This window comes from Streptomyces fildesensis, from assembly GCF_016107395.1.
Lineage (GTDB): Bacteria > Actinomycetota > Actinomycetes > Streptomycetales > Streptomycetaceae > Actinacidiphila > Actinacidiphila fildesensis.
Genome location: NZ_JAAIKO010000015.1, coordinates 56,339 through 114,009 on the forward strand (window position 1 = coordinate 56,339; position 57,671 = coordinate 114,009).

The 57,671-nt window shown below is 70.0% G+C and carries 45 protein-coding genes, 1 other RNA gene and 1 pseudogene (2 of these 47 running past the window's edge); 19 read left to right on the forward strand and 28 right to left on the reverse strand.

The window, feature by feature from the left end:
* Positions 1-564, forward strand: the 3' end of a protein-coding gene (locus C6N31_RS21095) for a bifunctional RNase H/acid phosphatase (RefSeq protein ID WP_138357845.1). 672 nt of this gene lie to the left of the window's left edge; 564 of the gene's 1,236 nt are visible here — the last part of the coding sequence; its start codon lies off the left edge, out of view; its stop codon occupies positions 562-564.
* Between the two features lie 94 nt (positions 565-658).
* Here C6N31_RS21095 and eda read toward each other — a convergent pair whose 3' ends face one another.
* Both eda and yaaA read right to left on the reverse strand, forming a co-directional pair.
* Positions 659-1,276, reverse strand: coding sequence for a bifunctional 4-hydroxy-2-oxoglutarate aldolase/2-dehydro-3-deoxy-phosphogluconate aldolase (eda, locus tag C6N31_RS21100; protein WP_138357844.1), 618 nt, complete (start codon positions 1,274-1,276; stop codon positions 659-661).
* Positions 1,277-1,368: 92 nt separating this feature from the next.
* Complete coding sequence (gene yaaA, locus C6N31_RS21105) at positions 1,369-2,157, reverse strand: peroxide stress protein YaaA (RefSeq protein WP_138357843.1); 789 nt, start codon at positions 2,155-2,157, stop codon at positions 1,369-1,371.
* Between the two features lie 67 nt (positions 2,158-2,224).
* Here yaaA and C6N31_RS21110 point away from each other — a divergent pair, with 67 nt between their 5' ends.
* Positions 2,225-3,718: an RNB domain-containing ribonuclease gene (locus C6N31_RS21110; RefSeq protein ID WP_198357965.1), complete on the forward strand. Its 1,494-nt coding sequence runs from the start codon at positions 2,225-2,227 to the stop codon at positions 3,716-3,718.
* A gap of 18 nt (positions 3,719-3,736) precedes the next feature.
* An RNA gene (gene rnpB, locus C6N31_RS21115) (RNase P RNA component class A) lies at positions 3,737-4,142 on the forward strand.
* A 516-nt stretch (positions 4,143-4,658) separates the two neighbouring features.
* Here rnpB and C6N31_RS21120 read toward each other — a convergent pair.
* Positions 4,659-8,576, reverse strand: a complete 3,918-nt coding sequence (locus C6N31_RS21120) for a LamG domain-containing protein (RefSeq protein WP_198357966.1) — start codon at positions 8,574-8,576, stop codon at positions 4,659-4,661.
* 254 nt (positions 8,577-8,830) lie between these two features.
* Here C6N31_RS21120 and C6N31_RS45935 point away from each other — a divergent pair, with 254 nt between their 5' ends.
* Positions 8,831-15,469, forward strand: a complete 6,639-nt coding sequence (locus C6N31_RS45935) for an RHS repeat domain-containing protein (RefSeq protein WP_198357967.1) — start codon at positions 8,831-8,833, stop codon at positions 15,467-15,469.
* Between the two features lie 430 nt (positions 15,470-15,899).
* On the opposite strand, the gene C6N31_RS45620 is transcribed toward C6N31_RS45935, so the two are convergent.
* Together C6N31_RS45620 and C6N31_RS21135 are read right to left on the reverse strand one after the other, a co-directional pair.
* On the reverse strand, positions 15,900-16,676 hold the full coding sequence (locus C6N31_RS45620) for a PIN domain-containing protein (protein ID WP_198357968.1): 777 nt from the start codon (positions 16,674-16,676) through the stop codon (positions 15,900-15,902).
* Positions 16,677-17,129: 453 nt separating this feature from the next.
* Positions 17,130-18,350 carry a tyrosine-type recombinase/integrase gene (locus C6N31_RS21135; RefSeq protein ID WP_198357969.1) on the reverse strand — a complete coding sequence of 407 codons (1,221 nt, stop codon included), beginning with the start codon at positions 18,348-18,350 and terminating at the stop codon, positions 17,130-17,132.
* 252 nt (positions 18,351-18,602) lie between these two features.
* On the opposite strand from C6N31_RS21135, the gene C6N31_RS21140 reads away from it, so the two are divergent.
* The 4 genes from C6N31_RS21140 (at position 18,603) to C6N31_RS21155 (ending at position 23,554) form a co-directional block, all read left to right on the forward strand.
* Entirely contained in the window at positions 18,603-18,875 is a 273-nt protein-coding gene (locus C6N31_RS21140; RefSeq protein WP_307811512.1) for a helix-turn-helix domain-containing protein, read from the forward strand.
* Positions 18,876-18,990: 115 nt separating this feature from the next.
* Positions 18,991-19,284 carry a hypothetical protein gene (locus tag C6N31_RS21145; RefSeq protein ID WP_138357617.1) on the forward strand — a complete coding sequence of 98 codons (294 nt, stop codon included), beginning with the start codon at positions 18,991-18,993 and terminating at the stop codon, positions 19,282-19,284.
* A complete protein-coding gene (locus C6N31_RS21150; RefSeq protein ID WP_198357970.1) occupies positions 19,281-21,545 on the forward strand; it encodes a hypothetical protein in 2,265 nt (754 codons plus the stop codon). The genes C6N31_RS21145 and C6N31_RS21150 overlap by 4 nt, the downstream gene beginning before the upstream one ends.
* Positions 21,546-21,916: 371 nt before the next feature.
* Positions 21,917-23,554, forward strand: coding sequence for a TROVE domain-containing protein (locus C6N31_RS21155; protein WP_198357971.1), 1,638 nt, complete (start codon positions 21,917-21,919; stop codon positions 23,552-23,554).
* 7 nt (positions 23,555-23,561) lie between these two features.
* On the opposite strand, the gene C6N31_RS21160 is transcribed toward C6N31_RS21155, so the two are convergent.
* The 3 genes from C6N31_RS21160 to C6N31_RS21170 form a co-directional block, all read right to left on the reverse strand.
* The gene (locus C6N31_RS21160; RefSeq protein WP_138357614.1) at positions 23,562-24,419 is read right to left on the reverse strand and encodes a PhzF family phenazine biosynthesis protein; all 858 of its coding nucleotides are present in this window, start codon (positions 24,417-24,419) and stop codon (positions 23,562-23,564) included.
* An 84-nt stretch (positions 24,420-24,503) separates the two neighbouring features.
* Entirely contained in the window at positions 24,504-25,430 is a 927-nt protein-coding gene (locus tag C6N31_RS21165; protein WP_138357613.1) for a tyrosine-protein phosphatase, read from the reverse strand.
* A gap of 110 nt (positions 25,431-25,540) precedes the next feature.
* Positions 25,541-26,344, reverse strand: coding sequence for an SDR family oxidoreductase (locus tag C6N31_RS21170; protein WP_138357612.1), 804 nt, complete (start codon positions 26,342-26,344; stop codon positions 25,541-25,543).
* Positions 26,345-26,438: 94 nt separating this feature from the next.
* Here C6N31_RS21170 and C6N31_RS21175 point away from each other — a divergent pair, with 94 nt between their 5' ends.
* The gene (locus C6N31_RS21175; RefSeq protein ID WP_198357972.1) at positions 26,439-26,750 is read left to right on the forward strand and encodes a 4a-hydroxytetrahydrobiopterin dehydratase; all 312 of its coding nucleotides are present in this window, start codon (positions 26,439-26,441) and stop codon (positions 26,748-26,750) included.
* Between the two features lie 28 nt (positions 26,751-26,778).
* On the opposite strand, the gene C6N31_RS21180 is transcribed toward C6N31_RS21175, so the two are convergent.
* Both C6N31_RS21180 and C6N31_RS21185 read right to left on the reverse strand, forming a co-directional pair.
* Positions 26,779-26,946, reverse strand: coding sequence for a hypothetical protein (locus C6N31_RS21180; RefSeq protein WP_381586773.1), 168 nt, complete (start codon positions 26,944-26,946; stop codon positions 26,779-26,781).
* Positions 26,947-27,110: 164 nt separating this feature from the next.
* Entirely contained in the window at positions 27,111-28,136 is a 1,026-nt protein-coding gene (locus C6N31_RS21185; RefSeq protein WP_244809149.1) for a Gfo/Idh/MocA family protein, read from the reverse strand.
* Between the two features lie 170 nt (positions 28,137-28,306).
* Between C6N31_RS21185 and C6N31_RS21190 the strand changes: the two genes are divergently transcribed.
* Genes C6N31_RS21190 through C6N31_RS21200 form a run of 3 tightly spaced genes read left to right on the forward strand, consistent with a single transcriptional unit; the run spans position 28,307 to position 30,855 of the window.
* Entirely contained in the window at positions 28,307-29,575 is a 1,269-nt protein-coding gene (locus C6N31_RS21190; protein WP_138357609.1) for a multidrug effflux MFS transporter, read from the forward strand.
* A gap of 16 nt (positions 29,576-29,591) precedes the next feature.
* Positions 29,592-29,789 carry a hypothetical protein gene (locus tag C6N31_RS21195; protein WP_138357608.1) on the forward strand — a complete coding sequence of 66 codons (198 nt, stop codon included), beginning with the start codon at positions 29,592-29,594 and terminating at the stop codon, positions 29,787-29,789.
* Positions 29,755-30,855: a serine hydrolase domain-containing protein gene (locus C6N31_RS21200; RefSeq protein WP_198357973.1), complete on the forward strand. Its 1,101-nt coding sequence runs from the start codon at positions 29,755-29,757 to the stop codon at positions 30,853-30,855. Before C6N31_RS21195 ends, C6N31_RS21200 begins: the two co-directional genes overlap by 35 nt.
* Here C6N31_RS21200 and C6N31_RS21205 read toward each other — a convergent pair.
* Both C6N31_RS21205 and C6N31_RS21210 read right to left on the reverse strand, forming a co-directional pair.
* Positions 30,852-32,045, reverse strand: a complete 1,194-nt coding sequence (locus tag C6N31_RS21205; RefSeq protein ID WP_138357606.1) for a YncE family protein — start codon at positions 32,043-32,045, stop codon at positions 30,852-30,854. The two genes, C6N31_RS21200 and C6N31_RS21205, sit on opposite strands and share 4 nt — an antisense overlap.
* Positions 32,045-32,830 (reverse strand): polysaccharide deacetylase family protein, encoded by a 786-nt coding sequence (locus C6N31_RS21210; RefSeq protein WP_164294705.1) that lies wholly within the window; start codon positions 32,828-32,830, stop codon positions 32,045-32,047. Before C6N31_RS21210 ends, C6N31_RS21205 begins: the two co-directional genes overlap by 1 nt.
* 209 nt (positions 32,831-33,039) lie before the next feature.
* Between C6N31_RS21210 and C6N31_RS21215 the strand changes: the two genes are divergently transcribed.
* Positions 33,040-33,732 carry a CDP-alcohol phosphatidyltransferase family protein gene (locus C6N31_RS21215; RefSeq protein WP_232485478.1) on the forward strand — a complete coding sequence of 231 codons (693 nt, stop codon included), beginning with the start codon at positions 33,040-33,042 and terminating at the stop codon, positions 33,730-33,732.
* Positions 33,733-33,773: 41 nt separating this feature from the next.
* Here the strand turns inward: C6N31_RS21215 and C6N31_RS21220 are convergent, their stop codons facing one another.
* On the reverse strand, positions 33,774-34,229 hold the full coding sequence (locus C6N31_RS21220) for an FAD synthase family protein (RefSeq protein WP_138353807.1): 456 nt from the start codon (positions 34,227-34,229) through the stop codon (positions 33,774-33,776).
* A 229-nt stretch (positions 34,230-34,458) separates the two neighbouring features.
* Here C6N31_RS21220 and C6N31_RS21225 point away from each other — a divergent pair, with 229 nt between their 5' ends.
* From C6N31_RS21225 to C6N31_RS21235, 3 genes are all read left to right on the forward strand, one after another.
* A complete protein-coding gene (locus tag C6N31_RS21225; RefSeq protein ID WP_138353806.1) occupies positions 34,459-35,730 on the forward strand; it encodes a glycosyltransferase family 4 protein in 1,272 nt (423 codons plus the stop codon).
* 66 nt (positions 35,731-35,796) lie between these two features.
* Positions 35,797-37,470, forward strand: a complete 1,674-nt coding sequence (locus C6N31_RS45215; protein WP_187144846.1) for a tyrosine-protein kinase domain-containing protein — start codon at positions 35,797-35,799, stop codon at positions 37,468-37,470.
* Complete coding sequence (locus C6N31_RS21235) at positions 37,467-38,768, forward strand: MATE family efflux transporter (RefSeq protein ID WP_138353805.1); 1,302 nt, start codon at positions 37,467-37,469, stop codon at positions 38,766-38,768. Before C6N31_RS45215 ends, C6N31_RS21235 begins: the two co-directional genes overlap by 4 nt.
* Here the strand turns inward: C6N31_RS21235 and C6N31_RS21240 are convergent.
* From C6N31_RS21240 to gmd, 5 genes are all read right to left on the reverse strand, one after another.
* Positions 38,673-40,160 (reverse strand): O-antigen polymerase, encoded by a 1,488-nt coding sequence (locus tag C6N31_RS21240; protein WP_232485466.1) that lies wholly within the window; start codon positions 40,158-40,160, stop codon positions 38,673-38,675. The genes C6N31_RS21235 and C6N31_RS21240 overlap by 96 nt on opposite strands.
* Before the next feature lie 29 nt (positions 40,161-40,189).
* Positions 40,190-41,362: a glycosyltransferase gene (locus C6N31_RS21245; protein WP_138353804.1), complete on the reverse strand. Its 1,173-nt coding sequence runs from the start codon at positions 41,360-41,362 to the stop codon at positions 40,190-40,192.
* Positions 41,363-41,369: 7 nt separating this feature from the next.
* Positions 41,370-42,047: an Rv1352/Rv1906c domain-containing protein gene (locus tag C6N31_RS21250; protein WP_198357974.1), complete on the reverse strand. Its 678-nt coding sequence runs from the start codon at positions 42,045-42,047 to the stop codon at positions 41,370-41,372.
* The gene (locus C6N31_RS21255; protein WP_138353802.1) at positions 42,044-44,254 is read right to left on the reverse strand and encodes a LamG-like jellyroll fold domain-containing protein; all 2,211 of its coding nucleotides are present in this window, start codon (positions 44,252-44,254) and stop codon (positions 42,044-42,046) included. The genes C6N31_RS21250 and C6N31_RS21255 overlap by 4 nt, the downstream gene beginning before the upstream one ends.
* A gap of 104 nt (positions 44,255-44,358) precedes the next feature.
* Positions 44,359-45,372, reverse strand: a complete 1,014-nt coding sequence (gene gmd, locus C6N31_RS21260; protein WP_138353801.1) for a GDP-mannose 4,6-dehydratase — start codon at positions 45,370-45,372, stop codon at positions 44,359-44,361.
* A gap of 96 nt (positions 45,373-45,468) precedes the next feature.
* Between gmd and C6N31_RS21265 the strand changes: the two genes are divergently transcribed.
* Complete coding sequence (locus tag C6N31_RS21265; protein WP_138353800.1) at positions 45,469-46,413, forward strand: GDP-L-fucose synthase family protein; 945 nt, start codon at positions 45,469-45,471, stop codon at positions 46,411-46,413.
* A 34-nt stretch (positions 46,414-46,447) separates the two neighbouring features.
* On the opposite strand, the gene C6N31_RS21270 is transcribed toward C6N31_RS21265, so the two are convergent.
* The gene (locus C6N31_RS21270) at positions 46,448-47,926 is read right to left on the reverse strand and encodes a sugar transferase (RefSeq protein ID WP_198357975.1); all 1,479 of its coding nucleotides are present in this window, start codon (positions 47,924-47,926) and stop codon (positions 46,448-46,450) included.
* Positions 47,927-48,180: 254 nt separating this feature from the next.
* Here C6N31_RS21270 and C6N31_RS21275 point away from each other — a divergent pair, with 254 nt between their 5' ends.
* Positions 48,181-49,245 carry a small ribosomal subunit Rsm22 family protein gene (locus C6N31_RS21275; RefSeq protein WP_138353798.1) on the forward strand — a complete coding sequence of 355 codons (1,065 nt, stop codon included), beginning with the start codon at positions 48,181-48,183 and terminating at the stop codon, positions 49,243-49,245.
* Between the two features lie 10 nt (positions 49,246-49,255).
* On the opposite strand, the gene corA is transcribed toward C6N31_RS21275, so the two are convergent.
* The 6 genes and pseudogenes from corA to C6N31_RS21305 all read right to left on the reverse strand — a co-directional run bounded on the left by corA (position 49,256) and on the right by C6N31_RS21305 (position 54,183).
* Positions 49,256-50,347: a magnesium/cobalt transporter CorA gene (gene corA, locus C6N31_RS21280; protein WP_198357976.1), complete on the reverse strand. Its 1,092-nt coding sequence runs from the start codon at positions 50,345-50,347 to the stop codon at positions 49,256-49,258.
* 82 nt (positions 50,348-50,429) lie between these two features.
* Positions 50,430-52,022, reverse strand: a complete 1,593-nt coding sequence (locus tag C6N31_RS21285) for a phytoene desaturase family protein (protein ID WP_198357977.1) — start codon at positions 52,020-52,022, stop codon at positions 50,430-50,432.
* A 13-nt stretch (positions 52,023-52,035) separates the two neighbouring features.
* Positions 52,036-52,854 (reverse strand): dimethylargininase, encoded by an 819-nt coding sequence (ddaH, locus tag C6N31_RS21290; protein WP_343241175.1) that lies wholly within the window; start codon positions 52,852-52,854, stop codon positions 52,036-52,038.
* Positions 52,855-53,041: 187 nt separating this feature from the next.
* Positions 53,042-53,305 carry an ATP-binding cassette domain-containing protein gene (locus tag C6N31_RS21295; RefSeq protein WP_198357978.1) on the reverse strand — a complete coding sequence of 88 codons (264 nt, stop codon included), beginning with the start codon at positions 53,303-53,305 and terminating at the stop codon, positions 53,042-53,044.
* Positions 53,302-53,496, reverse strand: a pseudogene (locus tag C6N31_RS21300) (iron chelate uptake ABC transporter family permease subunit); the annotation flags it as partial. The gene C6N31_RS21295 and the pseudogene C6N31_RS21300, both read right to left, overlap by 4 nt.
* Before the next feature lie 33 nt (positions 53,497-53,529).
* Positions 53,530-54,183: a biliverdin-producing heme oxygenase gene (locus C6N31_RS21305; protein WP_138353795.1), complete on the reverse strand. Its 654-nt coding sequence runs from the start codon at positions 54,181-54,183 to the stop codon at positions 53,530-53,532.
* Positions 54,184-54,382: 199 nt separating this feature from the next.
* Here C6N31_RS21305 and C6N31_RS21310 point away from each other — a divergent pair, with 199 nt between their 5' ends.
* Entirely contained in the window at positions 54,383-55,093 is a 711-nt protein-coding gene (locus C6N31_RS21310) for a bifunctional DNA primase/polymerase (protein ID WP_138353794.1), read from the forward strand.
* A gap of 39 nt (positions 55,094-55,132) precedes the next feature.
* Here the strand turns inward: C6N31_RS21310 and C6N31_RS21315 are convergent, their stop codons facing one another.
* The 3 genes in view from C6N31_RS21315 to efeB are tightly spaced (at most 6 nt apart) and all read right to left on the reverse strand, a layout consistent with a single transcriptional unit that may run on beyond the window.
* Positions 55,133-56,110 carry an SCO2278 family lipoprotein gene (locus C6N31_RS21315; protein ID WP_138353793.1) on the reverse strand — a complete coding sequence of 326 codons (978 nt, stop codon included), beginning with the start codon at positions 56,108-56,110 and terminating at the stop codon, positions 55,133-55,135.
* Entirely contained in the window at positions 55,992-56,954 is a 963-nt protein-coding gene (gene efeU, locus C6N31_RS21320; RefSeq protein ID WP_138353792.1) for an iron uptake transporter permease EfeU, read from the reverse strand. The genes C6N31_RS21315 and efeU overlap by 119 nt, the downstream gene beginning before the upstream one ends.
* Positions 56,955-56,960: 6 nt before the next feature.
* Positions 56,961-57,671, reverse strand: the 3' portion of a protein-coding gene (efeB, locus tag C6N31_RS21325) for an iron uptake transporter deferrochelatase/peroxidase subunit (protein ID WP_198357979.1). It continues 612 nt past the right edge of the window; 711 of the gene's 1,323 nt are visible here — the last part of the coding sequence; its start codon lies off the right edge, out of view; the stop codon is at positions 56,961-56,963.

Genomic DNA, 57,671 nt, shown 5'->3' on the forward strand with positions numbered 1-57,671 from the left:
AAGCGGTTCTCGGGCAGCGGCGGCACCGACCCCGACCTGTCGGAGGCGGGCCGCCGGCAGGCCCAGCAGGCCGCGATCTCGTTCGCGGCCCGGGGCACCGTGCAGGCGATCGTCAGCTCACCGCTGGCCCGCTGCCGGCAGACCGCGGAAGCCGTCGCGAGCCGCCTCGGCCTCGAGGTACGGATCGACGAGGGCCTGCGCGAGACCGACTTCGGGGTCTTCGAGGGGCTCACCTTCGGGGAGGTGCGGGAGCGGTATCCGGCCGAACTGGACGATTGGCTGGCATCGGCCAAGACCGCCCCGCCGGGCGGGGAGAGCTTCGCGGCGGTCGCCCGCCGCGTGTCGCTGTCCCGCGACAAGCTCCTCGCGCGCTACGCCGGGAAGACGGTGCTGCTCGTCACGCATGTCACCCCGGTCAAGACGCTGGTCCGGCTCGCGCTGGGCGCGCCGCCCGAGTCCCTGTTCCGCATGGAGCTCTCGGCGGCGTCCGTGTCGGAGGTGGCGTACTACGCCGACGGCAACGCCTCGCTGCGCCTGCTGAACGACACGTCGCACCTGAGGTAGTCCGCGGGGTCCGGTCCGGTGCGCAGCCGGTGCCATGAGTCCTACGTTGCCTGCCCTGCCTTGCCGCCGTCCGGCGCGTCCGGCCCTCCGGGGTTCAGCCGCGCAGGGCGGCGGCTTCGCGTGCGAGGGCCTCGACGCGACCCCAGTCCTTGGCGCGGAGCGCCTCGGCGGGCAGCATCCAGGTGCCGCCGACGCAGCCGACGTTGGGGAGCGCCAGATAGCGCGGCGCGGCGGCCGCGTCGATTCCGCCGGTGGGGCAGAACCGCGCGAGCGGCAGCGGTGAGGCGAGCGACGTCAGATACGCGGTGCCGCCGGCGGCCTCGGCCGGGAAGAACTTCATCTCCGTTATGCCGCGTTCCAGCAGCGCGACCACTTCCGACGTCGTCGAGACGCCGGGCAGGAACGGCAGCCCCGAGGCACGCATCGCCTCCAGCAGCCGGTCGGTCCACCCCGGGCTGACCAGGAAGCGGGCCCCGGCGGCGACCGCGGCGCCGACGTGCTCGGGCGCCAGCACCGTCCCCGCGCCCACGACCGCGTCCGGGACCTCGCGCGCGATGGCGGCGATGGCGTCCAGCGCGGCGGCCGTCCGCAGGGTGACCTCGATCGCGGGCAGCCCGCCCGCGACGAGGGCGCGGGCCAGCGGCACGGCGTCGGCGGCGTCCTCCAGGACGACGACGGGGACGACGGGGGCGAGGTCGAGGACGGAAGTCATGCCCGTCATCCTGCCTGCGGCCCGGCATCCTGCGCAACGAGCGTTGCACAGGATGCAATAGAAGTGCCCCGTGCCGGGGTTCCGCCGCGGGCTCAGTGGATCTCGGTCACCAGCACGTCGAGCTTCCCCGGTGCCTGCTCCTCGATCACGAAGCCCAGGTCCCGCAGCGTCGCGGCGAGCTTCGCCGGCGTCTTCGGCTTCGCGCCCGACTCCAGGAGAGCGCGCACCAGCCGGCCCTTCGTGGCCTTGTTGAAGTGGCTCACCACGGACCGCTTCTCGACGCCGTCGACGACCGTCACCTGCAGCACCCGCACGGTGGCCGTGCGCGCCGCCGGCTCGCTGCGCGGCTTCGGCTTCCACGCGTTCGCGTACGCCGAGGAGCGCAGATCCAGCACCAGGCCGTCGCCGGCCGCCTCCGGAACGACGCCGGCCATCGGCTCCCGCCAGTACGCGCCGAGCGCGCCCAGCGCGGGCAGCTTCACCCCCATCGAGCAGCGGTACGACGGGATCCGGTCGGTGATCCGCACCGCGCCCCACAGCCCGGAGAACACCAGGAGGGAGTCCTTCGCACGCTTGCGGGCGGCAGGGCTGAGCGTCGCGAGCCCCAGTGCGTCGTAGAGCACACCGGTGTACAGCTCCCCGGCCGGCAGTGTCGGCGCGGTGAGCAGTCCCGCGTCCTTGGCGACCTCGCCGCGCAGCCCCGGGCTCAGCCCGAGCACCTCGGCCGCCTTCTCCTCATCGCCCGAGCACAGCTCCACCAGCTCCGCCAGCACCGTCGACCGCGTTCCGGTCAGCCCGGGGAGCGAGAGCGACGCCAGGTCGACGGCGGGACCGGCACCCACGGTGGCCTTGCCCTCGGACGGCGGAAGCAGGACGAGCACAGCAGTTCTCCCTCGGACGGACCAACACGAACCGGGAGCAGCCTACGGCCCGTCATACGCTCACTTCATGCCCCGCCGCCACCTGCTCGTCCCGGCCGCCGACGGAACCCTGCTGCGCGACGCGCTGCGTGCGCTGCGCGTCCGGCTCGAGGTGCCGGAGGAGTTCCCGGCCGCCGTGCTCGCCGAGGCCCGGCAGGCAGCCGACCATCCCCGGATGCCGGAGCTGGACGCCACCGGCATCCCGCTCTTCACGATCGATCCGCCGACGTCCACGGATCTCGACCAGGCCATGCACCTGGCCCGTGGGACGGGGACCGGCACCGGGGCCCCGGCCGGGGGATACCGGGTGCACTACGCCATCGCCGATGTCGCGGCCTTCGTGACGCCCGGCGGCGCGCTCGACGCCGAGGCGCACCGCCGCGTCACGACCCTCTACTTCCCCGACGAGCGCGTCCCCCTCCACCCGCAGATCCTCAGCGAGGGCGCCGCCAGCCTGCTCCCCGGCCAGGACCGCCCCGCCCTGCTGTGGCGGATCGACCTCGACGCGACGGGCCAGGTCACCGCCACCGCCGTCCGCCGGGCCCGGGTCCGCAGCCGCGCCAAGCTCGACTACGCGGGCGTCCAGCGCTCCATCGACGACGGCACCGCGGAGGAACCCGTCGCCCTCCTCAAGGAGATCGGGCTGCTCCGGGAGGGGCTCGAACGGGACCGCGGCGGCATCTCCCTCAACGTCCCCGAGCAGGAGATCGAGCAGCGTCCCGACGGCGACGGCTACGTACTCGAATACCGCGCCCCGCTGCCCGCCGACGGCTGGAACGCCCAGATCTCCCTGCTCACCGGCATGGCCGCCGCCGACCTCATGATCCGGGCCGGCACGGGCATCCTCCGTACGCTCCCCGCCGCCCCCCAGAGCGCCGCCGACCGGCTCGGACGCGTCGCCGAGGCCCTCCAGGTCGACTGGCCGGCCGGCACCCCGTACGCCGACGTCATCCGCTCCCTCGACCCCCGGCGCCCCCACCACGCCGCCTTCCTGCAGGAGTGCACCTCCCTGCTGCGCGGCGCCGGCTACACGGTCTTCGACGGCGCCGCCCCCGAGCACGCAGAACACGCCGCCGTCGCCGCCCCGTACACCCACTGCACGGCACCGCTGCGCCGCCTCGTCGACCGCTACGCCGGCGAACTCTGCCTCGCCGCCGTCGCGGGCGAGCAGCCTCCGGACTGGGTCCGCGCCGCCCTCCCCGGCCTCCCCAAGGAAATGGCCGAGGGCACGCAGCACGCCAACCGCGCCGAACGCGAATGCGTCGACCTGATCGAGGCCGCCCTCCTCAAGGACCGCATCGGCGAGGTCTTCGACGCCTTCGTCATCGACCTCGACGACCGCGCGCCCGGCACCGGCACCATCCACCTCGACGACCCCGCCGTCGTGGCCCGCATCCAGTCACCACCCTCCGCCCCCCGCCTCCCCCTCGGCCACCACCTGCGAGTCCGCCTCACCGAGGCCGACCCGGCCACGTCAACCGTCCTCTTCGCCCCGGCCCAGCTCTGCGGACACGTCGACTAGGATGGGCGGCACGGCGGACGAGCCGGCCGGGCGGTCGCGGCGGGATCCTTGTGATCCTTCCGAGGAACGTCCGGGCTCCACAGGGCAAGGTGGTGGGTAACGCCCACCCGGGGTGACCCGCGTGCCAGTGCCACAGAAAACAGACCGCCGGGAGCCGCAAGGCCCCCGGTAAGGGTGAAACGGTGGTGTAAGAGACCACCAGCGTCCAGGGTGACCTGGACGGCTAGGTAAACCACACCTGGAGCAAGGTCAAGAATGGGCCGCCGCAAGGCAGCTCTGCGCGGACGACTGAGGGCTGCCCGCCCGAGTCCGCGGGTAGACCGCACGAGGCCGGCGGCAACGCCGGTCCCAGATGGATGGCCGCCTCCCCATGGCCCGCAAGGACCACGGGAGACAGAACCCGGCGTACAGGCCGACTCGTCCGCCGCCTGTAAAACCGCAGGTCAGAGCATGTTTCTTCGACGCGGACATTTCGACGGGGTCGAATCGGGGCCGTTTGAGTGGGCCGCCAGGGTGCCGACCCGCCAGTCGAGGCGCGAAGATATTTGGACAAATCTGCTCAGATACGGCGCGATCATTGCCCGGTTCGGTCCGAGTCACGTACCGCCAGTACATCGCCATTTTGTCCTCGCCGGCTCGTAGGAGCATCCTTCACTGGACGGGACTTGCAGGGGATCGATGCCGACCCACCCTCGCCCTCTGGATAGAGCCGCCCGCCAGTTGATCGAGAGGCGTGGGCCAGGGCCGACGCGGCATAGGCCTGGGCTTATCAGGGTGTGCCACCGGGCGCGGGTGGGTTGCTCTCCACTGTGCCACTGACGCGGCTCTGTCATTAGCGGGAGGCCTGCCACAAGTCAGGCGTTGACGTACAGGCTGGAATCGTCCAGGCGCTGGGCCCGCAGCGTGTGCTGCGGGCCCAGCGGACGATGCGACTGGTGGGTCAGGAGGTGCTGTACAGGTTGCCCGCTTGCTCGGTGGTGAAGGCGTAGGGGTAGATGCGGGCGTCGCTGATGGTGGCGTTGGCGGGGTTGTAGAGGGTGGCGCTGCTGGTGAGTTGGATGGCGCCGACGCTGAGGTGGCCGGGTGCGTGCCAGGGGGTGGGGTTGGTGGCTGCCCCGGCGTAGTGGCCGTTGACGTAGAGCGTTGAGCTGTGGGTGGTGGCGTCGTAGACGCCGGTGAGGTGGGTCCAGGTGCCGGTGGTGGCGGCGCCTGCGGGGGCGTCGGCGGCGGGTGCGGTGTTGGCCATGGTGTCGCCGGTGGGGGTCATGAAGGTCCAGGTTTTGGTATCGGGGCGGTAGCCGAGGTCGAAGGCTTGGCGGGTGGTGCCGCCCTGGGCGACGAAGTACTGGTCGCCGGTGAGAGTGTTGAGTTTGACCCAGACCGAGATGGTGTAGCTTCCCGCTGTCTCGACGGCGGCGACCTTGGAGACCAGGGCTGAGGTGCCGGTGAAGGCGGCTGCGCCGGGGGTGGTGCCGGCGTGGTTGGCGGCCCAGGTGACGGTGCCGACGGGTGCGGCGTTGTTGCCGCCGGAGGCGTCGTTGGGGGTGCCGTTCAGGAGCCATTGGTTGCTGCGGCCGGTGAAGTACGCGATGGCGGTCTTGGCGGTGCCGTCCGGAGTGACGCCGTCCCAGGTGACGATCTTTCCGTTGCCGGATGAGGCCCACAGGTCTGGGATGTTGTCGCCGTTGAGATCGCCGTCCGAGCCGACTAGCGGGAACGCGGCGGTGGTGATGCCACCGCCGATCGCGGTGGCGGGGGAAGCAGTGACGCCCGTGACCGTGGTGTACGCGGTGCCATTGTCGTCGGTCGCGGCGGCGGTGGTCAGGGCGTACTGGAGGATGTCGCCTGCGGTGTGGCCGCCTGCGGTGGTGCGGACCCGGGCCCACAAGGCGGGTTTGCCAGTTGCGAGGGCGTCGCCAGGGATCATGAGGTCGTAATTGTCCCATCCGCCCTTGGCCACCAGCGTCGGAGCACCGAAGGGGGAACGTTTGCCATTGGCGTCGTAGGCACCTGCGCTGGTCTTGGGGTAGAACCAGAGACTTCCGGCTTCGACGGCGAGGACACCGGTGGCGTCGGTGGTCTTCAGATCGGGAGTGAGGGTGGTGCCTGCCGCACCGATCGGGGTGATCTGGTTGGTGTAGGCCCAAGTGGCGCCAGGCGCCCAGGTGGAGCCGACAGTCAGACCGGGACATTCAGTCGCGGTACCAACGCAGTCCGGACGAGGCAGTTGCGCCTTGGCGGTACCGAACGCCCCGTAATTCTGCGTGTCATTGGAGTAGTAGAACAGCTGCCCGCTGCCGGTCTTTGTGGGGTCGGAGTCCGGCTTGGTGGGGTCGGCGTCCTGGTGGACGAAGAGGTCGTCGACCGGAGTGCCGGCGGTCTGAGTGCCGCGGTGGGTGATGCGGAAGTTCTTCCAGCTGGTGCCGTCGGGTGCCTGGGCGGCGGTGGCGGCTTGGATGGCGGGGGTGGAGTTGAAGTTCAGGGCCTGGCTGTAGTTGAGCAGAGCGCCGGTGGTGGGGTCGGCGGCGAGGACGTCGGGGTGGCCGTCATTGGTGACGTCGCCGTAGGCCAACGGAGTGGGCGACCAGGGCATGTAGAAGGGGTACGCCGTGATCAGGGAGGTGTTTCCGGCGTTGTCCTCGGCTTGGAGGTAGGCGATGTTGGTGCCCCAGTGCGTGGGGTGCACCGGGACGGAAATCTTCGGGAGGGCGCTGCCGCACTGCCAGGCGGCGTCGGAGAGCGTGGAGTCCAGGCTCCAGCGCATGCAGGCCAGTGCGGAATTGACGCCTTCGGCCGGGGTGGGATCGGTGGCGGTGAAGGGGATCTGTCCCGAGTCGCCGACGTGCAGTGTGGTGGTCTGCCCGTTGCCGGAGGGCGGGAACTGGTGGGCGAGGTCGGTCACCGGGTTGAACGTGATGGTGGGTGGTTGCAGGTCGGCACGGAAGCGGCAGCCGCCTGCGGTGGTGGAGGGTAGGAGGCCATCGCTGGCGGAGACGTTCCAGCCGTAAGCGTGGCCGTCTTTGAGGGCGGTGGTGGGGACGGTGTAGGTGACGGTCTGCCCGGATGCGCTGTCGCCGCTGCTGCCTTGAGCGGTGAGGGGGTCGCCGGCGACGGAGTCGTCCCAAAGGCTGAAGTAGCCGTGCATGGCAAGGCCGACGGGGCTGGTGACGGTCGCGGTCAGTTTCAGGCCTTGGGCGCCGGGGTTGCTGATGAAGGCGTGGGTGGTGGGTTCGGCGGCGAGCTGGCAGTTCTCCTGCGAGGCCGGGGCGAGGTATTGCGGGACCGGACTGCTCTTCAGGTTGGAGGGCGGGTTGGGGGCTTTGTCGTACTGGATGTACAGGGTGGGGTTGTGGGTCAGGTGTTTGAAGCCGTTCGCGTTGGATTCGTCGCCATGGAGGCCGAAGGCGAGGGCGCCGTTGTTGACGTATTTCTGCACGTGGGCAGTGATCACGTAGCCGAAAGGCACGTCGCCGGCGCAGCCGGAGTTGCCGGTTCCGCCGACTTGGTCGGTCAGGCCGAAGGGGGTGTCACCGCTGTTGTGGTTCGCCCAGGTGTAGTCAGCGATGGGGCCGGTGGCGTAGAGGGACACAGGGTAGGTGTCGGTGCAGGACCACGAGGCGCTTGAGGTCTGGGTGAATGTCAGCGTGGCGTAGTGGATTGTGGAGTTGGCGATGGCACCGAGGTTGTTGAACTGGTAGTAGGGGCGCTCGGTGTCGTGAGGACTGCAGCTGCCGCCGCCTGAGTACGTGCCGCAGAGGCCCAGGGCGGGAGAGCTTCCCGTGTTGTGGGTTCCGGTGTGGGCGGATTGGATCCAGGTCCATTCGGGGTTGGTGCCGCCGAATGTGAACCATTCCGGGTCGATGTAGACCGGGTAGTGAGTACCGGGTCCACCCAGCACGCCGGGTACCGGGGTGATGGTGACGGTGTCGCCGTCGGCGGTGGTGGGCATCGTGGCGGTCTGCGCGCCCGGTCCGGGGCCGTCCGCGGTACTTGCCTCCGCCGGGGTGTCGCTGTCGGTGTTCTGCGGGGCGGCGGCCGTGGTGGTCTTTGCGCTGGTGGGGGTACTCGTGATGGTGCTGGAGTCCCACATCTGCGGTGCGGAGGCGGTGAACTCCTTGGCGCCGCTGGCGGTATCCCTGGCGGTGAGGTTTCCTGCGCTGTCGGCGGTGACGCTGATCCCGGTGCCGGTGGTGGCCAGGTCCAGGGTCTTGAGTGCGGGATTGGCCGCGGCGGTGGCGGTCTTGACGATGACGATGTGCTTGACGCTGCCCCGTGCGTTGACGGTCACCTTCAGGTCCACGTCCGGCAGGATGTTGGCGTACAGCGCGCTGTCGCCCGAGACGGTGGGGGCGGGCAGGGTGAACGGCACGCTGAGCGAGAGCGTTTTGCCAGCGTTATTGGTCAGGGTGGCCAGCGGGCCGCTGCCGCCATGCGACAGGCGTATGGGGGTTATGGCGGCTTTGGGGGACAGGGTGCCGTCGGCGTTGGTGTGCAGAGTGGCGTCCACCGGCGACCAAGCGCCGGCGACCTTGGCCCGTGCGGGTTGCACGCTGGTGCTGGTGGAGTAGGTGCCGTCCGGGTTGACGGACGTCTGCTCGAACTCGCTGGTCAGCGCGTCGATGACGACCGGCTGGCCGGTCGCTGCGGCCTTCGCCTGCGCGGCGGCCGCGGCCACCGTGTCGGGCGGGACGATTGCGGCGTGTTGGGCCTCGGCCGGGTCGGTGGGGGTGTCGGCGTGGGCAGCGGGGGCGAGGGAGAGCAGGCCGGCCGAGAGAGCGAGCGCGAGTACAGCGGCCCCAGTGCGGCGGGGTCTGCCGCGGCGCCGGGGGATGGGAGGGCCAGGAGGGACAGAAGGCATGAAGATCCCCGTTCCGGGTCGTACCGGTGGCGCAATGACCGTGCGCACGATGGGCCACGCTCGTCACAACGGTCAAGGCCGTCCCCAACTGGAGCCGAACACTCCTCCAGCGATGTCCCGGTCTGATGCCCCTGTGACATGGGTCACTGGGTAAACGGTGGGTCAAGTGCCCGTCACTTGCGTCACAGAAGGCCCTACGGTCCGTGTCATTCGCGCGCAACTCTGTGCGAACGGGCAAGACCCGAGGGGGAGTTGTGCAGGGTTCGAGCACCGGTGCGCGCATCAGATGGAAGCTGAGCGGCAGGCACGCGCTGCTGGGTTCAGCCAGCGTTCTGGCGGTCTTCGCCGCCCTCCTGACGCCGCTGTCAGCCGAGGCCATCGCGGCGGCGCAGGCGCCCGATCCGGATCAGATCTGGTCTCCGCCCAACACCCCGCTCCCGCAGACCCCCTCAGTTCCCGGGCATCCCGCACCTGCCCCGGCGAAGCTTCCCTCCACCGCCCCTGCCACCGGGGCACCCCGCACCGCGGCGCCCGTGCCATTCGGCGGCAAGGCCACCGTCACCCTCCCGAACGCCTCCACCACCAAGGCCACGTCAGCAACGGTCCGCGCCGGGCAACTCCCCGTCTGGATAGCTTCATCCGGCACTACGCGACAGAGCGCCAACGCCGCGGAGGCATCGGTTCGCGTCTCGGTGGCCGACCAGAAGGCGATCACGGGAGCGGGTCTTCCCGGCCTGGCGGTCACGCTCGCCCGCACCGACACCGCCCCCACGGGGCGGGTTCAGGTCGGCATCGACATCAGCTCCCTGGACGTCAACTGGGGCGGCGGCTTTGCACAGCGCGTCCGGCTGGTCGGTCTGCCGGCCTGTGCGCTGACCACTCCTACGGTGCCGGCGTGCCGCAAACAGACTCCGGTGCCCTCCCACTACGACCCGAGCACCCACCGCCTGGTCGCCGACGTTGCCCTGCCCGCCGCCGCACCCGGCCCGCGGAACCCGGCCTCGGCCACCGCACCGAAGGCGACCACTGCGCTCGATGCTGCCGCCGCACAGCAGATCGTGCTTGCACCCATGGGTGATCCGGCCGGCTCGGCCGGCACCTACGCGGCGACCGACCTCGCCCCCAGCGCGAAGTGGACGGCTGGCTCCTCGAGTGGTGGCTTCTCCTACTCCTACCCGATCCAGGTCCCCCCGGCGTTGGGTGGGGCCGCGCCGCAGGTGTCACTGTCCTACGACTCCTCGTCGGTCGACGGGCGGACCTCGTCGACGAACGCGCAAGCGTCCTGGATCGGCGACGGCTGGGACTACCACCCGGGCTTCATCGAGCGCTCCTACAAGTCCTGCGACAAGGACGGTCTGCAGCACTCGGGCGACGAGTGCTGGGGCGGCTACAACGCCACCCTGTCCCTGGGCGGGCACTCCAGCGAACTGGTGCGCGACGACGACAGCGGCGCCTGGCGGCTTAAGGACGACAACGGATCCAAGGTCGACTTCCTCACCGGAGCGAGCAACGACGATTCGCGCGGCGAGTACGTCCGCGTCACCACCACGGCCGGCACGGTCTACTACTTCGGACTGAACCACCTGCCCGGCGGCGACAAGAGCGACCCGGCCAGCCACTCCGCGTGGGCGGTGCCGGTGTACTCGCCCAACAGCGGCGACCCTTGCTATGACGCGGCCAAGAGCAAGGGCTCGTGGTGCCAGATGGCCTGGCGCTGGAACCTCGACTACTCCGTCGACGTCCACGGCAACCTCACCACCTACACCTACACCGCCGAGGGCGACAATTACGCGCGCGGCGGGGGGCAGAACAACGGTACCGGCACCCTCACTCCCTACACCCGCGGCGGCGCGCTGCGCTCCATCAACTACGGGCAGACCCTGGCCGGGCAGGTCGCTGCCAAGGGCACGGCCAAACCCGCCGCCACGATCTCCTTCAATCCGGCGCCCGAGGGCCGCTGCGACACCACCGGCGGCTTCACCTGCACAGGCGCCACCTTGTCGAAAACCAACGCCACGCACTGGCCGGACGTGCCCTACGACCAGCACTGCGACGCCAACCCCTGCACCAACTACGGCCCCAGCTTCTGGTCCAACCAGCGCCTGGCCTCCATCACCACCCAGGTGATGTCCAACGGCACGTCCAAGCCTGTCGACTCCTATGCGCTGACCCAGTCCTTCCCCGACCCGAACGACGGCACCAGCAAAGGCCTGTGGCTGCAGCAGATTCAGCGCACCGGATTGGACGGACCCAGCACCCCGCCGCTGCCACCTGTCATCTTCACCTGGACGATGAAACCCAATCGCGTCGACGGCATGGACCTGGTCCCCGCACCGCCCATCTTCAACCGGCCCCGGATCAAGAGCATCACCACCGAGACCGGCGAGAACATCGTCATCGACTACAGCCTGCCGGCTTGCTCCCGGGTGGACCATGTGATGCCCGCGTCCGCGGACGACAACAAGATGAAGTGCTACAACGTCAAGTGGTACCCGCCGGGCACCGTCTACGGGGCGACTCCCGCCTCGGACTGGTTCAACCGTTACACCGTCGATCAGATCACCGAGAACGACCTCGTCGCCCAGTCCCCTGCGAAAATCACCCACTACGGCTACGGTGATGCGGGCTGGCACCGCAATGACTCGGAAATGACCGAGAGCAGCGACCGCACCTGGGACCAGTTCCGCGGCTATGCGACCGTGACCACCACCACCGGCAGCGGGCAGGACGGCCCCATCACCCACTCCGTCACCAAGTACCTGCAGGGCATGGCCGGCGACGCCCTCGCCGCAGGCGGAACCAAAACCGCCACCGTCGACGACGCACTCGGCGAACACGTCACCGACTCCGACTGGTTGGCCGGCCAGACCCTGGAAACCGACAGCTACGACAAGGCCGGCGACGGAAACAAGATCACCGCCTACACCGTGCACCGGGCCACGGGCCCGTATCCCACTGCCACCCACAAGCGAGCCGGCTTGACCGGATTCAACCTGGTCGCACGGTATATCTCCACCAGCATGGTGGAGACGAAGAAGAGCTTGAAGGCCGACAACACCTGGCGCACTACAAGGTCCGCCACGACCACCGACCCCGAGAACGGGAACCATGCGCTGACGCTGCTCACGACGGCTGACGGATTGCCGGACCGATGCGTGCGCACCAGCTATGCCGCTGGTTCCACCGCACAGATGACGGATTTGGTCGACGAGACGTTGACGGTCTCTGGCAGCGGATCATGCACGGCTGTACCCGGGGCGGCAAACACCGTCGCAGACACCAGAACGCTTTACGACAGCAAGGCCTTCGGCCTTGCCGGAGCTCTCGGGGACGACACCTCCACACAAAGTTTGGACCACTACGACGCCTCCGGCCATCCGGTGTTCGTCACCGACAACGTTACCGGCTTTGATAGCTACGGCAGGGTCGTCGCCACCACAGATCCCAACATCACTGACGCCCAAAACCAGGCTGGAGCGGTGACACGCACGGTTTATGGCGTTGCGCAGACCGGTGAATTGCCGAACAGCGTTGCGGTCACCACGCCGGCCCCAGGAAGCCTGTCCGGCTGGACTACCACCACCACCCAGGACACAGCCCGCGGCTTGCCACTGGTCACAGTCGACGCGAACGGACAGAAGACCACCGAAACATACGATGCATTGGGGCGGTTGACACAGATGTGGCGACCAGGCTGGGCCACGGGCAACAAACCCAATCTGACGTTCTCCTACGCAGTCAACGGCTCAGCCGGTCCGTCGGCCACCACGACGAACACGCTCAAGGACGACGACACCACCTATACCCAGTCAGTGCAGATCCTCGACGGATTCGGCAGGGTCCGGCAGACCCAGACGTCGCCGGCTCTGTCGGGAATCCCGGGACGGCTCCTGGCAGACACCCTCTACGACTCCCACGGCCGGACACTCGCCACCCGTGCCCCGTACTACGACAAGAACACCTCTCCTACCGGCACCTTGTACCTGCCTGTTCCCGGCGATGTCCCCTCCGAGACCAGCACCGTCTTTGACGGCCAAGGCCGTCCCATCGCCTCAGTGCTCTCCGCTATGGGCGTGGAGCAGTGGCGCACGACCACCGACTACCCCGGCAGCGACGAGACCGACGTCACCCCGCCCAACGGCGGAACACCCATGACTACCATTACCGATGCACGCGACCAGACCAGTCAGGTGTGGCAGTACCGCACATCCACGGCCACGGGTCACCCCGAGGACGCCGACATCACGACCTACGCGTACACCACCGCGGGCAAGCCCGCGACCCGTACGGACGCCACGGGCAAGAACACTTGGACCTATGGCTACGACCTGCGCGGCCGTCAAGTCACCGCCACCGATCCGGACACCGGGACCACCACCCAGAGCTATGACGCCGATAGCCGCCTCGCCAGCGTGACGGACGCGCGTAAGCAGACCCTCGTTTACAGCTATGACTTGATCGGCCGCAAGACTGGCCTGTACACCGGCAGCATCACCCCAGCCAATCAACTTGCGGGCTGGAAGTACGACACCGCCTCAGGCGGGAAGGGCCAGCTAGCGGGATCCACGCGATACGTCGACGGCGTGGCCTACACCACGACGACGACTCTCGGATACGACGCCTCGTACCATCCGACGGGAGCCACGCTCACCATCCCCGGCAGTGAGATCGGGCAGACCACCCCCTTCACGTACACCACCCACCGGCATTACAACCCGAATACCGGCACGCTCAGCGCTACCGATCTCCCCGCCGTCGGCGGTTCATCGGCTGAGACACTCGCCAACACCTACGACGTCAACGGCCCGCTCATCTACACCGCCGGTCAGGTCACATACGACCTGCAGACCAATTACGACCCCTTCGGGCGGGCGATCCGTACCACCCTCAACCCGTGGGGCTCCCAGGTGGTGGCCACCACCAACTTTGATCAAGCCACCGGTCGCGTGATGTCGGAATTCGTCGACAAGCAGACGTCTACCAACGGCGCTGTCGACCAGCACAGCTACACCTACAACGCAGCTGGTCAGACCACCTCGGTCAGCGACATCGAGGACAACACACCCTCCCAGACCGACCTGCAGTGCTTTACGTACGACTATCTCGGTCGCCTCAGCACCGCCTGGACCGACACCGGCGGGACCACCACCCAGCCCCAGCCGTCCGTTCCTGGCATGGGCGGCTGCACCCACACCAGCCCGACGTCAACCGGAAGTGCCACCATTGGCGGCCCCGCGCCTTACTGGACGAGCTACGGCTACGACACCAGTGGCAACCGCACCAGCCTCACCCAGCACAACACAGCAGGAGACACCACTAAGGACATCAGCACGACACAGGGATTTGCCCCGGCCGGCCAGGTCAATCAGCCAACCACTGCGGTTGGCACCGGGGGCGGCACCGGTGGCCCCCATGCCCTGGGCTCCACGACCAGCACTGGCCCCAACAACCCCGGTGCCACGTCATACCAGTACGACGCCACGGGCAACACCACCAAGATCACCACGGCCAACGCTGCTACAACACTTGCTTGGACCGGTGAAGACAAACTTTCCACCGTCGTCAACAGTGCGGGTACCACTACGTATCTCTACGACGCCGATGGGAACCAGCTCATCCGCCGTAACCCAGGCGGCATTACCACTTTCAACCTGGGAAGTGACGAACTCACCTACACCACAGCTAGCAAGACGACGATCAATGCTCGGTACTACGTACAACCCAACGGCCTGACCATTGTTCGCCAGGGCAGCACCCGCACCATCCAGTGCACCGACCCGCATGGCACTGCCACACTTGCCCTGGACGCGACCACCCTCGCGGAGACACGCCGCCCGCTCGACCCCTTCGGCAACGCACGCGGTACGCAGCCCACCGCCTGGACCGGCGACAAGGGCTTCGTCGGAGGCACCCAAGACCCCATCACCGGCCTCACCAACCTCGGCGCCCGCGAATACCAACCCATGACCGGCCGTTTCCTCAACCCCGACCCCCTCCTCGACGCAGCTAACCCGCAACAATGGAACGGCTATGCCTACGCCAACAACACACCAATCAATGCTGCCGACCCCGATGGCAAGATGATTAAGGATGATGTCACTGGCCTCGGGTTCGGCAATCAAAAGGTAATGAAGGATTGGTATGAAAGCGAGGGATATACGGGCAAGGACGGGAAGGCCACTCAAAAATACAACACCCTCCTGGGGAACTATAACGACTCGTGGCGAACCTACTATCATTCGACCTACTACAAAGCCATCAGGTATCTCGGTATCGAGCGGAAGCTAAGGGATGCCCCGGCTCCGTGGAAAGATCGAAATGTTGTGACAGGAAAAGAAATGCCGTCATCCTGTGATGACTCTTGTCGCGAGATCGTCAAAGCATGCGACGAAGAATGCATGGGTCTCCAGTTGGAACTTTACATCGCCTCGTTTCCGCCATCCGAGGGCGGAGGATCTAGCGGCGGCCCCATGGGATGGCTGAAGAAGCATGTTTACATCCAGGCGAGCTTTTGCCTGGTGGTGATATGTGCGAGTGCTACATTCCAGGATGGCTACGCTATGGTCGGTGGTGGCTTGAATCTGCCGCATCTGAGCCCCGAGAGCGCGGCCAAAGATTCAGGAATGACAGCAGGTAAAATGTTCAGGCAGGGCGTAGGCATGGTCAAGGAGCGAGGATTTGGTATTTCGCTGAGTGCGGGATTGAACTCCGCGACGCCAACCAACCAGAACAACTCATCGATGGGGGGTTGTATTGCTGATCTGTATGGCGGATGCATTGGCGGGTCACCGGCGCAAAGTGGCGGAAACTTCTACGCGGGTGTCGCGCTGGGTTATGGTGTAACATTCAATGTTGGGAATACTCGAACCTTTGACCTTATTGGCAATAGGTGATCTCAAAAGGGACTGCGATGCTGCAATACGCGGGTAGGGCAATTAAGGCCGCCGATGTAGGGATTTCCGATGTCTGGTTTACTGGCGGAGTCCTGGCATTTGGCATTGTTGCCTGGGTCTTCAATGCCTTCAGGACGCGAAATAGCAGCAAATCTCTTGGTGAGAAAATAATCCCCCATCTAGTGCTTGCAGTATTCTTTATGATTGCCGGGTCGGCATTCGCATGGGTTCTGTATCATTACATCAAGAATAGCTCCTAGGTCCCGCAATGTGATCTGATGCGTCCGGGCCGTCAGCGGGGTGCGTGGTGGCAACCAGGGCGGGACAGGCGGGCGATAGCGGCTCTGTTTCTCGCCTGGATCGTTGTCAGCCGCAAACCGAGGAGTGGAACGATCGGGAGCGACATGGGCTCGGATGGCCCCGGGCCGGTTTACAACGTCTCAGCCGACTCGGGGCCGTCGCCTTCTTCGGAGAGGTCGAAAGTGATGGCGGCCATGTTGGCTGCCCTCTCCATGGCGGTCAACCGCTCGATCTGGTACTTCTCATCCAACTTTCGGGCCTTCAGCCCCCAGGCTAGCGCCCGTGCCCGCATCCCGTTGTCACCCGTGACCACCGTGACGGGAGTTGGGGCAATGGCTTGCTGCAGATAGCAGGCACGGGAGACGATCTCGTCGTCGTTGTTCGGCAGCCGCAAATGTCCGGGCTCGTCCCGCATCACCTCGACAACAGTTCCCTCCGCGACCACGGCGTGTCCCTCGGTCTCGATTGCCGTCAGCGTCTCCTCAAGGAGAGCGAATACGGCCCGCGCGCGCTTGCGGACACTGGCACTCTCGGCGAACGACTTCTTGTCGATCTCGTCCACCACGACGTGGGGGATCACCACGACCGTGCCGGCTCCGAATACCCGTTGCCAGGGGATCTTGTCGTATCGCATGTAGTGCAGCAGGTCGTTGGTGTCCAGTACCACGGTCCGGACCTGGTGGCCCTGGTACCTCTGCTGCATCTCTCGCAGCTCATTGGCGAGCTCCATGAAGAACGTCCGCAGTTCCTGGAATTCTCGGTTTAGCAACTGCACCAAGCGTTGAGCGCCCGGTTCAGCGTGCACGATGGAGCTATACCGTTCCCCACGCATGCGCGCCGCGATGGATCGGTCGGCGAACACAACCGAGAGTTCCGTGGCGGCCTTCAGCGTCCATTCGTCGTACACTCGCCGCGCCCGCGATACCCCCTCATCCAACTCATAGCGCTGTGACCCGACCGCGCTCGGGGAGCTCATCTGATAGTGGGGTACGGAGATCTGGACATCGTTGAGGCCCTGCTGATTCAACGTGTCCAGGAACCTGATTGCCTCGTCACAGGTTGTGCCAGGCCTCAGTAGCATCGGTGGCTCCTTGCCTCCAGGGCCGTCAACACCGTTGAGGACAGCCCTAAGTCACATCGTCCCATTCTGTTGCAAGTCTCAGTGTGTCTTTGCGGAAGCTAGCTGTTCCGTGGCCACCGAACCCTTGGACGCCGAGTGTCGTGCCTGATCGTGGCGCGCATGAGAGGAGTTGAACGGCGAAGGCCGCGGACTTGGATGGGAGGCAGCGCAGGTCAGTTCGGCGAGCTGCTCTCGTCGATATTGGTCGCGGCAGCTCGGCGGAATGACCGGACGACCGTCTCAAGGCCACGCGCAGGGGCTATATGTTTCGAAGCTCCGTGCAGACGGAGCCAACGGGGTAGAAGGTCCGAATGCGCTGCTGAATGTCGATACTGTTACGCCTTCCACGGCCATGGGCGGGTGAGCATATGTCTGCCAGGTCTGGGAGAACTCGCCGTGTCGGGAGAGGGCTTGTACGGTCTTCGGGTCGTGCTGGCCGCAGGCCCCGAGCCGCGTTGTGTAGAAGTGCTTGAGGTCGTGGAAGCGCGTGCCCGGTGGCAGGTCGGCGAGTTGAAGGGCGATGTGCCACTTCCTGTTGAGGTCGGTGCGCTGGACAGGTCGGCCGAACCTGTTGGTGGTCAGCAGTCCTTCGTCCGGTGCACTGCAGTGACCGGCGGATAGCTGTCCGCCCGCAGCACGAGCCCGCGTGGCCGGATGGCCGAAGCGGGCAAGGTGATCGGTCAGGCGCTCGATGAGGAAGCGGTCTACCGGCAACGTCGCATAGCTCGCCTTTGTTTTGAGCGGTGCTGCGCGGCCGCGCTGCCGTTGCTCGCTGATCTGAAGAAGATTTGCGGACCAGTTCACTTTGGATGTCTTGAGGCCAAGGGCTTCGCCTGTACGCAGGCCTGCGCACGCAGCGAGCCAGACGAGGATTTCGTAGCGAGGTTCTACGTGTCGCATGGCGGTCGCCAACGCTGCTACCTGTTCTTGGGTCAGGGCGATTGTGACCCGCGGGTCGCAATCCGGTAGTTCGATGCGAGAGACGATGTTCGATGGCAGCGGGACGTCTTCGTCGAGCATGTAGCCGATCAGGATGCGCCAGGTCTTGAAGACTTGGATGACCGTGTGCGGGGAGTCGATGCCGGGCTTCTCCAGGAGGTAGTCCACGAATGCGGTGGAGTCCCTTCGCCGCAGCGTGCGGGAGACGCGGTTGCCGATGAACGGCAAGACATGGTTGCGCAGATGGCTGTCGTACGTGTCGACGGTATTGACCCTTTTATTGCGCCGCCGCTTGCGGTCAATCATCTGCGTTGCGAAGTACTCGACGTTGCGGTTGCCGGCGTCCAGATGGCTCCAGGTGTTGCTGCGGATGGCTTCGTTTACTTGTTCGAGGTAGGTGCGCGCATCCTCATAGGCGGTGAATCCGGGGCTACGTCGTCGGCCGGTGGGGTCCGTGTATCGGGCCTGCCAGCGTCGGCCCCGCCCGTGCTCTGCCGACGGCGACAGGGATTGATCACCCATGTCGCAATCGCAGAGTGTGTCGCTGTGTCCTGGTTGAGGGTGCTCGAGATGCCACCGGTCGTACGGCGCGAGGCGGGTCTTCTCGTCGGGCGCGGGGCAGGTTCGTTCGCGCCCAGAGCTTGCTGCGGCAGCGCTGGCCCGCGGCGCACGCGAATACCTTGTGGTTTCCACGGTCGGAGCATTTCCATAACGCAGCGTGATTATGCACAGCTGTTCATGGCCTCACGGCGACGAGAACGGTCGAGTCACTGTGTGTCATCCGCAAGCCCCGACCTGCCCGATCCCCAGCTACTGGCCATCGGTATGCAGATCCGCCGACTACGCGAGGAACGCGGATACAGCCTGGAACAGCTCGCCGAGCGTAGCGGCCTGAGCTTTCGCGGTCTGATCTACATCGAGCACGGTCAGAGAAACGCGAGCACGCTCACCCTCTTGCGGATCGCATCAGGACTTGATGTCCATTCAGGGAAACTGTTCGATGGCCGCTCGCACGATGCCACCGACGGACTTGCACCGGAGATATAGTCGAAGCTGCAGTGGTCGTCTTCCGAGCCTGAAGCGGCCGCCGGACGCGGGAGCTCGAGCCTGCTGTGGGCACGGGCGTGGCGCTGGTCTCCGCCGTCCCTATCTGCTGCCGGTGGTGTCGATGCTGTTGGGGGTCGTGGGGGAGCGGGTTTCGAACCGTGCGATCGACCTCATCGAGAGCACCACCCGCCGGAAGATCGCGCGCCTGCTCGAGAACCACCGCCGGGACCCGGCCGATCCCACCGACGCGGAGGGCGAGCCGGAACAGCTGGGCGCGGATGAGGAGCGTCAGCTCCATGCCGTGTTGCTGGGCTGGGGAGTCGGGATGCGCATGGAGGCGGACGCGGCCGGGCAGCTGGCGGACTCGGTGATCGAGGCGCTGCTCCGGCGGGGGAGTGAGGACCGGTGAAGGACCCGGCCGGCGCTGTCGCACCCGCGCCGCCACCCGGTTCCGGGGCCGGATCGCCGGCTCCCGAGGGCGAGGCGCCGACAGCCCCGTTACCCGAGCACATGTCAGGGCTCTTCTCGCCGACCCGGGCGCGGTACCTGCTGCTCGTGGCCGTGCTGCTGCTTGCCGGTGCCTTCGCGGGACAGATCATGCACAACGTGCTCCTGGGGAGCTCGTGGGGCGCCGCGATGTCCCGCTGCCTGGGGGAAGCGCCGACCGCCGGTACGCCGGCGGAATTCAGCGACTATCTGCAGAACTGCACCGGTCCGGCGGAGCAGCGTCGTGCGCTGGTGTCGCTGGCGGGGGCGTCGGTGGTGATGGCGCTGGGGGTGGCGTGTCTGTGGGTGCTGCCGCTGCGGCTGCTGCGCCGGGCGGGACCGATGAGCGTGGCCTCCGCGCAGTGGCAGGAGCACGCGGCGTCGGTGGCGGCGGAGATGAGGGTCAAGCGGGTGCCCGAGGTGATGTGGGGATCGGCGTGGCTCAACCAGCCCTTCACCGCGGGCCGCCCGGGCCGGATCAGGATCGTCCTGCCGCTCGGGGTGCGCGCTCTGCCACCGGCGCAGGCGGACGCGATCCTGCGGCACGAGGTCGCGCATGTCGCCGCGGGCGATGTGACGCTGGTCTGGCTGACCCGCGGGGTGTGGTGGGCCCTTCCGCCGGTGCTGCTGGTGCCGGCGGCCGGCATCGTGCTCCAAGTCTGGCTGCAGACACGAAGGAACCCGCTCGTCCCCACGTTCAGCCACGGCTTCCTCTGGGAGTACGCGCTGCGCGCGGGCTTGCTGCTGGCGGTCGCCGCCCTGGTGTCGCAGCTCGTACTGCGCTCACGGGAACACGAGGCCGATCTGCGGTCCGTACGAGGACGGCCCACCGCGGGACTGGAGGCGCTGCTGGCCGGGCAGCCACCGCGAACCCGGACATGGCTGCAGCGGGGCCTGGCCAACCACCCCGCGACGGAGAGCCGGCTCGCCGTTCTGCGACGCGCACATCTGCCGCTGCGCGTCTCACTGCTCGACGCCGCGGTGATCGGACTGCTCAGCGCCATGGCCATGGACGCGGTGACGAACATGGCGGAGACCGGGTTCACCGGCACCCCCCTGATTCCGTACGCCCGCCTGACCGGCGCGCTGGTCGCCGGATCGCTGCTGGCCGTCGGCTGGGGCGTCGCGGTCTGGCGCGGCATCCTGGCCGACCGGGCGGCGGCGCCGCTGCCGCGACTGGCCCTTCTGGTACTCGGCATCAGCATGGCGGCGGGACTGCTGGTGCAGCTCGAGCGGACCGGCACGGCTGCGAGAGGGTCGTTGTTCGGCTGGAGCCTGGTGGGCACGGTGCCGTTGCTGACACTGGGTGCGGGGACATTGAGCGTGGCGCTCGCCCGGCTGTGGGGGTGGCGGCGTGGGGGCCCGCACGGGTCTTCGTGGGGATGGGGGGCCGCTGTCGGCGCCAATGTCGCGCTGTTCGTCGGCGCGTTGCGGATCGGGCAGGACGGTGCCCTGTTCTTCGCGGCGCTGGGGTGGAGCCACGTGATCGACGTGATCGAGCTCAGCGGCCTGTACTCGGTGTCGGCGGCCTCGACGGCGCTGGGTCTCGGCGGTGTCGCCCTGCTCGCTCTCCGGTCGGCTCTGCGCCCCGATCACGCGATCGGTCCGCCCGGCCTGCCCGGACGGATACCCGCACTGCCCGGACAGATGCCCGGCCTGCCCGGACGGATACCCGCACTGCCCGGACAGGAGCAGCGGATCAACCTGTACGCGGTCACGCTGGGCGGGGTCGCCGCCGCTGCGGCCGTGGCGACCCGCTGGGCCGTGGAACCACCGCTCGCCCGGCACAACGCCGTGTACAGCACCCAGTTCGACTGGTGGACCGCGGTATGTGCGGGGCTCGTCTGCCTGGTGGTGCTGCTGACCCTGCACGGTGCCGGCGGGCTCGGCGACGCCCTGTACGCGGCGCCGCTGGCAACGATCCTCGCGGCGGGCCCCTTGTGGGCGCGCCACGCCACTTCGTGGCATCACCCCTGGGGGGCGGCCGAGCACTACGCGATCGGGCCGTTGGCACAACTCGCCCTGTTCCTGCTCGTTCTGGCGGTCCCGGCCGCGCTCCTGCCGACCTACAGGATCCGGCAGCGCCGGGCGACCCTCCTGGGCGCCCTGCTGACCGCCGCCCTCACCACTGCCGCGGTCCTCGCGCTGCTCCGCTCCGGGACCGGGCTGCTGGAGCTGACGTAGCCGTCCGGGCCGGGCGGCATAAAAACCGAGTGAATCCACGGCGGTTGGTCATTAGAGTCGGGCATGTCCAGGTGCGCAGGCCGGGGTTACTTCCAATGGTAATGGTGGTGTCGCGGGTTCGAGTCCCGTCGCCGGTTGTGAGACCGGTGTAGCTCAGTTGGTAGAGCACATTGTCACCTCAGCCGACTCTGATCTCTGGACGCTTGTTCTCTGCACCTCCCGGTGCGAAGGCGACGGTTACTTCTCTGGTTGAAACGCGTTCGCGCGTGGGGTTCACATCCCCTCGACCGCCGCCAGGACTGATCTCGGGAGGCAACAACACCGGCATGTCCGGTGTGTGGCGCCTCCCCTCCTTTGTGAGGGGTTTCTTCATGTCCCGTTTCAATACCCGTACGGCCAAGCCGTCCGTTGTCTCGCCCGTGACCAGCTCGGGGGAGCGGAGTGTCACGCATCAGGGTGGAGCCGGATATCTGCGTGATGCCAAGAGCGAGCTGTTCCTGCTCGCGGTCGCGAACTTCGTTGCGCAGGAGTCCTTCTACGAGACGGGCGGGCAGCGCGACGACCGTTTCAGCGCTCTGGTCCGGCAGCTCGCTGTCGAGGACCCGCTGTGGACGGCCGGGCTGCTCGGGTGGCTGCGGGGGGACGGCAACATGCGGACGGCGGCGATTGTCGGGGCCGCGGAATTCGTCAAGGCGCGGCTCGAGGACGGGAAGGGCGAGACGGCCGTTCCGGGTGTTTCCAACCGGGCTGTCGTCGATTCCGTGCTGCGGCGTCCTGACGAGCCCGGTGAGCTGCTCGCGTACTGGACCGCTCGGTACGGCCGTAATGTGCCCAAGCCGGTCAAGCGCGGTATCGCGGATTCGGTGCAGCGGCTCTACAGCGGGAAGTCGCTGCTGAAGTACGACACGGCGTCGAAGGGTTACCGGTTCGGCGACATCCTCAATCTGGTGCACGCCGCGCCGGACGCCGGAAAGGCGTGGCAGGGCGAGCTGTTCCGCTATGCGCTCGACCGCCGGCACAACCCCGACACGGCGGTGCCGCCGGCGTCCAATCGGACGCTGACCGCGCACCGCGCGCTGATGGCGGTGCCGGTCGCGGAGCGGCGGGCGCTGGTGACCGGGCCCGAGGGGGCGGCGCGACTGGCGGACGCGGGGATGACGTGGGAGGCGCTGGCGGGGTGGCTGCAGGGGCCGATGGACGCCGCCGCGTGGGAGGCCGTGATCCCGTCCATGGGATACATGGCGCTGCTGCGCAATCTCCGGAACTTCGACGAGGCCGGGGTGAGTGACGAGGTCGCCGAGGGGGTCGCGAAGCGGCTCGCCGACCCGGAGCAGGTGGCGCGGTCGCGTCAGCTGCCGATGCGGTTCTACTCGGCGTACAACGCGGCGCCGTCGCTGCGCTGGGGCTACGCGCTGGAGAAGGCGCTCACCGCGTCGCTGGCCAACATCCCGGTGCTGGGCGGCCGGACGCTGGTCATGGTGGACACCAGCTCGTCCATGGAGGCCGGTTTCTCCCGGGACGGCACGCTGATGCGCTGGGACGCGGCCGCGCTCTTCGGGATCGCGCTGGGCCAGCGGTGTGCCGATGTCGTGTCGTTCTCCAGCGCCCGCTACTACGTCAGCGACAAGCCGGGAGCGCGCACGAAGGCGTTCCCGCAGCCGCGGGGCGAGTCGCTGCTCAAGGCCGTCGGCCGGTGGAAGGACGGCGGCTGGTTCCTGGGCGGCGGCACGGACACCGCCGCCGCGCTGCGACTGGAGTTCAAGGGGCACGACCGGGTGGTGATCGTCACCGACGAGCAGGCCGGTACGGACACCCAGGAGGTCACCGCGGCGATCCCGGCCACGGTGCCGATGTACACCTGGAACCTCGCGGGCTACCGCGCCGGCCACGCGCCGTCCGGCAGCGCGAACCGCCACACGTTCGGCGGGCTCACCGACGCGGCGTTCCGCACGGTTCCGCTGCTGGAAGCCGGGCATGACGCCAAGTGGCCCTGGGAGAACAAGGCCTGACGAGACATCAGGCCGGGATGACGGCCCCCGTTCCGCTGACGCGGATGCGGGGGTCGTCCGCCCGCAGTTCGACGGTGAGGACGCCCGGGCGGCCGAGGTCGTCGCCCTGGTGGAGGGTGAGGACGGCGGGCGCGGTGACCAGCTTCCGGTCGCGGAGGTACGCGCCCAGTGCCAGGGCGGCCGCGCCCGTGGCCGGGTCCTCGACGACGCCGCCGACCGGGAACGGGTCCCGGACGTGGAAGACGGAGTCCGAGGCGCGCCACACCAGTTGGACGGTGGTCAGGTCGAGGCTGAGCATGAAGGCGGCCAGCCGCTCGAAGTCGTAGTCGAGCGCGGCCAGCCGCTCACGGGTCGCGGCGGCGAGCACGAGGTGGCGGGCGCCGGCGTAGGCGATCCGGGGTGCGAAGGCGGGATCGAGGTCGGCGGCCGGCCAGCCGAGGGCTTCGAGCGCCTCGGTGACGGCCGCGTCCGGGATCTCCTCGACCTTCGGCTCGACACTGGTGAGCGTGGCGCGCAGCGCGCCGGAGGCGTCTGCGGCGACCGTGACCGGAACCTCACCGGCGGCTGTCGAGAACAGCAGGTCACCGACACCGATCCGCTCGCCGAGGGCGACCGCCGTGGCGACCGTGGCATGGCCGCAGAACGGCACTTCGGCCTTCGGGCTGAAGTAGCGGACGGTGAGGGAGCGCCCCTGCGAGGCGGTGATGAAGGCCGTCTCCGAGTAGCCGACCTCGGCGGCGACGGCGAGCATCTCCGTCTCGCCGAGGCCGGCGGCGTCCAGGACGACACCGGCCGGGTTGCCCCCGGCCGGGTCGTCGGAGAAAGCGGTGTAGCGAAGCACCTCGGTGCCGTGAATCGACGTCATGACCTGCACCAACGACGACCACCGCCGCGATGTTCCCGCGCCCGTACAAGGACTTCGTCCGCACTTCGTGGGGGCCTTCGCGGGTCAGGCGACCAGCCGCAGGCGCAGCCGTACGAGCGTCGACGGGTCCAGGCCGAGGCCGTCGGTCAGGAAGCGGCCGAAGGATCCGTAGTCGTGCTCCGCCTGGTCCCGGAAGGCCGCGAGGTACTCCGTCCTGACCTCCTGGAGCGGGATGAGGAGGTCAGGGTTCCGCATCAGGCCCAGCTGCTTGACCTGGTCGCGCACGGCCCGGTCGGCGGCGGCGCGCAGGTCGTTGGAGAGCAGGTAGTCGGCGGTGGTCGTGGACTGCGGTACGCCGACGGCCCGCAGGACCGTGTCGATCAGTACGCCCGTACGGTCCTTGCCCGCGGTGCAGTGGACCACCACCGGGCCCGTGGAGTCCGCGATCCGGCGGATCGCGGCGCCGAGGGCGGCGCGGTTCGCCGCGGACGTGACGAAGCCGCGGTAGGCGGTCCGCATCCGCTGCGCCGCCCGGTCGCCGCCGAGGGCCGCTTCCTGGGCGGCCGGGTCGGCACTGCCGACGACCTGCGCGATGAACAGGTAGAGGCCGGTGTCGTCGACGGGCAGCGCGACCGGTACCGGTCCGGCCGGCAGCCGGTCGGCGCCGTCGACCCGGACCTCCGAGGGGCTGCGCAGGTCGATGACGGCGCGCAGTCCGAGCCCGGCGAGCGCGGTGACGCCGGCCGGCGGGAGCTTGGCCAGGCTCTCGGTCCGGTAGAGGGTGTTCCACCGGGTGGTGGCGCCGTCGTAGGTGCGGTAGCCGCCGGTGTCCCGGGCGTTGACGGTGCCGGGGACGGTGAGCACCCGGCTGTGCGCCGTGGCCGGTGAGGGTGCCTGGGATTTTCGGGCTGCCGGAGGGCTCGTCCCCGCCGCTTGGGCGGCGGGGACGAGCGGTCCTGCGAGGACGAGTGCGAGGGCGAGCGCGGTGGCGGCGCGTGCTCCGGTCCGCATACGGGGGTCCCTTCCTGGTCGGGAGCGGGACCGTAGCGCGAGGATCTTGAGAGCGGAACAGCCTTGCTGACGAATAGTCAACAAACCGCCGTCCGGCGGAGTCGGGCCGGTCAGCCGCGCCCGATGTACGGCATCGCCGTCGCCATCACCGTCGCGAACTGCACGTTCGCCTCCAGCGGCAGCCCGGCCATGTGCAGCACCGTGCGCGCGACGTCGGTCACGTCCATCACCGGTTCCACCGCCGTCGTGCCGTTGGCCTGCTGGACCCCGGTCGTCATCCGGGCGGTCATCTCGGTCGCCGCGTTGCCGATGTCGATCTGGCCGCAGGCGATCCGGTACGCGCGGCCGTCCAGGGACAGCGACTTCGTCAGACCGGTCATCGCGTGCTTGGTGGACGTGTACGCGACGCTGTTCGGGCGCGGCACATGCGCCGAGATCGAGCCGTTGTTGATGATCCGGCCGCCCTGCGGGTCCTGCTCCTTCATCGCTCGGAACGCCCCCTGCGCGCACAGGAACGCGCCGGTGAGGTTGACGTCGACGACCGAGCGCCACTGCTCGTATGTGAGGTCCTCCAGCGGCACCGGCGGCCCGAACATCCCGGCGTTGTTGAACAGCAGGCCGAGCGGCCCGAAGCCGCTCCGCACCGACGCGAAGAGCCGGTCGACGTCCTCGGGCCGGGTCACGTCCGCGGGCACGACGAGGGTGCGGCCGCCCGGCGGCGCCCCGGTGTCCCCGGCTGCCCCCGCGTCCCCGTCCGGCCGAGCCGCCGCCAGCCGGGCCGTCTCCTCCAGCGCTTCCTGACGGCGGCCCGCGAGCGCCACCGACCAGCCGGCCCCGGTCAGCGCCAGCGCCACCGCGCGCCCCACGCCGGATCCGGCGCCCGTCACCACTGCCACCTTCTGGATCTCACTCATGGCATCGCAGGGTATGCGGTGCGAGGATGGAGATCAGCGCAGCCCCGAAGGTGACCGCAGCCCCGAAGGTGACCACCGTCCCGCAGGAGGCCCTATGCCGATCGTCGACCCGCTGTCCGACAAGGAGATCGCCGACCGTCTCGCGGAACTCCCGGGCTGGGAAATCTCCGCGGACGGTACCGCTCTCGTCCGTACGTACCGGCTGGCGCACCTGGCCGCCGCGATCCTCGCGGTGCACATCGCTCAGGTGCAGGCGGAGCTGGACCACCACTCGGATCTCACCCTCGGGTACGACACGCTCGGCGTGTCGATCACCACGCATTCGGCCGGCAGCCGGCTGACGGCGAAGGACTTCGGTCTGGCCGCCCGCATCGCGGCCATCGCCCCGGCCCACGGAGCGCAGTAGCCGGCCCTCAGGGCGCAGAAGGCGACGGTCAGCCGAACCGGCGCAGCAGGGCGGACTCGGCGGCGGTGAACGCCTCGTCCGTCAGTATCCCGTCGCGCTTGAGGTCGCCCAGTTCGCGCAGCCGCCGCAGCAGCGCGTCCGGGTCCTCGGCGCGGTCGGAGACCTGCGCCGGGACGGCGTCCTCGGGCGACGGCACCGGCGGCTCGGCCCCCGGTCACGGCCCGGGACGATACGGATGACCTTGTCGTCGAACGTCCAGGTCCCGTCGTGCGTCAGCAACTCAGCCATGGACCCGATCCTCATTCTCCGGGCGCCGCGCACCGGGTCCTCCGGAGGATCCCGACGACCCTCACCGACCCGTCACTCGCCCGGGTACCGCACCCCGATCCGCTCGCGGACCGCGTCCAGGGTGCGCATGACGGCGAGCGTCCCCGCCAGCGGCACGAGCGGCGACTGGGTCTCGCCGGCCCGCAGGCACCGCATGACCTCGGCGGCCTCGTGCCGCAGGCTGTCGCGCTCCGGGACGTCGGTGACCTCGGAGAGCAGGTACTCCCGGGGCTCGTGGCCGTCGCGGTGGAGGGTGAAGCGGTCGGGGTGGAAGTAGCCGTGCGGGATCTCGATGCGTCCCGTGGAGCCGGTCACCGAGGCGGTGACGGGAGTGCCGGAGGTGATGGAGCAGCTGAGGAGGGCGACCGCGCCGCTGTCCCAGCCCAGGACGATGCCGGTGTTGTCGTCGACGCCCTCGGGCGTGAGGTGGGCGGTGGCCCGGACGGTGTCGGGCTCGCCGAGCAGCAGGTGCGCGAAGGAGACGGGGTAGACGCCGAGGTCGAGGAGCGCGCCGCCGGCCTGGGCGGGGTCCCGGAGCCGGTGGTCGGCGGCGAACGGGCCGGCGATCCCGAAGTCGGCGTGGACGGTGGTGATCTCGCCGATGGCGCCGTCCCGTACGAGCTCGGCCATGCGCAGGATCAGCGGGTTGCAGTACATCCACATGGCCTCCATGAGGAAGCTGCCGTGGTCGGCGGCGAGGGCGGTCAGCTCCGCGGCCTCGCGGACGTTGACCGTGAACGCCTTCTCGCACAGCACGGCGCGGCCGGCCTCCAGGCACAGCCCGGCGGCGGCGCGGTGCGCGGAGTGCGGGGTCGCGACGTAGACGACGTCGAGGCTGTCGTCCTGGGCGAGCTCGGCCCAGCTGCCGTAGGCGCGGTCGATGCCGTAGCGGTCGGCGAAGGTCTTGGCGGAGCCGATGCTGCGGGAGCCGACCGCGGCGACCTCGGCGTCCGGCAGGGTCAGCAGGGCCTCGGTGAAGGTGGCGGCGATGCCGCCGGTCGCCAGGATCCCCCACCGGATCGGCCGGCCCGCGCCTTCCGCGCCTTCCGCGCCGCCCACAGCGCCACCCGCGGGTCCGGACGAGCCGGAAACGCCTTCTATGCCGTGTCCGCCGTCTGCGCCATGCTCGTCGTGCCCGCTGTGCACCATGCGTCCGCCCCATCAGGTCTCGACCACGTGTGTATGCCTGAAAGGATAGGCAAGGATTCAACGATTATCGGGGGTGCCCCATGCAAGAAGCCGGTCCGAGCGCCGACGCGCGCATATCCGACGCGCAACGGCTCACCGCGCAGCGCCGTACCGGGTGGCTCGTCACGCTGGTGCTGGGCGGGCTGACCGCGCTGGCACCGCTCTCGATGGACATGTACCTGCCGGCCCTGCCGAAGGTCACCGACGCGCTGCACAGCCCCGCCGCGACCATCCAGCTCACCCTCACCGCCTGCCTGGCCGGCATGGCGCTCGGGCAGCTGGTCGTCGGGCCGATGAGCGACAAGTGGGGGCGCCGCCGGCCGCTCCTCGCCGGCATGGTGGTCTACGTCATCGCCACCGCCGTCTGCGCCTTCGCGCCCAGCGCCGAGCTGCTGATCGCCTTCCGGCTGTTCCAGGGCCTGGCGGGCGCCGCGGGCATCGTCATCGCCCGGGCCGTCGTCCGCGATCTGTACGACGGCGTCGAGATGGCCCGGTTCTTCTCCACCCTCATGCTGGTCTCCGGGGTCGCCCCGGTCATCGCGCCCGTCATCGGCGGCCAGGTGCTGCGGCTCACCGACTGGCGCGGCGTCTTCGGCGTTCTGACGGTGATCGGGGTGCTGCTCACCCTGCTGGTCTGGCGGCAGCTGGACGAGACCCTGGCCCCGGCGGACCGGCACAGCGGCGGCCTCGGCCAGACGCTCTCCGCGATGCGCGGGCTGCTCGCCGACCGGGTCTTCACCGGCTACATGCTCGCGGGCGGCTTCGCCTTCGCCGCGCTCTTCGCGTACATCTCCGCCTCGGCCTTCGTCGTGCAGGACATCTACGGCGCCTCCCCGCAGACCTTCAGCCTGCTCTTCGGCCTGAACTCGGTCGGTCTGGTCGCGGTCGGTCAGCTCAACGGCAAGGTGCTGATCGGCCGGTTCAGCCTCGACAAGGCGCTCGGCGTGGGCCTCGCGGTCATCACGCTGGCCGCCGTGGCGCTACTGGTCATGGCCTCCGGGATGTTCGGCCGGGTGGGACTGGTCCCGATGGCGGCGGGCCTGTTCGTCCTGATGTCGGCCATGGGCCTGGCGCTGCCGAACACGAACGCGCTGGCGCTGATGCGCACCAAGCACGCGGCCGGCTCCGCGTCCGCCCTGCTCGGCACGACCTCGTTCCTCATCGGCGCGGTCGTCTCGCCGCTGGTCGGGATCGCGGGGGAGCACACGGCGGTCCCGATGGCGGTGGTCCAGCTGGCCTGCGCGCTGATCGCCGTCGGATGCTTCGCCGGGCTGTGCCGCCCGTGGCGTCGTAGGGTGGATGCACCGTAGTCATCTGGAGGCAGGAATGTCCGAGCCGATCGACGGGAACCGCTGGGCGTTCAAGACCGCCGACAGCGTGCTGCACACCGGGTCCGAGAACGCGGTGGATCCGGAGGACCTGGTGATGCTCTCCGGCCGCGAACCCACTCCCGCCCGGATCGAGAGGGCCCGCAAGGAGCTGGAGGAGCATGGCGCCGCCGCTGTCGAGAGGTACCTGCCCTGAGGCCGGCCTCGACGCCGGGGAACTGCGGCGGCTCGTCCCCGGGCTGAGGACGGCCCTGGAGCCGTCGCCCGTCCACCCCTGGTGCGCGGGCGCGGTCGTGCTCGCCGGGCGCGGCCAGGTCGTCGCGCTGCACGAGGCGGTCGGCTGGGCGGTGCGGTACGCGGGCTACGACGCGGCCGCCGACCGCGGTGTGGAGCTGCCGCCGGAGCGGTGGGTGCCGATGCGGCCCGACACGGTCTTCGACCTGGCGTCCGTCAGCAAGCTCTGCACAGCCGTCGTCGCGGCGCGGCTCCTGGACCTCGACCGGCCGGTGGCCTCGTACGTGCCGGAGTTCGCCGCCGCGGGCACGGCGGACATCACCGTACGGCAGCTGCTCGACCACACCTCCGGCTTCCGCCCCGAGCTGCCGTTCTACGACCTGCCCACCCCGGCGGCCCGGCTGCGGCTGCTGTGGGACGAGCGGCCGCTGCACCCGCCCGGCACCGTCCGGATCTACTCCGACCTCAATCTGATCGCCCTCCAGCAGGTACTGGAACGGGCCACAGGAACGCCGCTGGACGTCCTGGTCAGGGACGGGATCACCGGGCCGCTCGGCATGAAGGACACCGGCTACAACCCGCCCGCCGCCCTGCTGCCCCGGATCGCCGCGACCGAGGACCAGCGGCGGCCCTGGGGCAAGCTCGACCGCGGCATGGTGCACGGCGTCGTCCATGACGAGAACGCCTACGCGGCGGGCGGGGTCAGCGGGCACGCCGGGCTCTTCTCCACCGCGTGGGACCTCGCCCTGTTCTGCCGGTCGCTGCTCGACGCCGGCGGGCCCTACCCCGGCTTCGAGACCGACCAGCCGGGCCTGATGGGCGAGCTGGCCGGCCACGGCGCCGTCGGGCACAGCGGTTTCACCGGTACGAGCCTGGTGATCGATCCCGCCACCGACACGTTCCTGGTGCTGCTCACCAACTCGGTGCATCCCAGCCGTACCTGGCGGGAGGGCAGCGCGCCCCGGGCCGCGGCCGCCACCTGCCTGGCCCGGAGCGTCCTGAAGGCCTCGGGGACCCCGGGGTCCTAGCGGAAGATCCCGGTGTGGCCCAGCGAGTAGCGGCCGGGCTGCGGGTAGACGGCCAGGCCGTGCGGGCCCGAGCCGACCGGGATCTTGGCGATCGTGTGGCCGTCGCTGGTGTCGATCGCGTAGACCTCGGCGTTGTAGCGCCCCGACAGCCACAGCACCTTGCCGTCCGCGGACACCCCGCCCATGTCGGGGCTGCCGCCGCCCGGGATCTCCCACTTGTGGATGAGCTTGTTGGTGGCGAAGTCCAGCACCGACACCGACCCCTCGCCGCGGTTGGAGATGTACATCGACTTGGAGTCACGGCTGACGTAGAGGCCGTGGCAGCCCTTGCCGGTGGGCATCAGATACGGCTTGGAGAACGTGTCGCCGTGCAGCACCCACATGCCGTCGGCCATCATGTCGGCGATGTACCAGGTCTTGCCGTCGGGGGACATCTTCACGTCCTGCGGCATCGCGCCGTCGAACGGCAGCCGCTGCTGGCCGACGATCTCCATCTTCTCGGTGTCGACCTTGAGCAGCTCCGCGGAGAACTCGCAGGAGACGATGAAGTACCGGCCGTCGGGCGAGAAGTCCGCGTGGTTGACGCCGTAGCAGGACACCGGGACGGTCTTCTTGACCTTCATGCTGTGCGCGTCGCGGAAGACCAGCTCGCGGTCGAGGGAGGCCATCACCACCGCGTACTTGCCGTTCGGGGTGAAGTACAGGTTGTAGGGGTCGTGCACCTGGACGGTGGAGCCGGCCCGGCCGGTCGCCGGGTCGATCGGGGTCAGCGAGTTGCCGACGTCGTTGTTGACCCAGAGCGTCTTGAGGTCCCAGGACGGGACGACGTGCTGCGGCTGCTCACCGACCGGGATCGTCTCGATGACCTTGTACGTCGCCGGGTCGATCACCGACACCGTGTTGGAGTTGGTGTTCGGCACGTACACCCGGGACGGGAAGTTCTTCACCACCGGGGAGAGCGCGTTGGGGCGGTCCGCCGCGTAGACGTCCTTCGGGTCGAGCACCGGCGGCATACCCGGCAGCCCCTGGGGCAGGATCTTGGCCGGGGCCGACCTGACGGCGGCCTTGGTGGCCGCCGGGGAGGGCGCGTGCTGTTCGGTGCCGTCCTTCCCGCAGCCGGCGGTGGCGGTCACGAGGGCGATGGTGGCGGCCAGCAGGACGGCGGGGCGCACACGGTTCACAGGACGCATCAGGTCAGTAGCTCCGTCGTGGTCACGGCGCGCAGCCCGCGCCGTTTCAGGTCGTCGAGGATCCCGGGCAGTGCGGCGATCGTGCCGGCGTACCCGAAGTGCAGGCTCACCACGGATCCGGGGCCGACGTCCTTGGCCACCTTGGCCCGGACGGCCCCGGTTCCGGGTTCGGTGAAGTCGAGGGAGTCCACGTCGTACGCGAGGACGTGCTCGTATCCCGCCTGCCGGGCGAGGCGTTCGACGAGCGGGGTGGCCAGCCGGGCCTGGGACGGCCGGAACCAGCGGCCGGGCGAACCGGTGAGCTTGCGCAGCCGGTCCGCGCAGCCGGTGATCTCGGCGGTCGCGGCGGCCGCGCCCATCGCGCAGATGTTGCCGTGGGTCTGGGTGTGGTTGCCCAGCTCATGACCGCCGTCGAGGATCCGGCGGGCGAGTTGCGGGTACTGGTCCAGCCACTCGCCGACGGCCAGCACCGTCAGCCGCGCCCCGGCCCGCTCCGCCTCGGTCAGCAGGGCGGTGGCGATGGCCGGTTCGCCCCGGCCGTGGAAGGTGAGCGCGACCTGGGGGCGGTTTCTGGGCCCGTGCTCGATCTGCGCGGGCAGGCCGGGCGGCAGCGGTGGCAGTGCGGGGTGAGCGGAGGAGGGTGCGGCGGGCGGGTGCTCGGGGGGCGCCTGGCTGGCCGCGGGGTCCGGGGAGGCCCCGGCGGCGGAGGGCCGGCCGTCCGCACAGCCGGTGAGCAGGGCTCCGGCGGCGGCGACCTGCAGCACGGTACGGCGGGTCATGGACATTGAGGACCACTTTAGGGCGCAATGCCCGATCTTTTGATGTTATTGGGGCGGCGCGGCGCGTGGCGGAGTCGGCTGACATGATGTGGACCCGCGGTACGCGAGCGGCCATTGGTGTGCCAGGGGTATGCCGCAGACAGGACGACGTGGGGGGCTACGTGGCGGGAACAACGGCAGTTCGGGAGGCCGGTTTCGGCGCCGCGCTGCGAGAACTGCGCACCGCGCAGAAGTCGGCGAAGGGCGTGTCGCTGTACTCGCGCTACATCAACCGGCCGGCCGGCCGGGTGCTCGCCGCGGCTGCCTACCGGGTCGGACTCACACCCAATCAGGTGACGCTGGTCAGCATGGCCTTCACCTACGGCGCCATCGCGGCGGTCGCGCTGGTGCGCCCGTCCTGGACGCTGTCGGTCGCTGTCTACCTCGCGCTGGTGATCGGCTTCGCCTTCGACTCGGCCGACGGCCAGCTGGCACGGCTGCTGCGCCGTGGCAGTCCGGCGGGGGAGTGGCTGGACCATGTGGTGGACTGCGGGAAGATCACCGGCGTGCACGCCGCGGTGCTGATCTCGTTCTACCGCTTCTTCGATCTGCCGGGCGAGGGTTGGCTGCTGCTGCCGCTCGGCTTCCAGTTCGCCGCCGTGATGATCTACGTCGGCGGGCTGCTGACCGAAAAGCTCAAGCCGAAATCCGCGCCCGGATCCGCGCCGGCCGCCCCGTCGCGGATCAGGGCCGTGGGCCTGCTGCCCGTCGACTACGGGGTCTTCTGCGTGGTCTTCCTGGCGCTGGGCGGCGGACGGGCGTTCCTGTACGCCTACGCGTTCCTGGGCGGGGTGTACGTGCTGTTCCTGGGCGCGTTCCTGGCGAAGTGGTTCCGCGAACTGAAGGCCGTGGGCGCCCCGGCCTCCTGATCCCCCGCCGTCCGATCCCCGGCTCCGGGGAGTCGGGCCGTTCAACCGTGGCGCTCGGCGCCTTCCGGGGTGACGGGCTCGGTGAGTACGTCCAGCGCCCGGCGCAGCTGGGTGCTGGACGTGTGCACGGTGTACGGGAAGTACACGACCTCGACGCCGACCGCCGCGAAGTCCCGCTCCAGGCGGGCGCCCTTCTCGGTGCCGCGCCAGTCGTCGCCCTTGAAGATGACGTCGAAGCGCACCTGCTGCCAGGTCTCCACCTTGTCGGGGACGGTCTCGACGAAGGCCGCGTCCACGAAGCGCACGCTGCGGACGATCTCCAGCCGCTCGATCAGCGGAACCATGGGCCGGCGCCCCTTGGCCAATTCGGCCATTTCGTCGGAGACGACGCCCGCGACGAGATAGTCGCACTGGCTGCGGGCATGCCGAAGGATGTTGAGATGCCCCACGTGGAAGAGGTCGTAGACCCCTGGCGCGTAGCCGACACGGTGTGCCACGAAACGACCCCCAGCCGTACTGCCCCGCCCGGTAATGCCCAAGGCGATGGTGAGTCTCCGACGATAGCCGGACGTCGCAGATACTAAGCGACGATTTGCGAAACGAAGACCGGCTGGAATCGTCAACATGTAGCACCGGTGAACAGTTAGGGTGGACGCTTGGTCACTTCTGGGGGGAACGGGGCGCGCCGTGTCGGCTCTTGACAGCTTTCGCCACAAACGGCTGTTCTTGGTTTCAACCAATTACGCGCCGGAACACACCGGTATCGGGCCGTACGCCACGCAGATCGCCGAACACTGGGCCGCGGGCGGGGCCGACGTGGCGGTGCTCGCCGGTATGCCGCACTACCCCGCCTGGGAGACCGACCCCGCCTACCGGGGTGTCTGGCGGACCGAGGAGGAGCGCGGCGGGGTGCGGGTGTACCGTCGCCGGCACACCGTGCCACCGCGCCAGACCGCGGTGCGCCGCGCCCTGTTCGAAGCGTCGGTGCTCGTGCACGGACTGCTCGCGCCGCCGCGCGTCCGGCCCGACGTGGTCGTCGCGCAGCTGCCCAGCCTGGCCGGCGGCGTCCTCGCGGCGCGCACCGCCCGGCGGCACGGTGTCCCCTATGTCCCCATCGTGCAGGACCTGATGGGTGCCGCCGCCAAGCAGAGCGGCATCAGCGGCGGGGACCGGGCGGCGGCCGCCGCCAGCGCCGTCGAGGCGTACGTGCTCAAGCGCGCGACGCTGGTCGGCGTCATCCACGAGAGCTTCACCGACAAGGTCGCCGCGCTCGGCGTACCGCGTGAGCGGATACGCGTGGTCCCCAACTGGTCGCATGTGGCGCGCCCCTCGCGGCCCCGCGCCGAGATGCGCGCCCGGCTGGGCTGGCGGGAGGGCCAGACCGTCGTCCTGCACTCCGGCAACATGGGACTCAAGCAGGGCCTGGAGGTGCTGGTCGAGACCGCCCGGCTGGACCCGGCCGTCCGCGTCGTCCTCATGGGGGACGGCAACCAGCGCGAGCAGCTGCGCGCACTGGCCGGCGGAATGCCGAACCTGGAGTTCATGCAACCGGTCGACGACGCGGACTTCCCCGACGTCCTCGCCGCGGCCGACGTCCTCGCCGTCACCCAGCGCGCGTCCGTCCTCGACATGAGCATCCCCTCCAAGCTCACCTCGTACTTCGCCACCGGCCGGCCGGTCGTCGCCTCGGTGGCCGCCAAGGGTGGCACGGCGGAGGAGGTGCTGCGCTCCGGCGCGGGCGTCCTGGTGGCGCCCGAGGACCCGCACGCGCTGCTGAAAGCGGTGCTGACACTCGCCGAGGACCCGGAGTCGGCCGACGCGCTGGGGTCCAACGGACCGCGCTACGCCGACGCGCACCTCAGCCGCACCGCGGGCCTGGACCGGATCGACGCCCTCGTGGCCGAGGCCCTGGACACCGCCCCGCGGGCCCCGTCGGCGCCACCAGTACCATTCGCGGAATCCGCGCAGGCCGCGGAGCCCGCACATTCGGACACCTGATCCGGTGACGAACGCGCATAATGAGCGAGCGCATGGGGAGCGCGCGCCTGAGGGGGTTTCACGCACGTGATCGAGCAACATGACGAACCGGACCTGTTGCGCGACCAGTTCCGCCAGCTGATCCGCTACCGGGCACTGATCGTGGCCGGAGTGCTGATCGGGCTGCTCGGCGGCGCCGCGCTGGCGCTGTCGGGAGCGGACAAGTACGTCGCGACGAGCGAGATCACCGTCCGGGCCGCCTCCGTGAACCCGTTCGCCACCGGTGCCACCCCCGACAAGATCCTGAACATGGGCTCGGAGCGGCAGACCGCCGCCAGCGGCGTCGTCGCGGAGCGCGCGGCCAAGGCGCTGGGACAGCCGGAAGCGGCCACCGAACTGCTCGCCAACCTGCAGGTGACCAACCCCCCGCAGACCACGGCACTGGACTTCGCGTACACCGGCCACAGCCCTCAGGAGGCGGCGGCCCGGGCCAACGCCCTCACCCAGGCCTACCTGGACAACCGGCAGCAGCAGACCGCGTCGAGCATCACGATCATGGTCAACGGCTACAAGACCCAGCTGGACCCGCTGGTGAAGCAGTCCGAGGCGCTGCGCAAGTCGATCGAGAAGCAGAAGGACCCGTCGAGCGTCGCCACCAACACCAACGCGCAGACCAACCTGCTGGGCCGGATCTCCGAGCTCAACGGCAAGATCAGCGAACTGAAGGCCCTCGACACCACCTCGGGCAACGTGATCCGCACGGCCGTCCCGCCGACCTCGCCCGCCGGGCTCGGCCTGCCGATCTCCCTCGGCCTGGGCCTGGGCGTCGGTATCGCCATCGGCCTGCTCGCCGCCTGGGTGCGGCTGGTCTTCGACCCGGCGGCCCGCTCCGACAGCGATGTGGTGCGCGCGCTGCGGGCCCCCGTCCTCGGGACGCTGCCGCGGGTCCGCGACAGCCGTGAACCGGCTCCGCTGCTCGCCCTCGACAACACCGAGAGCCGGCTCGCCGAGGCGTACCGCTCGGTGGCCTTCCGGCTCGCGTACGACCAGCGGTTCGCCGACCGCCGGCGGCTGCTGGTGGTCGCGCCGCGCGGCTCCAGCGAGACCGCCACCGCCGTCTCGGTCAACCTGGCCGCCTCCTTCGCCGAGACCGGCATGGAGGTCCTGCTCATCGAGGCCGACCTGCGCACCCCGACGCTGGCCGACCGGCTGCGCTCCGGCGACGGCTCCCGCCCGGCCTGGGCCCGTACGCCCTCGGTGGGCGACGGCGGCTGGCCGGCCGGGCACCAGATCTCCATCGACGCCGGTGAGTCCGGCTCCTTCGACCTGGTGCCGGGCCGCCGGGTCCGCAACGTCGCCCGCGCGCTGACCTCGGTACCGGCCACAAGGCTCATCTCCGAGGCCGACGCCCCGAAGTCCGCGGTCATCGTCCACGCGCCCGCCGTGCTCGCCTACGCCGACGCCCTCGCACTCGTCGACCGGGTGGACGGCGTCCTGGTGGTCTGCGACCCGCGCGAGGTGCACCGGGCCGACCTGGAGCGGGTCCGCGAACTCATCAGCGGCGCCGGCGGCACCGTGCTCGGCGCGGTGCTGCACTCGTCGGGCAGCACCGGATTCACCCTGCCGTGGCGCCGCAACGAGGACCGTACGGCCCCCCTCCCCATGGCTCCCGCGGAGGACGCCGGCAGCGCCCCCGCGGCCACGGCGACGGACCTGCTGGAAGCCGTCCTCCCGGAACCCGAACGGTCGCCGGTGTCATGAGAGTCCCGGGGGCGAAAGCCTCCATAGCGTGCTCCGTCGCGGACCAGGGAGTGTCGGCGCTCACCAACATCCTGGTGCTGGTGGTCGCCGCGCGGCTGTCCAGCGCCGCCGGGTTCGCCGTCTTCTCCATGGTCTACATGGTCTTCACCATCCTGCTCGGCGTCGGCGTCAGCTACGTCGGCCAGGCGCTGGTGCTGGTCCGCGGCGAGGACCGGGTGATCCGGGCCGCCTGCCGCTCCGCGGCGGTCTTCACCGTCGTCGCGTCCACCGTCATCGGGTTCACGGCCGCGGCCGTGCTGGCCTTCGTGCCCGGCGACACCGCCGCCGCGCTCGCCGTGCTCGGGCTCATCCTGCCCATCGCCCTGACCCAGGACGGGATCCGCTACTGCTTCTCGGCGCTGCGGCTGCCGCACTACGCGCTGGCCGCCGACCTCGTACGGCTCGCCGTCGCGCTGCCCGCGCTGGCGGTGCAGCCGCACGGAGCCGGCCCCGCCCGGCTGGTGGCCGTCTGGGGCCTGTCGGCGCTGCCCGCGCTGCTCACCGCCATCGCCCTGCTCGCCCCGCTGCTCCGCGGCCTGCCCGCGGACCTGCGGACGTATGTGCGCCGCGGCCACCTCGGGCAGCGCTTCGTCGTGGAGTTCGGCGTCGGCAACGGATCCAGCCAGTTGGCGATCCTCGGCCTCGGGCTGTTCGCCACCCCGCTGGCGGTCGGCGCGCTGCGCGGCGCGACCACCCTCTTCGGACCGCTGAACGTCCTGTTCAACGCCTCGACGGCCTTCGGCCCGCCGCTGCTGAACCGGACGGAGAGCGTACGCGGCCAGGTCCGCGCCACCGCGGTGCTCGCCGCCGTACTGGCCACCGTCGCCGCGAGCTGGGCGACCGTGCTGTACCTGCTGCCGGACCGGATCGGCAGACAACTCCTCGGCGACACCTGGCCCAACGCCGCCCATCTGCTGCCGGCCAGCGGCAGCCAGTACACCGCGATGGCGGTCGGCACCTGCGGACTGCTGACGCTGCGGGTGCTGCGCCCGCGCACCACACTGCCGATCCAGGTGGTCTTCTCCCTGGCGGCGGTGGCGTTCATGCTCACCGGCTACGCGCTGGGCGGGGTCCTCGGCGCGGCCTGGGGCCTGGGTCTCGGCTCCGTCGCCAAGGCGGTCGCCACCTGGCTGCGGATCGGCTCGGTCAGCGCCTCGGCGGCGTCAGCGCAGGAGCTTGCGCGGGTCGGTGCGGAAGGAAGCGACCATGGCCAGGCACAGCACGGCGATCCCGATCCGGCCGGAGGCCTGGAGAAGTGAACCGCGCAGCAGGATGAAGGAGTAGCCGGCGATCAGCGGCACGATGATGGCCGTCATGTCGCCCGGCCGTCCGCCGTCCGCGGTGCGCAGCGCGTACCGCCGGTCGCCGCGCGCCGCCAGGTAGCCGACCCCCAGGAAGCCGCCGGTCATCCCGAGCGGTCCGAAATCCAGCCACAGTTCGGACCACAGCGGTGAGGAGAGGTTGGTGTTCTTGTTGCCCATCCACTCGCCGAGCATGATGCCGGTGTCCAGTGCCTTGTCGGGCCAGGCGGAGCGGGGCACGTAGAAGAAGACCGCGGCGGCGAGCTGGCGGCCGTAGGTGTGGCCCGCGCCGGAGTGCACCTCGGTGATCGCGTTGGCGAACATCACCGTCTGGTCGTAGTCCTTGCGCGCCAGCGGTTCGAGGACCGAATTGGTCTCCATGGGCCTGTAGTCGGCCGCGTCGTAGCGGAACCGGTCCATGAAGGGGAACACCAGCAGCGCCGCGACGACGCCCAGGGCCAGCGCGGAGCGGTACATCACGGGGCTGCGCGGGAACGCCGTGAACAGGAAGGAGAACAGCACGGTCAGGAACCAGAACCGGGCGTTGGATATCGGGTTGTTGACGACGATGTTCAGCCCGGCGGTGGCGATCCACAGCAGGATCGGCAGCGGCCGCCGGCGCGCGATGCGCGAGGTCACCAGCCAGCGGGTGAGGAAGAGCAGCGCCAGCAGCGCCGGTACCGTCCCGAAGCCGCGCAGCGTCGCGGAGCCCGCGTGCGAACCGGCGGTGGCCACCCCGGTCTCCGCGAGGGTGTCGCTGATCTCCTGGCGGCTGCTGAACAGCACCGCGGGCCCGCCGAGTTTCATGACGTAGTAGCTGCTGGCCACGAACGCCAGCAGCACCAGCAGATACAGCCGGCGCGGGCTCACGGAGGCCGCCGGGCGCTCCTTGCGGCCGGTGCGCACCGGGCGGTGCCGGGCCAGCAGGACGCCGACGTCGAAGGCCACACAGCCGACGAGGGTCAGTGCGAGGGCCGCCGACAGATCGCTGCGCGGGCCGACCAGCGGCGTCGGGACGCGGCCCAGGACGAGCTGGGCGAGCGAGGCGACGCCCATGGCCGCGTAGACGAACAGCCAGAACGACCCCTGGATGAGCCGCCGGCGGCGGGTGGTGAGGATCATCGACGACAGCCGGGCCCCGGCGTAGCAGGTCAGTGCGATCTGCAGCCAGTACGCCTCGTCGTGCACGCCCGCGCCCGGCTGGAGGGCCACGGTGGCGGGCAGGAAGACGACCAGGCCGAGCACCAGCGGCACGGCCAGGGCACGGGACAGCACGGCCCGGGGGGACACCGCGGGCACCTCGGGCCGCCTGGTGCGCGTCTCGGCCACCCGTGTGTCGACAACCGCCATGGCTGCAGTCCCCCTTCCCCGCTACCCCGTCAGCGTCGCACGTCCGCGTACACCTTTTGCAGGTGGTCCACGATCGCGTCGATGGTGAAGGAGTCATGGATCAGCCGCCGGGCCGCGACGGAGGCCGCCGCGTGCACCGCCGGGTCGAGCAGCTCCAGGATCGCACCGGCGATCCGGGCGCCGTTCTCGGCACTGTTCCCGCCGCCGGTCTCCTCGCGGCTGTCCACGAGCCGGCCCGCGCCCGCCGCCTCGATGTCGGGGGCCAGCCCGCAGGTCTTCGTGACGACCACGGGTGTGCCCACGGACATGGCCTCGGCCGCGGACAGCGAGAACGATTCCTGGATCGACGGGATGACGTAGACGTCCGCCCGCCGCAGCTGCTCGTACACCGCGGTCCTGTCGAGCGCGCCGACGTACTCCACCGACCCGTCGACCCCCAGCGCGCGGGCGCGGGCCAGGGTCGCCTCCAGGCCGCCCGTGTCGGGCCCGGCGAGCACGAAGCGCGCCTCCGGGTGCTTGCCGAGCACGCCGGGGACGGCCTCGATGAAGTCCTCGGGCCGCTTGGCGGGGTGCACCCGGGCCAGATACAGCACGGTGGGCGGCCCGCCGTGCGAGGAGGCCCGCAGTTCCGGGCGGTACTCGCCCTGCGGTTCGACGCCGTTGGCCAGCCGTATGGTGTTGGTCAGTTCGACCGGTTCCACCACGGCGTTGACGTTGCGGCGCTCGGTCTCGGTGAGGCACAGCACCGCGTCGGCCCGCCGCAGCACCCGCCGCACCCCGAACGCGTCGGAGATCTTGGCGGGCAGCCGCTCGGTCGGGTCGATCATCCCGTGCGTCTGCAGGACCAGTGGCCGGCCGCACTGCAGGGCGGCGAGCGCGATCGGCAGGGTGACGAGGTCCCGCATGAGGTGGACGTGCACGACGTCCGCCGACTTCACCAGCCGGCGCGCCCTGGCCAGCAGTGACGGGGAGGTGATCCCCGCGACGCCGAACCGCCGGATGAGGTGCCGGGCCTGGAACAGCTGCGCCGGTACCCCTTCCACCTCGGTCGGCAGCGGCCCCTCGAACTCGTCGCCGAGGGTGACCAGCCGGGCGTCGACCCCGCGCTCGATCAGCCCGCGCGAGAGGCTGAGCGCCACCCGCGTCGGACCGCCGAAGGCGTGGCTGGGTGTGTGCAGCGTGACGGCGTGCAGGACCCGCATACCCCGTTCACTCCCCCTTCGAGAAGAGCCAGACGGAGCAGCCCGTGCTGGTGAAGCCGCGTGCGCCGGCCGGCACGGTGACCAGCGCCTTGCTGCCGGAGACCGCCTTGCCGTCCGCGCCGGTGAGCTTCCAGGAGCAGCCCTTGGACGGGGTCGGCGCGTGATAGGTGCCGGGGGTGATGACGCTGCCGGCCTTCGCCTTGCTCCCGACGGTGAAGGTGCCGTCGGTGAAGCCGTGTTCCGCCGCCGCGAGTACCGGCTTCTGGTCGGGGCAGAGTGCGGTGACGGCGTCGTGCGCGCCGGAGATCTGGCCGAGGACGATGCCGCTCGCCGCCGCGTCGGGGTCCCGCTTGGCGATGAACTTGATCTTGTCGCAGGACTCCTGGCCGAGCTCCAGCACGGCCGCCGGGTCCGATCCCTTCGGCACCCGGCCGGTCAGGTACTGCTTCTGCTGCTTGGTGAAGGAGCCCGTCGCCGGTGTCAGTTCCGCCGCCGGGACGGTGGGTCCGGGCGTGGTCGGAGCGGCGGTGGCGGTGGGGTTCTGGTCGAGGCCCCCGGAGGCGGGGGCGGAGGCGGTCGGAGGCGCGGCGGCCTTCGGGTCGCTGCTGGAGCAGCCGGTCAGGAACACCACCGCCACCGCCGTCGTGATGACGGCGGCGGCGGTGGCCCGGAGCGGGTGGATCATCCGGTGAGCCCCAGGGTGCGGTGCTGGGCGATCTGCGCGGGAGTCAGAACGCTCGGGTAGATCGCGGTCTCGTCGATGGAGCCGGCGAAGTAGTTGCTCGCGGGCTGGCTCGGCCAGCCGTTGAGCTGGTCGCCGCCGACGTGCCAGTAACCGGTGTAGTCCTGGCTGGCGGTGTACGCGCTGTTGCTGGACACGAGGTTTCCGTCGACGTACAGCCGCATGCCGTTGGAGCCCTGGGTACCGACCACGTGGTGCCACTGGCCGTTGTTCAGGCCGGTACCGCTGGCGATGGTGCGGGTCCCGTTGAGGTAGGCGCCGAAGATCAGCTGACCGTTGTTGGTCATGTAGATGTGCTTGTCGTAGTTGGAGCTGAGCCGGCCGTTGGTGTTGCTGCCGAAGCCGACGAGCTTTCCGCCCTGCGTGGTGGTCGTCTTGAACCACGTCTCGACGCTGTACGAGGCCGGGCGGGGGTAGGAGCGGTCGCTGTACGAGTACTGGCTGGTGCCGTTGTACGTGACCGCCGTGCTGTTGCCCTGGACCGCGGCGGGGACGACCCGGCGGGTCGAGTACCCGACGTTGTCGCCGGCCGCCTGGTTGCCCGAGGCGTCCGCGAGGTAGCCGGCCGTCTCGTCGTAGCGCCAGTACAGGTTGGCGCCGTCGGCGATCACCTTGGCGGGGTACGACTCGGCGGTGGCCGCGGCGACGGTGGTCGCGTTGGCCGACTTGGCGCTGACGTTGGTGCCGTCGCTCGCCGACACCCGGTAGGTGTACGACGTGCCCGCCACCACGTTGGTGTCGGTGAAGGTGAGCTGCGGCCGCACCCACGGGAGCGAGGAGGCGCTGACGGTGTAGACCGGGGTGGCACCGTTGTTCCGGTACACGTTGTAGGTCAGGTTGCCGTCGTCGAGGTCCAGACTGGTCTGCCAGCGGACCTGGACCTTGCCGGGCTCCACGCTCGACGCGACGACCTGCGGGATGCTGGGCGCCCCGGTGTCAGGACCGTTCGAGAAGCGGGTCAGACCCTGCTGGGCCTTGAGGTTGGTGGTGGTGAAACCGCCACCGGCCCAGAGGTAGTCCTTGCCGCCGCCGGACGCGACGATCAGCACACGCGGGCCGACCAGCTCGCCGAGACCGTCATTGGTGTCGGGGAACCAGGGCAGCAGCGTCGGGCTGTCGACCGACTCGGCCAGCAGGTGGTGGCGGGTGCCGTCCGGGTACTCGCCCATGGTCGAGCAGTCGTGGGCGTGCGAACCGCTGTAGATCACCGACTGGTAGAGCGCCAGGTTCTGGGTGGCGCCCAGGCAGGTGTCCCGCCAGCGCTGGTTCCAGTCGCTGTAGTTGAAGGCGATGCGGCCGTCGAACACACCGCCGCCGGTGCCCTCGTTGGCGACGTAGAAGCCGGTGCTGTCGGTGATGATGTCCTTGACGACCGACGTGTTGTCGATGAAGCCGTTCGGGTAGTTCTTGGTGACGGCTCCGGTGGTGGCGTCCACCACCGCCAGGGCGTGCGAGTTCGCGCCGTTCACGGTGTAGAAGTCACCGCCGACGATCACATGTGTGCCGTCGGCCGCGACCTCGACGGCGCGCGCCGTCTCGTCCGTGTCGGCCGTCCACGGCTTCAGGGCGCCCGCGGTGGTGACCGCGGCCAGGTGGCCGCGGGTCTGGCCCTCGACGGACTGGAAGTCGCCGCCGAGGTAGACGGTGTCGGCGGTCGCCGTCAGCGCGCGCACGGTGGCGGTGACGTTGACGTGGAAGTCGTTGCGCGGGGTGCAGGTGGCGATGTCGATCGCCGCCAGGTTGCTCACCCCGACGCCGTTGACCGCTCCGAAGGAGCCGCCCGCGTAGAGCGTCTTGCGGTCCGGTGAGACGGTGAGCGCGCGGACCGTCTCCGTGCCGCCGGTGAAGGACAGGTGGCACCCGGTGGGTGCGCCCGTCGTGGTGTCGAACGCGGCGAAGTTGACCGCGGGCTGCTCGTTCTCGCCGGCAGCCGAGCCGGGCGGCCGGATGGCCGAGAACGTACCCCCGGCGAAGACCACTCCGTCCGCCTGGGCGAAGGCCCAGACGATCCCGTTGGTCTGCCAGGTCGAAAGGTCGTCCGCCGTGATGGCGACCGGCGGAGTCAGTGCCGTCGCGGACTGCGACGTCATCACTCCCAGTGTCGCGGCCGCCAATGCAGTGGCAACCGAGAACACCCCCAATTTACGCATGCGTAGCCCCCCAGGCCCCTAGCGTTTGCCCGTGGCTCGTACAGCCGACGGTGCAGGGCAGAGTAGGGCGCTCGGTAGGCCCCAGTCTGTAGTTTTGGCGAGATTTAGCGATCTATGCGCACAGTTGCGCCCGCCAACTGATCGGATACGTGCTGAATGTCGGCATCCACCATGATCCGAGCCAGTTCTTCCACCTTGACCGATGCTTTCCAGCCAAGGAGGTCGTGGGCCTTGCTCGCATCCCCGATGAGTGCGTCGACCTCGCTGGGCCGCTCGTACTTGGGGTCGTAGCGAACATATTCGGCCCATTCCAGTCCCGCATGGGCGAACGCGGTCTCCACGAACTGCCGCACCGTAGCAGGCTCACCGGTGGCGACCACATAGTCGTCGGGCTCGTCGCGCTGCAGCATCCGCCACATCGCGTCCACGTACTCCGGCGCGTAGCCCCAGTCGCGGACCGCGTCGAGGTTGCCGAGGTAGAGCCGGTCCTGCAGGCCGGCCTGGATCCGGGCGACCGCCCGGGTGATCTTCCGTGTGACGAAGGTCTCCCCACGGCGCGGGGACTCGTGGTTGAACAGGATCCCGTTGACGGCGAACATTCCGTACGCCTCGCGGTAGTTCACCGTCGACCAGTAGCCGAAGACCTTGGCGCAGCCGTAGGGGCTGCGCGGGTGGAACGGCGTGCTCTCGTTCTGCGGCGGCGGCGCGGCGCCGAACATCTCCGACGACGAGGCCTGGTAGACGCGGGTGCTGATACCGCTCGCGCGGACCGCCTCCAGCAGGCGCAGCGCGCCGAGACCGGTCACGTCGCCGGTGTAGAGCGGCGCGTCGAAGGAGACCCGGACGTGCGACTGCGCGCCGAGGTTGTACACCTCGTCGGGCTGCAGGTCGCGCAGCAGGTTCACCAGGGCGACGCCGTCCGACAGATCGGCGTGGTGCAGCACGAGGGAACGATTCGCCTCCTGCGGGCCCTGGTAGATGTGGTCGATCCGCTCGGTGTTGAAGCTGGACGACCGGCGCACGAGACCGTGCACCGTGTAGCCCTTGGCGAGCAGCAGTTCGGCCAGGTACGAGCCGTCCTGGCCGGTGACGCCGGTGATGAGTGCGCTCTTGCTCACGCGGTCCCCCCTTAGGGATCCGGATATATTGCTGTTTCGTACGGAAAGCTGGGCTCAGACCCGAATGGGTGATGCCACAGGGCATAATCCGGTGTCATGAAGGCTACGAGGGAACTGCTCCCGCCCAGCGCCCGGATCTTCGTCGCGGGACACCGCGGACTGGTCGGCTCGGCGGTCACCCGCCGGCTCACCGCCGACGGCTACCAGGTGATCACCCGCGGCCGGGACGGACTGGACCTGCGCGACGCCGCGGAGACCGGGAAGTTCCTGGCGGAGGTCCGGCCCGACGCGGTCGTACTCGCCGCCGCCAAGGTCGGCGGGATCATGGCCAACAGCACCTATCCGGTGCAGTTCATCGAGGACAACCTGCGGATCCAGCTGAGCGTCATCGCCGGCGCACACGCGGCGGGGGTCGGCCGGCTGCTCTTCCTCGGCTCGTCCTGCATCTACCCCAAGCTCGCCCCGCAGCCGATCCGCGAGGACGCGCTGCTCACCGGCCCGCTGGAGCCGACCAACGAGCCGTACGCGCTCGCCAAGATCGCCGGCATCGTCCAGATCCAGTCCTACCGGCGGCAGTACGGCGCCTCGTACATCTCGGCGATGCCGACCAATCTCTACGGTCCCGGCGACAACTTCGACCTGGAGACCTCGCACGTCCTGCCGGCCCTGATCCGCCGCTTCCACGAGGCGAAGCGGGACGGGCGCGAGAGCGTCGAGCTCTGGGGCACCGGCTCCCCGCGGCGCGAGTTCCTGCACGTGGACGATCTCGCCGCCGCCTGCGCGCTGCTGCTGCGCACCTACGACGGCGACGAGCCGGTCAACGTCGGCTGCGGCGACGACCTGACGATCCGCGAACTCGCGCAGACCGTCAGGGACGTCGTCGGCTATGAGGGTGCCATCGCCTGGGACTCGACCAAGCCCGACGGGACCCCGCGGAAACTGCTGGACGTGTCCCGGCTGACGGATCTCGGCTGGAAGCCGACGATCCCGCTGCGGGACGGCATCGCCTCGGTGTACACCCAGTGGCGGTCCGAGGCGTGAGGGGTTGGCGGATGGAGGAACGAAGGGCACCGGTCTAATACGCTCCTCGTCCGTCGACCACGGCACGGAGCGTGCGGGCCATCACGTCGACATCACTGGTGAACGACCAGTTGTCGACGTACTGCAGGTCGAGTGCGACCGTCTCGTCCCAGGACAGGTCGGAACGTCCGCTGACCTGCCAGAGTCCGGTGATACCCGGCTTGACGGCGAGCCGGCGCAGCTCGATCTCGTCGTAGCGGGCCACCTCCTCCGGCAGCGGCGGGCGCAGCCCGACCAGTGACATCTCACCGCGCAGCACATTGACGAGCTGCGGCAGTTCGTCGAGCGAGCAGCGGCGCAGCAGCCGGCCGACGCTGGTGACCCGGGGGTCCCGGCGCATCTTGAACATCAGGCCGTCGTTCTCGTTGGCGGCCGTCAGTTCGGCCTTGCGGGCCTCGGCGTCCACGACCATGGTGCGGAACTTCCACATGGTGAAAGGCGCGCAGTTCTGGCCGTGCCGGACCTGCTTGTGGAAGGCCGGGCCGGGTGACCCGAGCCGGATGGCGGCGGCGATCAGACCGAACAGCGGTGCCAGCACCAGCAGCCCGGCGGCGGCGCCGGCCCGGTCCATGGCCGACTTGAGCTGGATCTGGACTCCGCGCCGGGTGGGCGGGGCGATGTGGAGCATCGCCAGCCCGGCGGGCGCGGCGAGCTGGACGCGGCGCATGGACACGTCCACCAGTCCCGGCAGGACCGCCAGCGGCAGTCCCGCGTCGTGCAGCGCCCAGGACAAACGTTTCAGCCGCTCTCCGGCCATCCGCGGTCCCGGTGCCACCAGCACGAGTTCCGCGCGGTGGTCCCGGGCGGCGCCCAGCACGAGCGCGGAGTCGCCGCTCGGGGCGCTGGGCATCACGGAGCCCAGCCGGGCACTGACCGGCGCGCCGCATTCGAGGTTGGCGTTCCCGACCGGGACGACACCGACGACCACATAGGCGTGGTCGGTGCGTCCGGCCAGGTGGCCGACGACATGGTCCGCGGCGCTCGGCTCGCCGATCACCAGGACCTTGCGGACCGCGTGCGCCTCGCGGCGGGCCGCCGCGAGATGCCGGTGCGTCATCTTGCGGCAGGAGGCGGTCAGCAGCAGTCCGGGCGCGAGCCCGAGCAGCGCCAGTGAGGGCTCGGAGATCTCGCCGACGGCGGTACGCGCGACGGCCAGCACTCCGAGCAGGATCAGCCAGTCGTACAGAACCGGCAACGCGGCCCGGGACTCGCCCAGGGAGCGCGCCGCATAGCGGTGCCTGCCCGCCTGCACACACAGCCAGGCCACCGCGGCCACCACTGCGCATGCCCATGGGTACGGCTGACGCGTCGCCTGGAACACGAGCGCCACGGGCAGCGCGATACCCACCAGGTCGACGGCGAGCGCCACCGGTAGGTACCACGTCGGTTTGTCACTGAGTCCGCGCGGAGCCTTGCTCCGCACGGGTTTCGGTTCGGCTTCGATCAGACCATTGGGTACTTCGACACGCCGCATGGACCCCCCAGGCACATCGCGACCGACTGAGCGCGGTTGCCACTTCCCCAAGCAGCAGTGCGCCGTGATAAACCGGAACGCTAGGCCAAAAGGGTGGTCATCCGCTGCGGTTTACGTATATTCGAGCCGTTGTTGTGTCCAAGTTAATAGCTCAGCTGCACAACGTGGCCATACGGAGTATGGCGGGCGTCCACATCATGGTTACCACCGGGGAGGGACACCTTCCGGAACGTACCGTCCCGGTACCGGACCGCATGCGGAGGGTAAGCGTCCGGCGCCCAGGACGGCGCCCCTTACAGTTGTCGCTTGTGTCCACCTTGCAAGCCCCCGATGACCTGCGCGCCGCGCTGAACGGCCTGCTCGACGGTCTGCCGCCGAACCGGGCGGCCCAGGCGGTCGACCGGCTGATCGCAGCCTACCGAGGCGCCACGCCGACCGACGCCCCGATCCTGCGGGACGCCTCCGACGTCGCCGCGTACGCCGCGTACCGGATGCCCGCCACCTACGCCGCCGTGCGCTCCGCGCTCGCGGAGTTCCAGGCGCGGGCGGGCACCTGGGCCCCGGCCACCCATCTGGACGTGGGCGGCGGCACCGGAGCGGCGACCTGGGCGGTCGCCGACACCTGGCAGCAGGACACCCACACCAGCACCGTCCTGGACTGGTCGGACGCCGCCCTCACCCTCGGCCGCGAACTGGCCGCGGGCGCCGACTCCGCGGCGGTACGGGACGCCGAATGGCGCCGGGCCCCGCTGGGCGGCGCCGTACGGCTGCCCGAGTCCGACCTGGTCACCGTCTCGTACGTGCTCGGCGAACTGGACGCCGCCGCCCGGGTCTCCGTCGTCGCCGAGGCGGCCCGCGCGGCACTGGGCGCCGTGGTGATCGTCGAGCCCGGCACCCCGGACGGCTACGCCCGGGTCATCGCCGCGCGCGACCAGCTCCTCGGCGCCGGGTACACCGTGCTCGCCCCCTGCCCGCACAACGGGACCTGCCCGATAGAGGGCACCGACTGGTGCCACTTCGCGGCCCGGGTGAACCGCTCCTCGCTGCACCGCCAGATCAAGGGCGGCTCACTGCCGTACGAGGACGAGAAGTTCAGCTACGTCGCGGCCGCCCGCTTCCCGGCCGCGCCCGCGGCCGGGCGCGTCGTGCGGCACCCGCAGATCCGCAAGGGCCAGGTGCTGCTCGACCTGTGCACCCGGGACGACGGACTCTCCCGCAGCATCATCACCAAGAAGCGGCACGGCGACCTCTACCGCGCCGCCCGCGACGCGGACTCGGGCGACCCCTGGCCGCCCGCGGCAGACGCGACGGACTCCTGAGCCGGCCGGCTCAGAGCCAGCCGTAGCGCCGGAAGGCCCGGTAGACCACCGCGGACAGCACGGCCGTCACCCCGACCATCAGCGGATAGCCGAAGGTCCACTTCAGTTCCGGCATGTGCTCGAAGTTCATCCCGTAGAAACCGGCGATCATCGTCGGGATCGCGAGGATCGCGGCCGCCGCGCTGATACGCCGCATATCGGTGTTCTGCTGCACGGCGAGCTGGCTGAGATTGGCCGACAACAGCCCGTCCACCAACTCGGTGTAGCCCGCCAGCCGCTCCCGGACATGGGACAGATGGTCGGCGACGTCCCGCAGATACCGGCCCACCTCGGGCCCGATGACGGGGTGCGGGTCCTCCGCGAGGCGCTGCAGCGGCCGCGCCATCGGATGGACGGCCCGCTTGAACTCGATCAGCTCGCGCTTGAGCTGGTAGATCCGCTCCGCGTCGTCGCCGTGCCCGGCCGAGAACACATCGGACTCCAGCTGGTCCACATCCAGCTCCACCCGGTCCGCGACGTCCAGATAGTCGTCGACGACCTGGTCCGCGATCGCGTGCAGCACCGATGCCGGACCCTGCGCCAGCAGGTCCGGCCGCGCCTCCAGGGAGCTGCGCACCCGCGACAGGCCCGGCGCGCTGCCGTGCCGGACGACCACGACGAAGTCCTTGCCCAGGAACATCATGATCTCGCCGGTGTCGACGACCTCACTGGTCGCCGTCAGCTTCTCGTGCTCCACGAAGACGATCGTCTTCAGCACCAGGAAGAGCGTGTCGCCGTAGCTCTCCAGCTTCGGCCGCTGGTGCGCCTTGACGGCGTCCTCCACGGCGAGCGGGTGCAGGCCGAACACATCGGCGATCTCCACGAGGTGCTCGGCGTCCGGCTGGTACAGCCCGATCCAGGCGAAACCGCCCGGCCGCTCCCTCGCCGCCGCCAGCGCCTCACGCGGCGGCAGGGTCGCGGAGCGCTTGCCGTCCTCGTACACCGCGCAGTCCACGATCACGTCCGCGGTGCACTTGCGGGGCGCGGGCAGCGCGCCGCCACTCTCGTCGAGGGTGTGCCACTTGCCCCCGCTCCCGCTTCTGCGCCACTGCCGACCGGTCATCGTGCCCTCCTCGGTACGTATCCGAGGAAGTATCGCCGATCGGGCAGGTGGCCCGTCCGTCCGCCCTGCCGCGCGGCCCCGGTCAGGCTCCCGGCGTCCCGTGCAGGACCGCCATCGCCGCGTTGTGCCCGGGGATCCCGCTGACGCCGCCGCCGCGCACCGCGCCCGCGCCGCACAGCAGCACGGCGGGGTCCCCGGTCTCCACGCCCCAGGGGCCGGTGCCGGGGGCGGCGTACGGCCAGCTCAGGTCGCGGTGGAAGATATGGCCGCCCGGCAGGCCGACCTCGCGCTCCAGGTCCAGCGGGGACTTCGCCTCGATGCAGGGCCGGCCGTCGGCGTCGAGCGCCAGGCAGTCGGCCAGCGGCTCGGCCAGTACCGCGTCGAGCTGGGCGAGGGTGGCCTTGAGCAGCGCCTCCTTCGTACCGGACGGGTCGGCGGCGAACAGCCGGGCAGGGGCGTGCAGGCCGAAGAGGGTGAGGGTGTGCGCGCCCTGGCCGGCCAGGGCGGGGGAGAGGATCGACGGGTCGCTCAGCGAGTGGCAGTAGATCTCGGACGGCGGGGCGGCCGGGATCCGGCCCGCCGCGGCCTCCTCGTACGCGGTCGCCAGCTCGCCGTACGACTCGGCGATGTGGAACGTGCCGGCGAACGCCTCGCGCGGGTCCACGGAACGGTCCCGCAGCCGCGGCAGCCGCCGCAGCAGCATGTTGACCTTGAGCTGGGCGCCTTCCGGCCGGGACGGTTCGGGCTCGCCGAGCAGTCCGGCGAGGGTGTGCGGGGCGGCGTTCACCAGCACGTGCCCGGCGCCCACCCGGCCCCCCTCGAAGGAGACCTCGGCGCAGCCGCAGTCCGTCGCGATGCCCGTCACCTCGCAGCCGGTGACGATCTCCGCGCCGGCCGCCAGGGCGGCCCCGGCCAGCGCGTCCGTCAGCGCGCCCATACCGCCCACCGGCACGTCCCAGTCCCCGGTCCCGCCGCCGATGACGTGGTAGAGGAAGCAGCGGTTCTGCCGCAGCGTCTCGTCGTGGGCGTGGGTGAACGTGCCGATCAGCGCGTCGGTCAGCACGATGCCCCGGACCAGTTCGTCCTCGAACACCGCCTCCACGGTCTCGCCCAGCGGACGTTCGAACAGCGCCTCCCAGGCCGCCGGATCGTCCACGATCCGCTCCAGCTCCGCCCGGGACGGCAGCGGCCCGGTCAGCGTCGGGAAGACCCGCTCCGCCACCTGCCGCGTCATCGTGTAGAACCGCTGCCACGCGTCGAAGTCCCGCTCCGAGCCGGTGCGGCGCACGAAGCCCTCCCGGGTCCTGGACGGATCCTGCGAGTCGACCAGCAGGCCTCCCCCAACCTCCGGCCGGGGGGACCCCCACCCGTACGGCGTGTACGAGGAGATCCGGCGGCGGCGCACCGCGAAGCGCAGCCCCAGCTCCTCCGTGATCTTCTTCGGGAGCAGGCTGACCAGGTACGAGTAGCGCGACAGCCGGGCGTCGACCCCCGTGAACGCCTGGGCGGACACGGCCGCGCCGCCGGTGGCCGGCAGCCGCTCCAGCAGCAGCACGCTGCGGCCGGCGCGGGCCAGGTAGGCGGCGGCCACCAGACCGTTGTGGCCGCCGCCGACGATCACGGCGTCGTACGAGGAACGCTTCGGTACGCGGGACGATGCGGTGGTGGAGGACATGCAGGCACGGTAGCTACCGCAGCTCCTGGGTGCAGCACTTCACGCTGCCGCCCGCTTTGTGGAGCTCCGACAGATCGACCGCGACCGGTTCGAAACCGCGCTCGCGCAGCGGTGCGAACAGGCCGGTGGCGCCACGCGGGAGGACCACATGGCGTCCGTCGCTGACGGCGTTCAGCCCGAGTGCGGCGGCGTCCGCCGCCGTCGCGAGCAGGGCGTCGGGGAAGAGCCGGGCCAGTACCTTGCGGCTGCCGGGCGAGAACGCGTCAGGGAAGTACATGACCTCGCCCGCCGCGTCGTCGAGAACGGCGAACGCGGTGTCGAGGTGGTAGTAGCGGGGGTCGGTCAGTTCCAGCCCGATGACGGGCCGGCCGAAGAACTCCTGGGCCTCGGAGTGCGAGAGCGGGCTGCTGCGGAATCCCATTCCGGCCAGGATCCACTGCGAGGTGACGGCGAAGTCGCCCTCGGCCTCGTTGATGTGCTGCGGCTCGCGCACCTCGGTGAATCCGTTGCGGCGGAACCACGCCAGATGCGCCGGCGCCTCGTCGGTCCGCTCCGCGTTGAAGAACCGGGCGCCGAGCACCCGGCCGTCCACGACGGTGGCGCCGTTGGCGGCGAAGACCATGTCGGGTAGGTCGGCCACCGGGTCGAGGACCTCGACGGTATGGCCCAGGGAGCGGTAGCGGTCCCGCAGTTCCTCCCACTGGAAGAGCGCGAGTACGGGGTCGACCGGCTTGGCCGGGTCCATCCACGGATTGATCGAGTAGGTCACCCGGAAGTGCTCGGGCGGGCACATCAGGTACCGCCGGGGTGTGGCGGTGCGGACTGTGCGCAATGCGGGCTCCTCGTCGTTTGAGGCTCCGGCGGAACGCCGATGGGGCTGCGTACGCGCATCGGGGTCACGTACGCGCACAAATCGTCCACCCTCGGCGGCCGAAACGCATCGAACCATTTGGGTGGTTCGCACGATCGTTTTCATACACGGCGGCCTATCGCACCGGCCCTGTCCCACGCCGCGACCGTCAGCGGCGGGGGAGTACGAGCGGTTCGCCGGTTCTGGGGTGGGCGAACACCTCGACCGGATGCCGGTACACCGTGCTCAGCAGTTCCTCGGACAGGACGTCGGCGGGGGCGCCGTCGGCCGCGATCCGGCCGTCCGCCAGCACCGCGATCCGGTCGGCGTGCGCGGCCGCCAGGCCCAGGTCGTGCAGCACCACGACCACGGCGCGGCCCCCGTCGGCCTGGGCGCGGCGGCTCCAGAACCTGTTGACGAGCGGCTTGTTCACGCCCAGCCTCCCCGTCGGTTGCGGATACGGCGCAGCAGCCAGAAGAAGAACGGGCTGCCGACGAGGGCGGTCAGAACACCGAGCGGCAGTTCCGCGGGGGCCGCGAGGGTGCGGGCGGCGAGGTCGGCGGCGACCAGCACCAGCGCACCGCCGAGCGCGCTGCCGGGCACCAGACCCCGCCGGCCCCGCCCTCCGGGCGGACGACGCTACTTCGAAGACACTCCCTACGCGCTCAGCGGGTAGGCGGCACCGAGGTCGGCGAAGACGGCGCTGTTCAGGGCGAAGGCGGTGCGGCACTCGTCCACCACGCGCTGCTTCTCCAGGTCGTCGACGGCCAGGGCGTCCAGCAGCTCGCGGTACTCGCGCTTGAACGCGGCCGGGTTGCCGATCCCCTCGAAGACGTAGAAGCGCACACCGTCGCCCTTGCGTTCGAACCCCCAGGTCTTCTCCGCGATGCCACGGATCACCTGTCCGCCGGACAGGTCCCCCAGATAGCGGGTGTAGTGATGTGCGACATACCCCGCGGGCCACGTCCTGGCGACCTCGGCGACCCGCTCCGCGTACGCCGCTGTGGCGGGCAGCGGCACCGAGCGCTGCTGCCAGCCCGCGCCGAGCAGATGGTCCAGGTCGCGCTCCAGCTCCGCGACGCGCAGCAGTTCGGCGCGGACGAAGGGGCCGGCGACCGGGTCTGCGGCCAGCGACTGCGCCGCGTCCTCCAGGGCCCGGTAGACGAACCACAACTGCTCGGTGTAACGGGCGTACGCGTCCACGCCGAGCCGTCCGCCGAGCAGGTCGCTCATGAAGGTCGAGTTCTCGGCCTCGGTGTGCTGAGCGTGGCTGGCGGTGCGGATCACAGTGGAGAACGGGGACGGCGTCAAGGGAACCTCCTGCTTCGGGCGTGCCGCGATCCTTGCAACTTAGGTATACCTAAGTCAAGAGGATGCCGACAGCCTGTCGGGAACAACGCTACTCCAGTCCTTCCACCCCGGCTGTGCGTTCATTCCGGACAAGAGGCAGGATGATGCCCACCACCCGCGTACCGTGGACCATGGACGCGGGGGCGAGGGAAGGAGCCCGATGGCAGGCAAGAGCAGGTTGTCCGAGTGGCTGCGCCGCCGATCGGCAGGCTCGGACACCGATCCCGGATCTGCTCCCGCCCTGGCCCGCGAGGATCTGATCAAGGCCGCGGCCGCCGCAGGCTTCCCCGTCGCACCGGCCGCGCACCCCTCCGGATACGGCTGTTCGTGCGACCGCGTGGGCTGTCCCACCCCGGGCATGCACCCGGTCTCGTTCGCCTGGCACACCCAGGCCACCACGGATCCGCAGAAGATCGACCACTGGCTGCGCACCCAGCCGCTCGCGAACTTCATCTCCGCCACCGGCGCCAGCCATGACGTCCTGGACGTGCCGGCCGACGCGGGCGGCATCGCGCTGGACCGGCTCGCGGCCGAGGGCGGGGACGCCGGTCCGGTCGCCGCCTACGGGGACGACCGCCTGCTGTTCTTCACCGCCACCCGCGGTACCCCCGTCGACGAGGACGAGTGGTGGCCCTGCGAGCTGGACTGCCATCCCGAGACCGTCGACGAACACCCCGGTCTGCGCTGGCACTGCCGCGGCAGTTACGTCCTGCTGCCGCCCGCCAAGCTGCCCACCGGCGGCGCCGTGACCTGGCTGCCCGGCCGCGGTCCCGACCGCCCGCTGCCCGACCCGCTGCCGCTCCTGGAGGTCCTCATGGACTCCTGCGCCCAGGTGGAGTACGTCCCCGAAACGGTGGGCTGGCGGCTCTGACCGCCCGAGGCCGGCTCCGCGCGGGACCCGGCCACCGGTTCACTCGCCCTTGGCGGAGACCAGACCCAGCAGACGGCTCAGGAAGACGACCTTCCCCTGGGCGTCGTTCGCCGGCGGGACCGTGACGGCCTGTTCCGCCACCCGGATCAGCGTGACCGAGTTCTTCGGGGTGCCGGTCATCAGCGCCTTGGTGTCCGGGTCGTCGACCTTCAACGGCTTGCCCGGCGTGGTCAGCCGCGACTGGTGGCGGGAGGCGAAGAACACCAGCGCCCCGCCGTCCGTGGTCCGCAGCCCCACCGGGGGGAACTCACCCGCGCCCACCGGCTGGTCGGCGTACTCGGTGACCGCGGCCGAGGTGCCCGCGCCCTTGCGGCGCTGCTGGCGCACCTGCGAGGTCTGGGTGCCGTCGGCGAAGGCCAGCGTCGCCGCGGTGCCGGTCTGCAGATACGAGGTGTACGCGGCGCTGAGCCGGCCGGGCTCGACCAGCAGCCCCGAGCCGTCCAGCGGCACCGGCTCGGCGTAGCCGTCCTGGTCCAGCACGAACTTCGGCATCCGGTCGGCGGCGACCACCGCCAGGTACGAGGCCTTCCACGGGTCGCTCACGGCGGAGCGCTGGAAGAGCAGCAGCCAGTGGGCGCCGTTGCCGGCACTGCTGACGGCGTCGGCGGCGAACCACTTGGGCCAGCCGCGCTGCTTCGGTATCAGGTAGCGCGCGTCGGTGAGCTTGAGCGGCACCGCCGCCGGATTGCCCTCCGGGTGGTTGGTGTGCCGCGCCGTCAGACCCGCGTTGTCCATCGCGCCGAGCGCGCCGGTCTCCGCCTTCGCCAGCGTCGCCGGATCGTAGCTCCGCTTGGCGTCGTTGTTGAGCTGGGTGAAACGGGCGAGGGCCTTGGCGGCCTCAGCCTTCGTCACCGCCGGTACGAGCGCCTGCTCCCCGTGCACGGTCACGCACCCCGTCACCGGCATCAGCACGAGCAGCAGAACTGCGGCTGTCAGGGACAACCTGCGGCGGGTCATTGGGCGTCGGCTCCTTCGGGGCTGCTGCGGTCGGCGCAACCCTACCGGGGGCGAGGAAGAAGGCCATCGTCGGTACGAGATACAGCGCCCACACCGTGACCTGGACGACGGTCGGATCCGGCTGGAAGTTGAGGACGCCCTTCAACAGGGTGCCGTACCAGCTGTCCTGGGGGATCGTGGAGCTGATGTCGAAGGCCACCGAGCCGAGGCCGGGCAGCCAGTCGGCCTCCTGCAGATCGTGCACGCCGTAGGCGAGCACGCCCGCCGCGACCACGACCAGCATGGCGCCGGTCCAGGTGAAGAACTTCGCCAGGTTGATCCTCAGCGCGCCGCGGTAGAAGAGCCAGCCGAGCACCACCGCGGTGGCCAGGCCCAGCGCGACGCCGATCAGCGGCTGCGTCGACCCGTCCTCGGAACCGGCGGCCTGCACCGCGGCCCAGACGAACAGCGCGGTCTCCAGGCCCTCGCGGCCGACCGCCAGCAGCGCGGTCGCGACGATCGCGGTGGTCCCCATGGCGAGCGCGGCGTCCAGCTTGCCGTGCAGCTCGCGCTTGAGATGCCGCGCGGTGCGCCGCATCCAGAAGACCATCCAGGTGACCAGGCAGACGGAGAGGATCGACAGCGAACCGCCCAGCGCCTCCTGCGCCTTGAAGTCCAGCGACGAGGAGCCGAACTGCAGCAGCGCGCCGAAGGCGGCACTGATGACGATGGCCACGGCCACACCGGCCCACATCGGCAGCAGTGTGTCCCTGCGCCCGGACTTCACCAGGTACGCGATCAGGATGCAGACGACCAGGCTGGCTTCGAGCCCTTCGCGCAGCCCGATCAGATAGTTACCGATCACCGCCGGTCACTTCCCTTCGAAGAGGCCGCGGCCCCACCAGTCGGCGCTGTCGCGGACGCCGGGCGGGCAGGCGAAGTGCGCGGAACCGACGTGCTGGATGTACTCGTTGAGGGCGTCGGTCGCAGCCAGCCGTTTCTGCACCGGGATGAAACCCGAGCGCACATCGCGCTGGTAGGCCAGGAAGAACAGCCCGGCGTCGAGCCGGCCCAGACCGTCCGTGCCGTCGGTGAAGGAGTAGCCGCGGCGCAGGATCGTCACCCCGGAGTTGCTGTCCGGGTGCGCCAGGCGGACGTGCGCGGTCGGCAGCATCGCCTTGAGGTTCGGGGTGTCGTGCTCGCGCTGCTTGCCGGCCGGCGCGCCCTCGCCCTTGTTCCGCCCGAAGATGTCCTCCTGCTCCTTGAGCGGAGTGCGGTCCCAGGTCTCTATGTGCATCCGGATGCGCCGGGCGACGAGGTAGGAGCCGCCGGTCATCCAGGCGGCGCCGTCCTTCGCGGCCGCCCACACATGCTCGTCCTGGGTGGCCCGGTCGCTGCCCGCCACGTTGTGCGTACCGTCCTTGAACCCCATCAGGTTGCGCGGGGTCTGCTCGTCCGGTGTCGTCGAGGACGTCTTGCCGAAGCCCAGCTGCGACCAGCGCACGGCGACCTTGCCGAAGCCGATGCGCGCCAGGTTGCGGATCGCGTGCACGGCCACCTGCGGGTCGTCCGCGCACGCCTG

Coding starts and splice junctions, on each gene's coding strand:
- C6N31_RS21285 (WP_198357977.1), bottom strand. CDS start 52,022: ATGTCCTCCACCACCGCATCGTCCCGCGTACCGAAGCGTTCCTCGTAC.
- C6N31_RS21275 (WP_138353798.1), top strand. CDS start 48,181: ATGCGGAGGGTAAGCGTCCGGCGCCCAGGACGGCGCCCCTTACAGTTG.
- C6N31_RS21175 (WP_198357972.1), top strand. CDS start 26,439: ATGCCGATCGTCGACCCGCTGTCCGACAAGGAGATCGCCGACCGTCTC.
- C6N31_RS21235 (WP_138353805.1), top strand. CDS start 37,467: ATGAGAGTCCCGGGGGCGAAAGCCTCCATAGCGTGCTCCGTCGCGGAC.
- C6N31_RS21315 (WP_138353793.1), bottom strand. CDS start 56,110: ATGACCCGCCGCAGGTTGTCCCTGACAGCCGCAGTTCTGCTGCTCGTG.
- C6N31_RS21110 (WP_198357965.1), top strand. CDS start 2,225: ATGCCCCGCCGCCACCTGCTCGTCCCGGCCGCCGACGGAACCCTGCTG.
- C6N31_RS21170 (WP_138357612.1), bottom strand. CDS start 26,344: ATGAGTGAGATCCAGAAGGTGGCAGTGGTGACGGGCGCCGGATCCGGC.
- C6N31_RS21210 (WP_164294705.1), bottom strand. CDS start 32,830: ATGTCCATGACCCGCCGTACCGTGCTGCAGGTCGCCGCCGCCGGAGCC.
- C6N31_RS21265 (WP_138353800.1), top strand. CDS start 45,469: ATGAAGGCTACGAGGGAACTGCTCCCGCCCAGCGCCCGGATCTTCGTC.
- corA (WP_198357976.1), bottom strand. CDS start 50,347: ATGACCGGTCGGCAGTGGCGCAGAAGCGGGAGCGGGGGCAAGTGGCAC.
- C6N31_RS21160 (WP_138357614.1), bottom strand. CDS start 24,419: ATGACGTCGATTCACGGCACCGAGGTGCTTCGCTACACCGCTTTCTCC.
- C6N31_RS21250 (WP_198357974.1), bottom strand. CDS start 42,047: ATGATCCACCCGCTCCGGGCCACCGCCGCCGCCGTCATCACGACGGCG.
- C6N31_RS21155 (WP_198357971.1), top strand. CDS start 21,917: ATGTCCCGTTTCAATACCCGTACGGCCAAGCCGTCCGTTGTCTCGCCC.
- C6N31_RS21195 (WP_138357608.1), top strand. CDS start 29,592: ATGTCCGAGCCGATCGACGGGAACCGCTGGGCGTTCAAGACCGCCGAC.
- C6N31_RS21255 (WP_138353802.1), bottom strand. CDS start 44,254: ATGCGTAAATTGGGGGTGTTCTCGGTTGCCACTGCATTGGCGGCCGCG.
- C6N31_RS21310 (WP_138353794.1), top strand. CDS start 54,383: ATGGCAGGCAAGAGCAGGTTGTCCGAGTGGCTGCGCCGCCGATCGGCA.
- C6N31_RS21205 (WP_138357606.1), bottom strand. CDS start 32,045: ATGCGTCCTGTGAACCGTGTGCGCCCCGCCGTCCTGCTGGCCGCCACC.
- C6N31_RS21120 (WP_198357966.1), bottom strand. CDS start 8,576: ATGCCTTCTGTCCCTCCTGGCCCTCCCATCCCCCGGCGCCGCGGCAGA.
- C6N31_RS21200 (WP_198357973.1), top strand. CDS start 29,755: ATGGCGCCGCCGCTGTCGAGAGGTACCTGCCCTGAGGCCGGCCTCGAC.
- C6N31_RS21240 (WP_232485466.1), bottom strand. CDS start 40,160: ATGGCGGTTGTCGACACACGGGTGGCCGAGACGCGCACCAGGCGGCCC.
- C6N31_RS21190 (WP_138357609.1), top strand. CDS start 28,307: ATGCAAGAAGCCGGTCCGAGCGCCGACGCGCGCATATCCGACGCGCAA.
- C6N31_RS21245 (WP_138353804.1), bottom strand. CDS start 41,362: ATGCGGGTCCTGCACGCCGTCACGCTGCACACACCCAGCCACGCCTTC.
- C6N31_RS21270 (WP_198357975.1), bottom strand. CDS start 47,926: ATGCGGCGTGTCGAAGTACCCAATGGTCTGATCGAAGCCGAACCGAAA.
- C6N31_RS21135 (WP_198357969.1), bottom strand. CDS start 18,350: ATGGGTGATCAATCCCTGTCGCCGTCGGCAGAGCACGGGCGGGGCCGA.
- eda (WP_138357844.1), bottom strand. CDS start 1,276: ATGACTTCCGTCCTCGACCTCGCCCCCGTCGTCCCCGTCGTCGTCCTG.
- C6N31_RS21165 (WP_138357613.1), bottom strand. CDS start 25,430: ATGCGGACCGGAGCACGCGCCGCCACCGCGCTCGCCCTCGCACTCGTC.